General features: G+C 61.5%; 57 protein-coding genes (2 of these 57 cut by a window edge). 40 read left to right on the plus strand and 17 right to left on the minus strand.

The features are described 5' to 3' along the window. From BS630_RS33100 to BS630_RS33150, 11 genes are all read left to right on the plus strand, one after another. A protein-coding gene (locus BS630_RS33100) for an NAD(P)-dependent oxidoreductase (RefSeq protein WP_077980842.1) crosses the window boundary here: on the plus strand, window positions 1-172 show its final stretch. It extends 722 nt beyond the left edge of the window; the window shows 172 of its 894 coding nt (coding positions 723-894); the start codon falls outside the window, past its left edge; it ends in the stop codon at window positions 170-172. Between the two features lie 107 nt (window positions 173-279). Continuing rightward, window positions 280-1,776 (plus strand): sugar ABC transporter ATP-binding protein, encoded by a 1,497-nt coding sequence (locus BS630_RS33105; RefSeq protein ID WP_077980843.1) that lies wholly within the window; start codon window positions 280-282, stop codon window positions 1,774-1,776. 18 nt (window positions 1,777-1,794) lie between these two features. Further along, window positions 1,795-2,835, plus strand: coding sequence for an ABC transporter permease (locus BS630_RS33110; protein ID WP_077980844.1), 1,041 nt, complete (start codon window positions 1,795-1,797; stop codon window positions 2,833-2,835). Window positions 2,836-2,886: 51 nt separating this feature from the next. Further along, window positions 2,887-3,984, plus strand: a complete 1,098-nt coding sequence (locus BS630_RS33115) for an ABC transporter substrate-binding protein (RefSeq protein WP_003538466.1) — start codon at window positions 2,887-2,889, stop codon at window positions 3,982-3,984. Window positions 3,985-4,079: 95 nt separating this feature from the next. Beyond that, window positions 4,080-4,418 (plus strand): hypothetical protein, encoded by a 339-nt coding sequence (locus tag BS630_RS33120; protein ID WP_077980845.1) that lies wholly within the window; start codon window positions 4,080-4,082, stop codon window positions 4,416-4,418. Between the two features lie 314 nt (window positions 4,419-4,732). Then, window positions 4,733-5,758, plus strand: coding sequence for an ABC transporter substrate-binding protein (locus BS630_RS33125; protein ID WP_077980846.1), 1,026 nt, complete (start codon window positions 4,733-4,735; stop codon window positions 5,756-5,758). A gap of 34 nt (window positions 5,759-5,792) precedes the next feature. After that, window positions 5,793-6,710: an ABC transporter permease gene (locus BS630_RS33130; RefSeq protein WP_077980847.1), complete on the plus strand. Its 918-nt coding sequence runs from the start codon at window positions 5,793-5,795 to the stop codon at window positions 6,708-6,710. Continuing rightward, window positions 6,686-7,435: an ABC transporter ATP-binding protein gene (locus tag BS630_RS33135; protein WP_077980848.1), complete on the plus strand. Its 750-nt coding sequence runs from the start codon at window positions 6,686-6,688 to the stop codon at window positions 7,433-7,435. Before BS630_RS33130 ends, BS630_RS33135 begins: the two co-directional genes overlap by 25 nt. A 38-nt stretch (window positions 7,436-7,473) precedes the next feature. After that, on the plus strand, window positions 7,474-8,847 hold the full coding sequence (locus BS630_RS33140) for an LLM class flavin-dependent oxidoreductase (protein ID WP_077980849.1): 1,374 nt from the start codon (window positions 7,474-7,476) through the stop codon (window positions 8,845-8,847). Window positions 8,848-8,908: 61 nt separating this feature from the next. Next, the gene (locus BS630_RS33145) at window positions 8,909-9,979 is read left to right on the plus strand and encodes an LLM class flavin-dependent oxidoreductase (protein ID WP_077980850.1); all 1,071 of its coding nucleotides are present in this window, start codon (window positions 8,909-8,911) and stop codon (window positions 9,977-9,979) included. 442 nt (window positions 9,980-10,421) lie between these two features. Next, window positions 10,422-12,383 (plus strand): methyl-accepting chemotaxis protein, encoded by a 1,962-nt coding sequence (locus BS630_RS33150; RefSeq protein WP_077980851.1) that lies wholly within the window; start codon window positions 10,422-10,424, stop codon window positions 12,381-12,383. Window positions 12,384-12,532: 149 nt separating this feature from the next. On the opposite strand, the gene BS630_RS33155 is transcribed toward BS630_RS33150, so the two are convergent. After that, the gene (locus BS630_RS33155) at window positions 12,533-12,997 is read right to left on the minus strand and encodes an Lrp/AsnC family transcriptional regulator (protein WP_025398278.1); all 465 of its coding nucleotides are present in this window, start codon (window positions 12,995-12,997) and stop codon (window positions 12,533-12,535) included. Between the two features lie 163 nt (window positions 12,998-13,160). On the opposite strand from BS630_RS33155, the gene BS630_RS33160 reads away from it, so the two are divergent. The 5 genes from BS630_RS33160 to BS630_RS33180 all read left to right on the plus strand — a co-directional run bounded on the left by BS630_RS33160 (window position 13,161) and on the right by BS630_RS33180 (window position 17,182). Next, on the plus strand, window positions 13,161-13,940 hold the full coding sequence (locus BS630_RS33160) for an ABC transporter ATP-binding protein (protein ID WP_077980852.1): 780 nt from the start codon (window positions 13,161-13,163) through the stop codon (window positions 13,938-13,940). 44 nt (window positions 13,941-13,984) lie between these two features. Continuing rightward, window positions 13,985-14,758: a transporter substrate-binding domain-containing protein gene (locus BS630_RS33165; protein ID WP_077980853.1), complete on the plus strand. Its 774-nt coding sequence runs from the start codon at window positions 13,985-13,987 to the stop codon at window positions 14,756-14,758. A 12-nt stretch (window positions 14,759-14,770) separates the two neighbouring features. Next, on the plus strand, window positions 14,771-15,496 hold the full coding sequence (locus BS630_RS33170) for an ABC transporter permease (protein ID WP_077980854.1): 726 nt from the start codon (window positions 14,771-14,773) through the stop codon (window positions 15,494-15,496). Between the two features lie 12 nt (window positions 15,497-15,508). Next, window positions 15,509-16,198 carry an ABC transporter permease gene (locus BS630_RS33175; protein ID WP_077980855.1) on the plus strand — a complete coding sequence of 230 codons (690 nt, stop codon included), beginning with the start codon at window positions 15,509-15,511 and terminating at the stop codon, window positions 16,196-16,198. A gap of 75 nt (window positions 16,199-16,273) precedes the next feature. Continuing rightward, window positions 16,274-17,182: a homocysteine S-methyltransferase family protein gene (locus BS630_RS33180; protein WP_077980856.1), complete on the plus strand. Its 909-nt coding sequence runs from the start codon at window positions 16,274-16,276 to the stop codon at window positions 17,180-17,182. A gap of 173 nt (window positions 17,183-17,355) precedes the next feature. Here BS630_RS33180 and BS630_RS33185 read toward each other — a convergent pair whose 3' ends face one another. Further along, complete coding sequence (locus BS630_RS33185; RefSeq protein WP_077980857.1) at window positions 17,356-18,141, minus strand: IclR family transcriptional regulator; 786 nt, start codon at window positions 18,139-18,141, stop codon at window positions 17,356-17,358. A 218-nt stretch (window positions 18,142-18,359) separates the two neighbouring features. On the opposite strand from BS630_RS33185, the gene BS630_RS33190 reads away from it, so the two are divergent. The 8 genes from BS630_RS33190 to BS630_RS33225 all read left to right on the plus strand — a co-directional run bounded on the left by BS630_RS33190 (window position 18,360) and on the right by BS630_RS33225 (window position 26,662). Beyond that, window positions 18,360-19,430 carry an ABC transporter substrate-binding protein gene (locus BS630_RS33190; RefSeq protein WP_077980858.1) on the plus strand — a complete coding sequence of 357 codons (1,071 nt, stop codon included), beginning with the start codon at window positions 18,360-18,362 and terminating at the stop codon, window positions 19,428-19,430. Between the two features lie 35 nt (window positions 19,431-19,465). Continuing rightward, window positions 19,466-20,980, plus strand: a complete 1,515-nt coding sequence (locus BS630_RS33195) for a sugar ABC transporter ATP-binding protein (protein ID WP_077980859.1) — start codon at window positions 19,466-19,468, stop codon at window positions 20,978-20,980. After that, a complete protein-coding gene (locus BS630_RS33200) occupies window positions 20,977-21,939 on the plus strand; it encodes an ABC transporter permease (protein ID WP_077980860.1) in 963 nt (320 codons plus the stop codon). Before BS630_RS33195 ends, BS630_RS33200 begins: the two co-directional genes overlap by 4 nt. Continuing rightward, complete coding sequence (locus BS630_RS33205) at window positions 21,936-22,877, plus strand: ABC transporter permease (RefSeq protein ID WP_077980861.1); 942 nt, start codon at window positions 21,936-21,938, stop codon at window positions 22,875-22,877. The genes BS630_RS33200 and BS630_RS33205 overlap by 4 nt, the downstream gene beginning before the upstream one ends. Beyond that, window positions 22,874-23,830, plus strand: coding sequence for an amidohydrolase family protein (locus tag BS630_RS33210; protein WP_077980862.1), 957 nt, complete (start codon window positions 22,874-22,876; stop codon window positions 23,828-23,830). The genes BS630_RS33205 and BS630_RS33210 overlap by 4 nt, the downstream gene beginning before the upstream one ends. Then, entirely contained in the window at window positions 23,823-25,133 is a 1,311-nt protein-coding gene (locus BS630_RS33215) for an alanine racemase (RefSeq protein WP_077980968.1), read from the plus strand. Before BS630_RS33210 ends, BS630_RS33215 begins: the two co-directional genes overlap by 8 nt. Before the next feature lie 36 nt (window positions 25,134-25,169). Next, the gene (locus BS630_RS33220) at window positions 25,170-25,514 is read left to right on the plus strand and encodes a RidA family protein (RefSeq protein ID WP_024320306.1); all 345 of its coding nucleotides are present in this window, start codon (window positions 25,170-25,172) and stop codon (window positions 25,512-25,514) included. Between the two features lie 134 nt (window positions 25,515-25,648). Beyond that, window positions 25,649-26,662 carry a succinylglutamate desuccinylase/aspartoacylase family protein gene (locus BS630_RS33225; RefSeq protein ID WP_077980863.1) on the plus strand — a complete coding sequence of 338 codons (1,014 nt, stop codon included), beginning with the start codon at window positions 25,649-25,651 and terminating at the stop codon, window positions 26,660-26,662. A gap of 15 nt (window positions 26,663-26,677) precedes the next feature. Here BS630_RS33225 and BS630_RS33230 read toward each other — a convergent pair whose 3' ends face one another. From BS630_RS33230 to BS630_RS33260, 7 genes are all read right to left on the minus strand, one after another. Next, window positions 26,678-27,862, minus strand: a complete 1,185-nt coding sequence (locus BS630_RS33230; protein ID WP_077980864.1) for a hypothetical protein — start codon at window positions 27,860-27,862, stop codon at window positions 26,678-26,680. Between the two features lie 85 nt (window positions 27,863-27,947). Continuing rightward, a complete protein-coding gene (locus BS630_RS33235) occupies window positions 27,948-28,622 on the minus strand; it encodes a 4-carboxy-4-hydroxy-2-oxoadipate aldolase/oxaloacetate decarboxylase (protein ID WP_077980865.1) in 675 nt (224 codons plus the stop codon). 91 nt (window positions 28,623-28,713) lie between these two features. Further along, window positions 28,714-29,550, minus strand: coding sequence for an ABC transporter substrate-binding protein (locus tag BS630_RS33240; RefSeq protein WP_077980866.1), 837 nt, complete (start codon window positions 29,548-29,550; stop codon window positions 28,714-28,716). Window positions 29,551-29,581: 31 nt separating this feature from the next. After that, complete coding sequence (locus BS630_RS33245) at window positions 29,582-30,346, minus strand: amino acid ABC transporter ATP-binding protein (protein ID WP_077980867.1); 765 nt, start codon at window positions 30,344-30,346, stop codon at window positions 29,582-29,584. After that, entirely contained in the window at window positions 30,343-31,101 is a 759-nt protein-coding gene (locus BS630_RS33250; protein WP_077980868.1) for an amino acid ABC transporter permease, read from the minus strand. Before BS630_RS33250 ends, BS630_RS33245 begins: the two co-directional genes overlap by 4 nt. Next, the gene (locus BS630_RS33255; protein ID WP_077980869.1) at window positions 31,098-31,805 is read right to left on the minus strand and encodes an amino acid ABC transporter permease; all 708 of its coding nucleotides are present in this window, start codon (window positions 31,803-31,805) and stop codon (window positions 31,098-31,100) included. The genes BS630_RS33250 and BS630_RS33255 overlap by 4 nt, the downstream gene beginning before the upstream one ends. Further along, window positions 31,802-32,605 carry an SDR family oxidoreductase gene (locus tag BS630_RS33260; RefSeq protein WP_077980870.1) on the minus strand — a complete coding sequence of 268 codons (804 nt, stop codon included), beginning with the start codon at window positions 32,603-32,605 and terminating at the stop codon, window positions 31,802-31,804. The genes BS630_RS33255 and BS630_RS33260 overlap by 4 nt, the downstream gene beginning before the upstream one ends. A 194-nt stretch (window positions 32,606-32,799) precedes the next feature. On the opposite strand from BS630_RS33260, the gene nac reads away from it, so the two are divergent. Beyond that, on the plus strand, window positions 32,800-33,759 hold the full coding sequence (gene nac, locus BS630_RS33265) for a nitrogen assimilation transcriptional regulator NAC (RefSeq protein WP_183594592.1): 960 nt from the start codon (window positions 32,800-32,802) through the stop codon (window positions 33,757-33,759). 13 nt (window positions 33,760-33,772) lie between these two features. Here the strand turns inward: nac and BS630_RS33270 are convergent, their stop codons facing one another. The 7 genes from BS630_RS33270 to BS630_RS33300 form a co-directional block, all read right to left on the minus strand. Beyond that, the gene (locus BS630_RS33270; protein WP_077980871.1) at window positions 33,773-34,975 is read right to left on the minus strand and encodes a pyridoxal phosphate-dependent aminotransferase; all 1,203 of its coding nucleotides are present in this window, start codon (window positions 34,973-34,975) and stop codon (window positions 33,773-33,775) included. A 61-nt stretch (window positions 34,976-35,036) separates the two neighbouring features. Continuing rightward, window positions 35,037-35,804 (minus strand): 5-oxoprolinase subunit PxpA, encoded by a 768-nt coding sequence (locus BS630_RS33275; protein WP_077980872.1) that lies wholly within the window; start codon window positions 35,802-35,804, stop codon window positions 35,037-35,039. A 28-nt stretch (window positions 35,805-35,832) separates the two neighbouring features. Beyond that, entirely contained in the window at window positions 35,833-36,828 is a 996-nt protein-coding gene (locus BS630_RS33280; protein WP_077980873.1) for a 5-oxoprolinase subunit C family protein, read from the minus strand. Next, window positions 36,825-37,532, minus strand: a complete 708-nt coding sequence (gene pxpB, locus BS630_RS33285) for a 5-oxoprolinase subunit PxpB (RefSeq protein ID WP_077980874.1) — start codon at window positions 37,530-37,532, stop codon at window positions 36,825-36,827. The genes BS630_RS33280 and pxpB overlap by 4 nt, the downstream gene beginning before the upstream one ends. Continuing rightward, window positions 37,529-37,963, minus strand: a complete 435-nt coding sequence (locus BS630_RS33290) for an acetyl-CoA carboxylase biotin carboxyl carrier protein (protein ID WP_077980875.1) — start codon at window positions 37,961-37,963, stop codon at window positions 37,529-37,531. The genes pxpB and BS630_RS33290 overlap by 4 nt, the downstream gene beginning before the upstream one ends. Continuing rightward, entirely contained in the window at window positions 37,960-39,345 is a 1,386-nt protein-coding gene (accC, locus tag BS630_RS33295) for an acetyl-CoA carboxylase biotin carboxylase subunit (protein WP_077980876.1), read from the minus strand. Before accC ends, BS630_RS33290 begins: the two co-directional genes overlap by 4 nt. Then, window positions 39,345-39,779 (minus strand): acetyl-CoA carboxylase biotin carboxyl carrier protein, encoded by a 435-nt coding sequence (locus BS630_RS33300; RefSeq protein WP_077980877.1) that lies wholly within the window; start codon window positions 39,777-39,779, stop codon window positions 39,345-39,347. Before BS630_RS33300 ends, accC begins: the two co-directional genes overlap by 1 nt. 269 nt (window positions 39,780-40,048) lie before the next feature. Here BS630_RS33300 and BS630_RS33305 point away from each other — a divergent pair, with 269 nt between their 5' ends. After that, window positions 40,049-40,303: a type II toxin-antitoxin system Phd/YefM family antitoxin gene (locus BS630_RS33305; protein WP_077980878.1), complete on the plus strand. Its 255-nt coding sequence runs from the start codon at window positions 40,049-40,051 to the stop codon at window positions 40,301-40,303. Continuing rightward, window positions 40,300-40,731, plus strand: coding sequence for a type II toxin-antitoxin system VapC family toxin (locus BS630_RS33310; RefSeq protein WP_077980879.1), 432 nt, complete (start codon window positions 40,300-40,302; stop codon window positions 40,729-40,731). The genes BS630_RS33305 and BS630_RS33310 overlap by 4 nt, the downstream gene beginning before the upstream one ends. A gap of 86 nt (window positions 40,732-40,817) precedes the next feature. On the opposite strand, the gene BS630_RS33315 is transcribed toward BS630_RS33310, so the two are convergent. Then, window positions 40,818-41,888, minus strand: a complete 1,071-nt coding sequence (locus tag BS630_RS33315; RefSeq protein ID WP_077980880.1) for a LacI family DNA-binding transcriptional regulator — start codon at window positions 41,886-41,888, stop codon at window positions 40,818-40,820. 221 nt (window positions 41,889-42,109) lie between these two features. On the opposite strand from BS630_RS33315, the gene BS630_RS33320 reads away from it, so the two are divergent. The 13 genes from BS630_RS33320 to BS630_RS33380 form a co-directional block, all read left to right on the plus strand. Continuing rightward, window positions 42,110-43,063 (plus strand): sugar phosphate isomerase/epimerase family protein, encoded by a 954-nt coding sequence (locus BS630_RS33320; RefSeq protein WP_077980881.1) that lies wholly within the window; start codon window positions 42,110-42,112, stop codon window positions 43,061-43,063. Window positions 43,064-43,121: 58 nt separating this feature from the next. Beyond that, window positions 43,122-44,354: an ABC transporter substrate-binding protein gene (locus BS630_RS33325; RefSeq protein ID WP_077980882.1), complete on the plus strand. Its 1,233-nt coding sequence runs from the start codon at window positions 43,122-43,124 to the stop codon at window positions 44,352-44,354. A 105-nt stretch (window positions 44,355-44,459) separates the two neighbouring features. Further along, a complete protein-coding gene (locus BS630_RS33330; protein ID WP_020047809.1) occupies window positions 44,460-45,347 on the plus strand; it encodes a carbohydrate ABC transporter permease in 888 nt (295 codons plus the stop codon). Then, entirely contained in the window at window positions 45,347-46,231 is an 885-nt protein-coding gene (locus BS630_RS33335) for a carbohydrate ABC transporter permease (protein ID WP_077980883.1), read from the plus strand. The genes BS630_RS33330 and BS630_RS33335 overlap by 1 nt, the downstream gene beginning before the upstream one ends. A gap of 7 nt (window positions 46,232-46,238) precedes the next feature. Further along, complete coding sequence (locus BS630_RS33340) at window positions 46,239-47,321, plus strand: ABC transporter ATP-binding protein (RefSeq protein WP_077980884.1); 1,083 nt, start codon at window positions 46,239-46,241, stop codon at window positions 47,319-47,321. A gap of 83 nt (window positions 47,322-47,404) precedes the next feature. After that, complete coding sequence (locus BS630_RS33345; protein ID WP_077980885.1) at window positions 47,405-49,057, plus strand: GMC oxidoreductase; 1,653 nt, start codon at window positions 47,405-47,407, stop codon at window positions 49,055-49,057. A 112-nt stretch (window positions 49,058-49,169) separates the two neighbouring features. Further along, a complete protein-coding gene (ppk2, locus tag BS630_RS33350) occupies window positions 49,170-50,084 on the plus strand; it encodes a polyphosphate kinase 2 (RefSeq protein ID WP_077980886.1) in 915 nt (304 codons plus the stop codon). A gap of 150 nt (window positions 50,085-50,234) precedes the next feature. Further along, window positions 50,235-52,127: an alpha/beta hydrolase family protein gene (locus tag BS630_RS33355; protein ID WP_077980887.1), complete on the plus strand. Its 1,893-nt coding sequence runs from the start codon at window positions 50,235-50,237 to the stop codon at window positions 52,125-52,127. Window positions 52,128-52,191: 64 nt separating this feature from the next. After that, a complete protein-coding gene (locus BS630_RS33360; RefSeq protein ID WP_245310605.1) occupies window positions 52,192-52,860 on the plus strand; it encodes a hypothetical protein in 669 nt (222 codons plus the stop codon). Then, complete coding sequence (locus tag BS630_RS33365; protein WP_020047803.1) at window positions 52,857-53,048, plus strand: hypothetical protein; 192 nt, start codon at window positions 52,857-52,859, stop codon at window positions 53,046-53,048. Before BS630_RS33360 ends, BS630_RS33365 begins: the two co-directional genes overlap by 4 nt. A gap of 207 nt (window positions 53,049-53,255) precedes the next feature. Continuing rightward, window positions 53,256-53,498, plus strand: a complete 243-nt coding sequence (locus BS630_RS33370) for a hypothetical protein (protein WP_020047802.1) — start codon at window positions 53,256-53,258, stop codon at window positions 53,496-53,498. Window positions 53,499-53,633: 135 nt separating this feature from the next. After that, on the plus strand, window positions 53,634-54,797 hold the full coding sequence (locus tag BS630_RS33375; RefSeq protein ID WP_183594590.1) for a beta-barrel domain-containing protein: 1,164 nt from the start codon (window positions 53,634-53,636) through the stop codon (window positions 54,795-54,797). 9 nt (window positions 54,798-54,806) lie between these two features. Continuing rightward, on the plus strand, window positions 54,807-56,611 hold the 5' portion of the coding sequence (locus BS630_RS33380) for a peptidase domain-containing ABC transporter (RefSeq protein WP_077980889.1). It continues 355 nt past the right edge of the window; 1,805 of the gene's 2,160 nt are visible here — the first part of the coding sequence; its start codon is at window positions 54,807-54,809; its stop codon lies beyond the right edge, outside the window.

The following is a 56,611-nucleotide window of genomic DNA, read 5'->3' on the forward strand; positions in this document are numbered from 1 at the left end:
CAATATGTTGAAGGATCTGGATTCGCTTCAGGCGTTTGCGCTGAAGACGAAGACGCCATTGCCGATGACCGGCTCGGTGGTCGAAATTCACCGCCTGCTCTGCACTGCCGGGCTTGGACCGAGGGACTCGGCCGAGATGATGCGCCTTCTCGATGGATTTCAGGCCGACTGACGTCAAACTGTCCGAGAAATTCGAGATCGTCATCTTTCCGCTTGACCATCCATAAATGTTATCGATAACATACACCCATGAAAACCGCAGCTTTGGGAGGAGCCACAGTGGAAGCCAAGAGACTGCTGGAATTCCAGTCGATCACCAAGAGCTTCGGCGGCACGCAAGCGCTGCGTGACGTCTCGATCGATCTGCGCGAGGGTGAAATTCTCGCGCTGCTGGGAGAAAACGGCGCCGGTAAATCGACGCTCATCAAGACGCTTGCGGGCATCTACAAGCCCGATAGCGGCGACATCCTGTTTCGCGGCCAGAGCTACCATCATCGTCCCCCGAAGCCGAACGAGCGGCAGCCGGTTGCCTTCATCCACCAGGATCTCGGTTTGATCGAGTGGATGACGGTCGGCGAGAACATGGGCCTGTCGCAGGGCTTCTCGATGCGTCGCGGCCTCATCGATTGGAACAGGACGCAGGCGCGCGCCAACGAAGCCTTGAAACTGGTCGGTTGCGACTTTGACCCCACGACGCGGGTCTCGGCATTGTCGCGCACCGAAAAGTCGCTTGTCGCCATCGCCCGTGCACTTGCCGTCGAAGCCGACGTGCTGGTGCTCGACGAGCCTACGGCGAGCCTTCCCGCCGATGAAGTCGATCGGCTGTTCAATGCGATCCGTCCGTTGAAGGATCGTGGCGTCGGGATGATCTACGTTTCCCACAGGCTGGACGAAATCTTCCGGATTGCCGATCGGGTCGCGGTTCTGCGCGACGGATGCATGGTGGGACAGAAGCCCGTCAGCGAGACCACCCCCGAGGAGCTGGTGACGATGATCATCGGCCGCAGCGGCGACAGCCTCTTTTCCAAGATGGCGATCACGCCCGGCAAGGCGATCGTTGAGGTCCGCGATCTCGTCTGCGCCGGCACAGGCCCGATATCCTTCGATATCCGCGAGGGCGAGCTTCTGGGACTGGCTGGATTGCGTGGCGCCGGTCAGGAACGGATCGGCCGCGCCCTGTTTGGTTGCGAGCCCTTCAACGGCTCGGTTCTGCTGCATGACGAGGCCCCCGACCTTTCCAGCCCACGAGGGGCAATGGCGTCGGGCATCGGCTTGATTGCCCGTGACCGGACGGAGGAGTCCGTGGCGCTCTCGCTGTCCATTCGGGAAAATACCTACCTTAATCCGGGAGCCGTCGGGCGTGGGCTTTTGTCCTTCCTGTCGCCGCGCGGCGAAGCCGACCTTGCCCATAAGATCGGCCATTCCGTCGGTCTACGGCCGAACGACCCGGATCTGCCGGTGGAGGCCCTGTCGGGCGGCAACCAGCAGAAAGTGGTCGTCGGCCGCTGGCTGGCAACCGGCCGCAAGCTGCTGGTCGCCGAAGATCCGACCGCCGGCGTCGACATCGGGGCGCGTGCCGAAATCTACCGTCTGATCACCCAGGCGCTCGAGGCCGGTCTTGCGGTTGTCGTGGTGTCGACGGACTTCGAGGAAATTGCCCATATCTGCCACCGCGCGCTGGTTTTCTCGCGCGGGAAAATCGTCAGCGAACTGACTGGAAGCGCTCTGACGACGGAGGCGGTCATCACGGCCGCATCCGCATCGGAAGCCGCTTGAGCCATCGGGAGAACAGCCATGCAATCCATTGAATCCACGGCTCTGGAGCCGACCAAGAGCGAAATGGCGGGTCTGTCCACGGGACAGAAGATCGGACGTCTGATCCCGGTTTATGGGCTGGTGATCCTGACCGTCGGCCTGATCGTGATCTTCTCGATCCTTCTGCCGGATACTTTCCCGACCGTGTTGAACGTCCGCTCGATTGTGTCCGACAAGGCGATCATCGCGCTTCTGTCGCTGGCCGCGATGATCCCGATGGCATCGGGTCGCATCGATCTGACCGTCGGCTATGGCATCGTGCTCTGGCACATTCTCGCCATCAGCCTGCAGACGGCTTACGGCCTGCCCTGGCCGGTCGCGGTGGTCATCGTGCTCGCGCTCGGTGTTCTTACCGGCTGCATCAACGGCCTGCTGGTCGAGGTTGCGAAGATCGACAGCTTCATCGCGACGCTCGGCACCGGAACGGTCCTATACGCGCTTGCGCTCTGGCACACCGGCGGCCGGCAGGTGGTCGGCGTCCTGCCTGAGGGTTTCTATGCGCTGAACGGCACGATGCTGTTCGGCCTGCCGATCACCGGCTTCTACGTGCTGCTGATCGCCATCTGCATGTGGATCGTGCTCGAATACCTGCCGATCGGCCGCTATCTCTACGCCATCGGCGCCAATCCGAAGGCTGCGGCCCTCAATGGCATTCCGGTCCGCAAATTCGTGATCGGCGCATTCGTCACCTCGGGGCTGCTCGCGGCTCTGACCGGGGTCCTGCTCGCCTCGAAGCTGCGCATCGGCCAGGCGAGCGTCGGCCTCGAATATCTCCTGCCGGCGCTTGTCGGCGCGTTTCTCGGATCGACGACGATCAAGCCGGGACGGGTGAACGTCTGGGGCACCTTGATCGGCGTCATCATCCTGGCGGTCGGAATATCAGGAATTCAGCAATTCGGCGGGTCGTTCTTCGTCGAACCGCTGTTCAACGGCGTGACCCTGCTGATTGCCATCGGCATCGCAGGTTACGCCCAGCGCAAGCGCGGAGCTGTGAGGAGGATCACACCCGCATCCAAATGAGGATGCCGGCTCATCCCGGCATTTCACAACAAACAAAATGGAGGAGTGAACATGAAGCGCAGAACGTTATTGCAGGCAACGGTCGCAACCGTCGCCGTTATGCTCAGCATGCCAGCATTGGCCGATTCGATGGCCGACGCCAAGGCCATAGTCGAAAAGTATGCTTCCAAGGTGAGCGCCTGGGATGGCCCGACGAGCGGCCCCAAGGGCGCTGCCGGAAAGAACATCGTCATTCTTGCCGGTGATATGAAAAACGGCGGCATCCTCGGCGTGGTCAATGGCGTTCAGGAAGCGGCAGGCGCGCTCGGCTGGACGGTGAAGGCACTTGACGGCGCCGGTTCGATCGGCGGCCGGACCGCGGCGTTCGGCCAGGCCATGGCGCTGAAGCCGGATGGCATCATCATCAACGGCTTTGACGCGGTCGAGCAGAAGCCGGCGATGGAAGCGGCCAAGGCTGCCGGCATTCCGATGGTTTCCTGGCACGCTGCCTCGGCGGTCGGTCCGGTTCCCGAAGTCGGCGTCTTCGCAAACGTGACCACCGATGCGATGGAAGTGTCGAAGTCTGCGGCGGACTGGGCTTTCGCCGATGCCGCCGGCAAGCCGGGCGTCATCATCTTCACCGACTCCACCTATGCGATCGCGATTGCCAAGGCCGATCGCATGAAGAAGGAGATCGAGGATCTCGGCGGTACGGTGCTCGAATATGTCGACACGCCGATCGCGGAAACCTCCCAGCGCATGCCGCAGCTGACCACATCGCTTCTGCAGAAGTATGGTGCGAAGTGGACGCATTCGCTGGCGATCAACGACCTCTATTATGACTTCATGGGACCTTCGCTCGCCTCGGCCGGCATTGCCGGCGACGGAAAACCGGTAAACGTCGCAGCCGGCGACGGTTCGGAGAGCGCCTACCAGCGCATCCGTGCCAAGCAGTTCCAGGCCGTCACGGTCGCCGAGCCGCTCAACCTCCAGGGCTGGCAGCTCGTCGACGAACTAAACCGCGCCTTTGCGGGCGCCCCATGGTCGGGCTACGTGTCGCCGCTGCATGTGGTGACCAGCCAGAACGTCGAGTTTGACGGTGGGCCGAAGAACAGCTTCGACCCCGACAACGGTTATCGCGATCAATACAAGAAAATCTGGGGCAAATAACCCTCTCAGTCAGGGCGTATCGATCGATATGCCCTGACCTCCTGACAACATACCAACATCGATCCAGCTCCGGCGAGTTTTGGAAAAGAGAACCTATGATCATTCGTTATGCTTTGTTTGAAGGCGAAATCCATCCCGGCAGAGAAGCGGAATTCCGCGAATTCGTGCGGCAGCGGCTCGTCCCTCTCTGGACGAAATTTCCGGGCGCCGAGGAAATCCGGGTGCTGGATGGAATGGAGCGCGACGAAGGCGCCCCGATCTATGCCATGGCGCTCGCCATTCGTTATCCCGATATGGATACGGTGAACGCGGCACTTCTCTCCGATGTGCGGTCGCAGAGCCGCGAGGTCACCGGCGAACTCCTGCAGCTCTTTACCGGCAAGGTGCACCATCACGTATTCGCGGCCAACGAATATGCACCGTATATTGCCTGACATAAGGCGATCCCGACGTCCGTGACGGCTTGGGCGACTGCTTCGGTCCGCTGCCCGGCTTAAACAAAAGTAAGGGTTTGAACAAAGACCCGGAAAGCGCCCGCGGACGAGCCTCCCGGGCGCTTTTTCACGTCTGGTGCGCCGAGCATCCTCGGGCGCGCCGGATGCGATCGTTCCGGTTGCCCGACTTTTGAGGACAATTTTCCCTCAGCGCCACTTTCATTAAACTAAATAGTCTATCGAATTAGTGGATTATATTCCATCTTACCGTGCATCGCTCCTGCAATCAGCAATCCGAAACGGGAAGATCGACGATGCCATTGGCAAAGACATTCAAAATTGCGTTGTTCAGTCTGCTTGGTCTCAGTGCCATTCACGGTCCGGCGGCAGCCCAGGCAGACGCTCCCCTGCTTCCCAAAGTGCCGCCGGGCACGGTGCTGACGATCGGCGATCCGGTCACGCAGAAAGCGCTCGAAGTGTCCGGCCTGGGCAAGGAGCTCAGTTTCGAGGTCAAATGGGCCAATATCAGCGGCGGGCCGCAGACGTCGGAAGCTTTCCGCGCCCATGCACTCGATGTCGGGTCGGTGGCCGAGATCCCTTCGATCTTCGCCAACTGGAACAATCTGCCCGTCCGCAACATCGCCTATCGCGAACGCCGTGACCCGATCGCCAATCCCATCTACCGCTTCGGCATCGCGCCAGGCGCGGCCGTCAAGACGCTCGCGGACTTCCGCGGCAAGCGCATCGCCTTCAGCCCGGGTCAGGCACAGGGCACGCTCGTTCTACGCGCGCTGCACGCGGCAGGTCTGGATAGCGGTGACGTCACCCTGGTGGAACTGCCGAGCACCAGTGACGTCTACCCGAAGGCATTGGCCAGCAAGCAGGTCGACATCGCGCCGCTCGGCGGCGTCTACATCAGGCGCTATATCACCCAATACGGGCCTGATGGCGCGACCCTCGTGGAACATGGCCTGCGCGATGATCCGAGCCATCTGTATGCGCCGCAATGGGTTCTGGACGATCCGGCCAAGGCGGCAGCTCTCGCCGAATATGTTGGTCTGTGGGTACGCGCCACCGAATGGGTGAACCGGAACCCGGACCTCTGGATCAAGGAATATTACGTTGGCCAGCAGGGATTGAGCCAGGAGGACGGGGAATATCTCGTCAAGCTGACCGGCGAACAGGTCGTTCCCAGCGATTGGAGCGAAGTGAAGAAGCGCCACCAGGAGACCATCGACCTGCTGGCAGGCGAGCTTGGCTACAAACCCCTCAATGTGGAGCAGATTTTCGACAATCGTTTCGAAAAGCTTGGCGCCGCGGCTTTGGCCAAGAGCCAGTAACGTTCGACACCCCTTCGGAGAGGAGATTTGAAGCATGGCAACCACTTGGGATGCAGATGAGGCGAAACTGTCGCGGTCGTCCGGCGGTAGAATTGCGCATGCAGGTTCACGCGCGACAAGGCCGGTTGGCCCTGCTAGCTTTGCTGGCTCTGCTGGTTTAGCCGGCCCCCGCGCCCGGCGCAGGCTCGGTCCCGGACCCGCGATACCTTTCGGGTTGCAGATCGGGCCGGTATTGCTCGTCTTGACCTGGGTCGTCGGTTCTGCGCTCGGATGGATTGACCCGCGGATCCTGTCGGCGCCGTGGACGGTGGTCGAGGCCTTCGTAAGGCTGATAGAGCAGGGTCGCCTGCAGGATAATTTCGTGACGTCGGCGACGCGCGCCCTGCTCGGCCTCAGCATCGGATTGCTGATCGGTACGGTCCTCGCCGTTATCGCCGGTCTTTCCCGGATCGGCGAAGCCCTGATCGACGGGCCGGTCCAGATCAAGCGTGCGATACCGACGCTGGCCCTGATCCCCTTGCTGATCCTGTGGTTCGGCATCGGCGAGAGCATGAAGGTTACGACCATCGCGCTTGCCGTGATCGTGCCGATTTATATCCACACCCACAATGCGCTCCGCAGCATCGACAGCCGTTATGTCGAACTGGCCGAAACACTGCGGATGAGCCAGAAGGACTTCATCCTTCAGGTCGTGCTGCCGGGCGCCTTGCCGGGTTTCCTTCTGGGTCTGCGGTTTGCCGTCACCCTCTGCTGGGTTTCCCTCGTCGTGGTTGAGCAGATCAACGCCACCAGTGGGCTCGGTTATATGATCGATCTTGCCCGAAATTACGGGCAGACCGACGTCATTCTCGTCGGCCTGGTGGTCTATGTGCTGCTCGGTCTCGTCTCGGACGGTCTCGTCCGCCTCATCGAACAGAGGGCCCTCTCATGGCGCCGCACCCTGGCAAACTGAAGCCCGCAACCAAGGCCGTCCACGTGCGAGACCTCGCACGGCGGTTTGCGACGAAGACGATCCTCGACGGCGTCGATCTCGATATTGAGGAAGGCGAGTTCGTCGCTCTGCTTGGCCGCAGTGGCTCCGGCAAAAGCACGTTCCTCAGAGCTCTTGCCGGTCTCGATCATGGTGTCGAGGGAACCGGTACCCTCGAGACGCCGGAGAGCCTTTCGGTGGTTTTCCAGGACGCCCGCCTGCTGCCCTGGCGCACCGTCATCCAGAACGTCACGCTCGGCTTGACCGGCGCCTCCGGCCAGGAAGCCGGACGGAAGGCTTTGGCGGAAGTCGGACTTGCAGGCCGGGAAACGGCGTGGCCGAACCAGCTTTCGGGTGGCGAGCAACAGAGGGTCGCGCTTGCCCGTTCGCTAGTGCGCGAGCCGGCCCTGCTTCTCGCAGATGAGCCGTTCGGCGCGCTCGACGCGCTGACCCGGCTGAAAATGCACGATCTGCTGCGGGAGTTGTGCGCAAGACACCGTCCTGCCGTGCTGCTCGTCACCCACGACGTCGATGAGGCGATTTCGCTGGCGGACCGGATACTGGTCCTCGACGAAGGGCGCCTCATCGAGGATCTCAAGATCGATCTGCCGACGCCGCGCGATCACGGCGATCCGCGCTTTGCGCAATTCCGAATCCGCCTCCTCAGCCGGCTCGGGGTCGAGCTTCCGGGCCGCAAGGCCGCCTGACATCAGCAACAGTTCAATTTGATTCTAGGGATAAGCCAATGTGCACATCGAAACGGCAAATGCGGCTTGGCGCTTTCATCATGGCCACCGGCCATCATATCGCCGCCTGGCGCCATCCGGAGGCGCAGGCCGATGCCGGCCTCAATATCGATCATTACCGCGAACTCGCGCAGACCGCCGAACGCGGCAAATTCGATCTCGTCTTCGTCGCCGACAGCCCGGCGGGATGGGACCGCGCCAAGGACCACGAAGCGCTTCGTCGCACTGCCCAGGGCGCCCATTTCGAGCCGCTGACCCTCTGGGCGGCCCTCTCCCAGGTGACCAAACATATCGGCTTCGTCGCCACGGCATCGACGACCTACGAGGACCCCTACCTTCTCGCCCGCAGGTTTGCGTCGCTGGACTATATCTCCAAGGGTCGTGCGGCATGGAACGTCGTCACGACAGGTGCGGATGTTTCGAAGAATTTTTCAATCGCAGGCCATCCCGCCCATGCCGATCGTTATGAGCGAGCCGAGGAATTCGTCGACCTGGTGAAGGGACTGTGGGATTCTTACGAAGACGACGCCTTCATCCGCGACAAGGAAAGCGGGGTCTATCTCGATCCCGACAAGGTGCATCTCGTCGATCACAAAGGCAAGTTCTTCTCGGTGGCGGGTCCCCTCAACGTCGGCCGCCCGGTTCAGGGCTACCCTGTTATCGTGCAGGCCGGCGCATCGGAACCGGGACGCGAACTTGCCGCCCGCACGGCCGAGATGATCTTTACCGCCAACCAGACCTTCGAGGATGCGCAGGAATTCTATTCCGACGTCAAGGGGCGGCTCGCCCGCTATGGACGCCGGCCGGACGAACTGCTGATCAGTCCCGGCATATTCCCGGTTCTCGGCGGGACGGAAGCGGAAGCCCAGGCGAATTACGACCATATCCAATCGCTGGTTCATCCCTCCATCGCCTGGAATATCCTTGCCCGCCACTACAAGGGCATCGACCTTTCCGGCTACTCGCTAGATGATCCCGCCCCTCCCCTGCCTGAAAATACCGAACTCAACAAAAGCCGCCTCAAGCTGGTCTCCGATCTGGTATCGCGCAACAATCTGACGCTGCGCCAGTTTTATCTGGCGGTCGCCACCGCCCGTGGCCATCGGACGGTTGTGGGAACACCCGAGCAGATCGCCGATGCGATGCAGAGCTGGTTCGAGAACGGTGCTGCCGACGCCTTCAACATCATGCCGCCGATCCTGCCCACCGCCTTGACCGATTTCGTCGATCAGGTCGTCCCGATCCTGCGCAAGCGCGGCCTGTTCCGGCACGAATACGAAGGCACGACGCTGCGGGAAAACCTTGGCCTCCAACGCCCGCCGAATGGCTTTGTGGTTCAGGCGCGGCAGCAGCAGGTGCAGGCGGTCGTATGATCTCTTGAGGGGCTTTCCTCCCCTCGTCTTGTTCCAATCACACACAGAACCGCAGCATCGCATGAGCAATAATTCCGAATTTCTCTGGTATATTCCGAACGACGTCAAAGCCGGCCATCGCGGCGATTCCGCCGTCGAGAACCACAACAGCCTGGATACGCTGACCAGCCACGCAAGGGCGCTGGAGGAACATGGCTGGAAGGGCGCGCTTATCGGTACCGGTTGGGGCCGCCCCGACACGTTTACCGTCGCGGCCTCGCTCGCCGCCCGAACGACTACCTTCGAACCGCTCATTGCGATCCGTCCCGGCTATTGGCGACCGGCGAATTTCGCTTCCGCGGCGGCGACGCTGGACCATCTGACCGGCGGCCGCGTGCGGATCAACGTCGTATCGGGCAAGGACAACTTGCCCGCCTACGGCGACAGCGAGGGCGATCAGGCACACCGCTATGCCAGGACCAAGGAGTTTATGCGGCTGGTCCGCAGATTGTGGACCGAAGAAAACGTCACATCCGCGGGCGAGAACTTCCGGGTCGCTGAATCCACCGTGGTGCCGCGCATCCAGGTCCGCGACGACCGTCGGCACCCCAAATTCTATTTTGGCGGCGCTTCGCAGGCGGCCGAACGGGTGGCCGCGACCGAGGCCGATGTCCAGCTCTTCTGGGGTGAGCCGCTCGACGGCGTCCGCGAACGGATTGCGCGGCTCAAGGCGTTGAGCCGGGAGCTGGACCGCGACCTCCCGCCGCTGGAATTCGGACTGCGAATAACGACGCTGGTCCGCGACACCACCGAACAGGCCTGGGCCGATGCCGAGGCGAAGGTCGCCGAGATGGCGAGAAGCAAGGGCAGCGGCTGGCATGATCACCAACGGGCGCTCGCCGTCGGCCAGCAGCGGCTGCTCGATCTGCATGAGCGCGGCGAAGTCCTCGACGACAACCTCTATACCGCGCCGGGCAAATTCGGCGGCGGCGGCGCCGGCACCACCTGGCTGGTCGGCTCGGCGGAGGACGTCGCCCGCTCGCTGCGCAAATACCAGGATCTCGGCGTCACCCAGTTTGTGCTGTCCGACACGCCCTATCTCTCCGAAATCAAACGGCAAGGCGATCAGCTTCTTCCGCTGCTGCGCGGCTGAAACCGGAGCAGCGGCGCTCCGGTACCGCCGCTGCAATTCATGCCTATTGGCGAGGCCGTTCAGAGCGGCGCGCAGTTCGCGGGCAAGCCGCCGAACCTTGTTGTTTGGGCGAGATGGGAGATTTCGCAACCACGGGGAGAGCGCTCGTCCAATCGCCCATCCGAAAAGCGCAAATGCTATCCAGATAGAGCGCCATAGCTTGCTCCGTCGGCTCCGTTTACACTCTCTAAAATATATTACTCTAATTTTTTAGGTATCGGGCCGACGTTCTTGAGAACTGTCACCTCCGCCATGATGGCGGGCCAGGCACCCGAATTTCGCATGAAATCGGCTTTTATTGCTTTGACGGATGTCCCGTATCTCAAGCGCGATTCCGGGCACAGGGTGCCCGTCGGCTGCCGAGACATTCTTCCAACAAAGCTCACCGCGGGGGAGAGTGCATATGAAGAATATCATGAGTTTCGGGGTTGTGGCGCGCTTGGCGCTTGGCTTCGGCGTTCTCCTCTTGCTGATGGTCGGCTTGACCATCTATTCGACGGAAGAAGTTGCGCAGATCAACGATAAACTTGGAGCGATCAACGACGTCAATAGCGTGAAGCAGCGGTTTGCCATCAACTATCGCGGCAGCGTCCATGATCGGGCGATTGCCATCCGTGACGTCACTCTGGTGACCTCTCCCGATGAACGGAAGACGGCCGAGGCATTGATCGAAAAGCTGGCAGCCTCTTACGCCGAGAATGAAAAGCGCATGGCGGATATGGTTGCATCTCCGGCCGGTGCGACGGAACAGGAAAAGACCATCCTCGGCGAGATCGCAGACATCCAGGCGAAGACCAATCCATTGGTCGCCCAGATCATTGCGCTGCAGGAGAAGGGCGACGGCGAGGCCGCCCGCAAGATCCTGCTCGAACAGGCGCGGCCGGCCTTCGTTGCCTGGCTCGGCGCCATTAACAAATTCATCGACTATCAGGAAGCGCTGAACAAATCGATCGGCGGCGAGGTTCGCAGCATGGCAAGCGGCTTCAAGCCATTCGCCCTGACCGCGCTTGGCATTGCGGCCGTTCTTTCACTCGTTGCCGCCGCCGTGACCGCACGCACGATCGTCGGCCCGCTGGCGAAACTTCAGCTTTCGCTGAAAGCAATGGCCGACGGTAATCTCGACGGCGATCGCCGCCTCGAAGAGCGCGGCGATGAGATCGGCAAGCTCGCACGGGCGGTGGCCGGGCTGCGCGACGCAATTTCGGCAAAGGCAGAACGGGAAGCCGACGCGGAGGCGAAGCGCGCCGTGTCGGAGCGGCATCGGCTCGAGCAGGATGCCGATGAACGCCGCACCCTTGCCGAGCAGACGGACAAGGCTGTCGGCCAGCTTGGCGATGCGCTGCAGGCGCTGGCTGACGGCGACCTTACACAGCAGATAGGCACTCCGTTCATTCCCTCCTTGGAAAAGCTCAGAGCCGACTTCAATTCTGCGGTCGAAAAGCTCCGTGCCGCCATGCAGAAGGTTGCGCAGAACGCCAGCGCCATCGCCGCCGGTGCACAGGAGATCCGCTCCGCCTCGGACGATCTCGCCAAGCGGACCGAACAGCAGGCAGCCTCGGTCGAGGAAACCGCCGCTGCCCTGGAAGAAATTACGACCACCGTTGCCGACTCGAGCAACAAGGCTCAGGAAGCCGGCCAGCTCGTTCGCAAGACGAAGGACAGTGCCGAACGCTCGGGCAGCGTCGTTCGGGATGCGGTCGATGCCATGGGCAAGATCGAATCCTCCGCCACCGAAATCGGCAGCATCATCGGTGTCATCGATGAAATCGCCTTCCAGACCAATCTGCTGGCGCTGAATGCCGGTGTCGAAGCCGCACGTGCGGGTGAGGCTGGCAAGGGCTTTGCGGTCGTGGCTCAGGAAGTGCGGGAATTGGCGCAACGTTCCGCCAAGGCGGCCAAGGAAATCAAGGAACTCATCAACGCTTCGAACGGTCACGTCAAAAGCGGTGTGGCCCTGGTTGGCGAGACCGGAAAGGCGCTCAAGGAGATTGCCGAGCAGGTGCAGCAGGTCGACGGCAATGTGGGCGCCATCGTCGGCGCTTCGCAAGAGCAGGCGACGGGATTGAAAGAGATCAATACCGCCGTCAACAGGATGGATCAGGGAACGCAGCAGAACGCCGCCATGGTGGAAGAAGCCACAGCGGCGGCCCACAACCTCGCAAAGGAAGCCGATGCGCTGTTCCAGCTGCTGGGCCAGTTCAACATTGGCGGAGTGGTGGCACCGAAGCGCGTAGCGCAGCCGGCTGCCGCGGCGCCGCATGCTCAACCGGCGCCCTCGCCTGCGCGCCAGATGATTGCCAAAGTGGGCAAATCGTTCCAGACGAACGGGAATGCAGCAGTGGCCGGTGATTGGGAAGAGTTTTAAGGCGCCCTGATCTCTTTCCAGCCTCCGCTGAGAAAGCAAAAGCGGCATAATTTTGTGAAGGGCAGCGTTTGCTGCCCTTCGCATTTTCGGCCCAAAGAAGGTGAGCATGATGTTGTCCGAAAGCCGCTCACACTTTTCGGCATCATGCTCTAGTCCAGGGGCACGAACAGGCCGAGCTTGACGTCCCGCAGCACGACATTCGTGTGCATGCGACGGATCTGCGGATTGTCAGCCATGATCAAGGCAGCGATGTCGTCATAATGCTCGACGTCGCGGGCGGTGACGATCGCGATTAGATCGACCGCACCTGTGACGTAATAGACCTGCTGTATGTGATCCTGCTTCTCCGCCCAGAGGCGGAACTTCGCCAACGCGTCGTAATTGTCCCGCTCGATCTCCATTCCGACGATGAACACCATCGCTGTGCCCGTCGCCTTGCGGTCGACGACGGCCACTTCCGCCTTGATGATCCCGTCCTCGCGCAGCCGCTTCAACCGCCTCTGCACGGCCGAGACCGACAGTCCAATCCGTTCGGCGATTGTTTCGGCCTTCAGCTGGCAGTCGCGCTGAACGATATCGAGAATGTCACGGTCAAAACGATCCAGCTGTTCCATTGTTCAATCCTAGTTCTCGCCGCAGCAACTCGCGCATTCTGCCGTACTTGCCGCACGAAGAAGATTATTTTGCATAAAATATGCAGAATAGATGAAAACTGCGCGAAAAAACCGCGTTATTTTATCATTATCCTTCGCAAACTCAATTCACCCGGAACCATGCATGCCAGATCAACCCTTTCCTGCTCTTCGCGTCGAAGATCTCCATAAAAGCTTCGGCTCGCAACAGGTTCTCAAGGGTATCTCGGCGCAGGCCGAGAAGTCCGACGTGATTTCGATCATCGGCTCGTCGGGCTCCGGCAAGAGCACCTTTCTCAGATGCATCAATTTCCTGGAAACGCCGGATCGTGGCCGCATCGCCGTGAACGGCGAGGAAATCGCGCTGAAGATGGGGCGGGGCGGCCGGCTGCAGCCGCGCAGTTGGCGGCAGATCGAACGGATACGGACCGGACTTGGGATGGTCTTCCAGAGTTTCAATCTCTGGGCTCATCGGACGGTGCTGGAAAACGTCATCGAGGCGCCGGTGTACGTCATGGGCATTTCGCGGCGCGAGGCGATCGAAAAGGCCGAGGCCCTGCTCCACAAGGTCGGGCTTTTCGACAAGCGCCATGCCTATCCCGCCTTCCTCTCCGGCGGTCAACAACAGCGCGCGGCGATTGCCAGGGCGCTGTGCGTCGACCCTGCTGTCATGCTGTTCGACGAGCCGACATCGGCGCTTGATCCGGAGCTGGTCGGCGAGGTGCTGAAGGTCATCCGCGATCTCGCGGAAGAAGGCCGGACCATGCTGATCGTCACGCACGAAATGCGCTTTGCCCGCGATGTCTCGAGCCGTGTTCTGTTCCTGCATCAGGGACGGATCGAGGAGGAAGGCCCGCCGGAGCAGATATTCGGCGCGCCCGTCAGCGCCCGCTGCCGGGAGTTCACCGGTCTCAGCGCCCATTGATGCGCACCCTATCCTCGACAATACAAACCAGGAGAATCCTGCGAATGAAACTGCTCCCCACGCTTTTCGCCGGCGCGGCACTCGTGCTTTCTGCCGTCACCGCACAGGCCGAAGTCCGCTTCGGCGTCATGAACGAATCCTATCCGCCTTTCTTCGCCAAGGACGCCTCCGGCCAATGGCAGGGATGGGAAATCGACCTGATGAACGCTGTGTGCGAGGAGATCAAGGAGAAATGCTCGATCGTCGAGATTTCCTGGGATGGTCTCATTCCGGCTCTCCAGAGCAAGAAGTTCGATGTGATCTGGTCTTCGATGTCGAACACCGCGGAACGTTCGAAGGTGATCGACTTCACCGACAAATATTACAACACGCCGAGCACCTTGATCGGTCCCAAGGACCAGAAACCCGGTGCTACCGCCGAGGACGTGAAAGGCAAGACCATCGGCATCCAGGTGTCGACGATCCAGTCGGAATATTACAAGAAGTATTTCGCTGAAGCCGCGGAGGAAAAGACCTACCAGACGCTCGACGAGGCGTTCCAGGATCTCGCCTCCGGCCGTATCGACTATGTTTTCGGCGATTCACTGGCGCTTGACGCTTTCCTGAAAAGTGATGGTGGTAAGGATTGCTGCGCCAAGATGGGCGACGTCGCCGACGACAAGGAAATTCTCGGCGCCGGCGTTTCGGGCGGCCTGCGCAAGGAAGACACGGAGCTGAAGGCCAAGCTGAACACGGCGATCGCTGCCGTCCGTGCCAGTGGCCAGTATGACGCCATCAACAAGAAATACTTCGATTTCGACATCTACGGCGCAAAGTAAGCAGCCGGAACGATGGCGACCACGCAACAAGGTATTCTGGACCTGCTGTCTCCCTATCCTCCGGGATGGGGCGGCGTCCTTCTGGCAGGTGCGGTCTCCACGGTCGCCATCTCCGCTTGCGCCTTCGCGATCGGCTTGCTGCTCGGCACGGGCGGCGCGCTTGGGAAGCTCTCGGGCAACCGCATGCTGCGCCTGCTGCTCGATCTCTATACCACGCTGATCCGCGCCGTTCCCGAGCTGATCCTGATCGTCGGGCTCTATTATGCCGGCACCGATGGCCTCAACCGGCTGCTCGCCGCGTTGGAGCTGCCGCCGGTCAATGTGAACGGCTTCGTCGCGGCCGTCGCCGTGCTGGGTTTCGTCCAAGGCGCCTACATGACAGAGGTGCTGCGCGGCGCGATCCTCGCCATTCCCGTCGGCCAGATCGAGGCCGCCAAGGCCTTCGGCATGGGGCCGGTGCTGAGGTTCCGCCGCGTCCTGCTGCCGGCGCTTTTGCCGAACGCGCTGCCGGGTCTTGCCAATCTGTGGATGTCGGTCACTAAGGAGAGCGCGCTGGTCGCGGTCGTCGGCTACCAGGAACTGGCCCTCGCCACCCGTCTTGCCGGGGCAAGCACCAAGCATTACTTCGTCTTTTTCCTTGCTTCGGCCCTTCTCTATCTCGCCATCACGCTCGTTTCCAACGTCGTCTTCAAACTGGTCGAGGGACGGGTACGGCGGGGGCAGCCGCGCCTTGCCTGAAGAAAGCGCCTTATGAATTTCACCTGGATCTCTTCTTATTGGCCGCTGCTTCTGAGCGGCGCCTGGCAGACCGTTTTCCTGCTGGTAATCTCGGTGGTGTTCGGCTTCGTCATCGCCATAGGCCTCGCCTTCGCGCAGGTCAGCGGCGGCAGACTGACGCGGCTGCTCGCGCGGAGCTACTGCACCTTCTTTCGCGGCACGCCGCTGCTGATACAGCTATGGCTTCTCTACTACGGGGTGGGCTCACTGCTGCCCATGGTCCCCGGCATCCGCCAGAGCCTGTTCTGGCCGGTCCTGCGCGAGGGCTTCTTCTTCGCCGCCGTCAGTTTTACCCTGAACTACGCAGCCTATGAGGCAGAGGTGTTGCGCGGCGCGCTGCTTGCCGTTCCCAAGGGCGAACTCGAAGCGGGCCGGGCCTTCGGCCTCTCACCCTGGATGCTGACCCGCCGCATCTGGCTGCCGCGCGCCATTCGCATCGCCCTGCCGACGATTGCAGGAGAGATCGTCATGCAGCTCAAGGCGACGCCGCTCGCCTTTACGGTGACGGTGATGGATCTCTACGCCGTGGCAAACAAGGTTCGGCAGGACACGCTGCTCGTCTATGAACCGCTGCTGGTCGTCACCTTCTTCTATCTCGCTTTGACGGCAGTAATCGCCCACGTCTTTCGAGGTCTCGAAGCGCAGGTGCCGGTTCGCCGCTAAGCCGATGAAGCCCGCTACTTTGTTTTGAAAGCTCGCAGCCGAGGACGGCGCGACAGCCTGAATGGAGATTACGTCATGAGCACCACGCGAATTCTCGACGGCGGCATGAGCCGCGAACTTCTGCGGCTGGGCGCCGAACTGAAGCAGCCCGAATGGTCGGCGCTGGCGCTGATGAATTCGCCTGACATCGTGCGAGAGGTACACCAGGAATTCATCGCCGCCGGCGCCCAGATCATTACGACGAACAGCTATGCGCTCGTGCCTTTTCACATCGGCGAGGAACGCTTTTGGACGGAGGGACCGGCGCTGATCCGTCTTGCCGGTCGCCTGGCGCGCGACGCCGCCGATGCCGCTACCAACAGGAAGGCGCTGGTCGCGGGTTCGCTGCCGCCGATCTTCGGCTCCTACGAGCCGCAGAATTTCGAACCTTCGCGGGTGCAGGACTATCTCGCAGTGCTTGTCGAAAACCTCGCGCCCTTTGTCGATATATGGCTCGGCGAGACGCTGAGCCTGATCGCCGAAGGCGAGGCTGTCCGCAAGGCGGTAGCGGCGTCGGGCAAGCCGCTTTGGATTTCCTTCACCTTGGCGGATGACGAAGCCGCGATCAAGGGCGGCGAGCCGAAGCTTCGTTCCGGCGAAAGCGTGGAGGACGCGGCATCCTGGGCGGTATCATCGGGCGCGGAAGCCTTCCTGTTCAACTGCAGCAAGCCCGAGGTGATGCAGACAGCAGTGGAAACCGCGGCGCAAGTCTTCCGAAAGATGGATGCTCCTATCGAAGTCGGGGTCTATGCCAATGCCTTCGAAGGGGAAACGGGCGAGGCAGCTGCCAATGAAGGCCTGCACGACACACGTGATGATTTGAATGGCGATGCCTATTCGCGTTATGCCTGTTCCTGGGTTGAAGCCGGCGCAACGATCATCGGCGGCTGCTGCGGCATCGGCACGGCCCATATCCATCGCCTGAGGAAGACGCTATTGCGCTGAATAGCCGAGAGTGAGGCTGCTGCCGAGAATTGCGGCTTTCGGGCTTATTGATCCTCTTGGTGAAGTGACCGCGCCAGCGCTTCATCCGCCCTCGGCGCCGTCTTCTGGAGCTCAAGAAGAAACTCGATCTGCTTCGGCGCAATCAATCCGATTTCTGAGAGATGCAGGGGTGCTCAGCCCCGTTTCGGTCGGGCCGGGGCATGCTCCAGGCCGGCGGCGGCCTTCTTCAGGCAATCGAGGTAGCGGTCCCGGTTGGCGATGCCATCGTCGCGCGGCGTGACGAGGCAGAGCGTTGCGGCTGCATGGCCTTCCTCGCCCCGCACAGGTACGGCAAAACAGTGGGTGAAGCTGTCGACGATGCTGTTGAAGGTGAAGAGACCTTCACGCTCGGCCTGGCGTACCTCGGCGATGAAGGTTTGCGGCTCGAGCCATTCGCCGTTCGGCAGGCGAAAATCCTGCGGCGGAATGAAGTTCAGGATCTCCTGATCCGACAGATGCGCGACGAGCAGGCGGCCCGACGCCGTCCACGGGATCGGCACCGACTGCCCGACATCCGTCGAAATGCGGAAGGGGCGCGCGCCTTCGCGCATGCGGACAACCGTGTATCTGTTTCCATCCAGCATGCAGAACTGCGCTGTCTCCCGCGTCTCGTCGGCAAGCTGTTCCAGCGTCGCCTCGCATTCGCGGGTGAAGTCGAAATGGTTCTCATAGGCTGCGCCGAGGAAATACAGCTTGCGGCCGAGATAGACACGCCCCTCGCCGCCGGTGAATTCGAGGATGCCGTGCTGCAGCAGCAGGTTGACGAGCTCGTAAACCGATGAGCGCGGCGCGCCGATCTGCGCGGCGATTTCATTCGGCTTCAGGGCCTGCCGTTTCTGGCGCAGGAAATCGAGGATTTCGAAGGCACGGTCGAGCCCTCGGGCGCGTTTGCCGGCTGCTTCGTCCTGCACTGCATCCATTGCTATCGATCCTTCTTTGTCCGGCCAAGCTTTTCAAGCCGGCTGCCGCATCTGTCAATCGGTCCGTCATTCGTTGCGAATGAAATTTTCCGACCCCTCTTGCGAGGTGGAAAAATCGGCATAAGATCACTTCGTCCAATATATAGATCATATGTACGCTATATTGGACATTGATGGCAAGCGGTCAACGCTGCCGCACACAAAAAAAGGGGATCGACATGAGGAATCTTGAAAACGGCACTTCCGCTTCGCTGCGCCGCCGCCTTCTCGCGGGTGCCGCCGCCGCTGCGGCACTGCTCGTCTTTTCGGCAGGTACGGCCTCGGCCGCCGCCAATTGCATCAAGGGTGACAGGAAAGCGCCCTATACGATCGGCTGGGCAAACATCTATTCGGTGCCGACCTGGATGAAGCAGACCGAAGGCACCATCACGGCTGAAGTGGAGGAGCTGAAGAAGGCAGGCCTTGTGAAGGACCTGATGATCACGGACGCACAGGGCAACGCCCAGACGCAGATCCAGCATATCCAGTCGATGATCGACGCCAATGTCGACGCCATCGTCGTGATCGCCGGTTCCTCCAATGCGCTCGACCGCGTCATATCAGATGCCTGCGACAAGGGCATCGCCGTCGTGAATTTCGACAGTCTGGTCAATACCGACAAGGTGACGGCGAAGATCAACACCGATTCCAACGAATGGGGCGCGACCGCTGCCAAGTGGATGGTCAGCCAGCTCGGCGGCAAGGGCAAGATCATCATCATGAACGGTCCGGCCGGCATTTCGGTGAGCGACGACCGCCGCAAGGGCGCCCAGCCGGTCCTCGACGCCAATCCCGGTCTCCAGGTGATCACCGAGACGAACACGGAATATAACGTCGCGCCGGCACAGGAAGCGATGACCAGCCTGCTCTTCGCCAATCCCGAAATCGATGGCGTGCTGTCGTTGGGCGGCGCGCTATCAGCCGGCTCGGTGCTCGCTTTCGAGCGCCAGGGCCGCGACCAGGTGCCGACCACAGGCGAAAACGCAAGGCAGTTCCTGGAGCTCTGGAAGGAGAAGGGACTGAAGGGCTGGGCGACCATGCAGCCCAATTGGCTCGGCGCGCTTTCCGTTTACACCGCCGTGCAGGCGCTGGAAGGCAAGGAAGTTCCGGCCTTCGTCAAGGTGCCGCTGCCCGTCATCGACGACAGCACGATCGGCAGCTACCTCGCACGGGCCGACAAGTTCCCGGCTGACGGCTATATCTACTCGGACTACGACAAGGCGCTCTTCGACAAGCTGCTTGCCAAGTAATCCGCCCAAGTAATCCGGGGTTGAGGAAAACCGTCATGACGGAAGAAAGACCCTTGCTGGAAGCCCGGCAGGTGTTCAGAGGATTTTTCGGCAATCCCGTGTTGAAGGGCGTCGATATCGCCCTTCTGCCGGGCAAGGTTCACGCCCTGCTCGGCGAAAACGGCGCCGGCAAGTCCACGCTTATCAACCTCCTGTCCGGCGCTCTGCAGCCGGACGGCGGTTCCATCCTCGTCGACGGCAAGCCGGTCGAACGCTTCAGCCCGGCGGCTGCGCGCGCGGCGGGTATTGCCGTCGTTCAGCAGGAGCTGAGCCTGACGGCCAGTCTCTCGATTGCCGAAAACATCGGGCTCGGCGCATTTCCGCGCCGGTTCGGCCTCATCGATTACAGAGCGCTCCATCGCGGCGTGTTAGACGTCTGCGATATGGTGGGACTCACCGAGCCGCTCGACATGCCGGTCGCCGACCTCGCGCTCGGCCGACGCCAGATGGTGGAGATCGCCAAGGCGCTGTTCCGCAAGCCGCGTGTGCTGATCCTGGACGAGCCGACCTCATCGCTCTCCGCGCACGAAGCCGGCATCCTTGCCCGCCTGATCGGGACGCTCAGGGATCGCGGCACGGCACTTCTCTATATTTCCCACCGCCTCAACGAGGTGCAGGCGCTGTGTTCGCATGTCACGGTGCTGAAGGATGGCCTGGTCACCGCCGACCAATCGCTATCCGGCATCGACGGCGAGGGCCTGGTGCGCCTGATGGTCGGCCGCGAGACCGGCGACCTGTTCCCGCCGCGCCCGGCCGCAGCACCCGGCCCGATGCGCGTCAGCGTCGAAGGTTTTTCCGCCGGCATGGTGCGTGACGTCAGCTTCTCCGCCCGCGCCGGCGAGATTGTCGGTATCGGCGGGCTGGTGGGACAAGGGCAGGAAGACTTGCTGCTCGGTCTCTACGGCGCGATTCCGGCCTCGGCCGATCGGGCGGAGGTATCCGGCAAGCCCGCCCTGCCCGCTGATGTCAGCGAGGCGAATGCCGCCGGCATCGTCTATGTCCCGGCCGACCGCAGGCATGAGGGACTGGTGCTGCCGCATTCCATCGCCTCCAACCTCATCCTGCCCTCGCTTGGACGGGTCGCGCGCCAGGGGCTGCGCGACCGGCCGGCGGAAAACGGGCTGGTCGCCGATCTCGCGCGCCGGCTGACGATCAAGGGCGACACGGCCCGCCCGGTGCAGGCGCTTTCCGGCGGTAATCAGCAGAAGGTGGCGCTCGCCAAATGGCTGCCGCTCGATCCCTCCGTTCTGCTCCTCAACGATCCGACGCGCGGCGTCGACATCGAGACCAAGCGGGAAATCTATCTCATGCTCCGCGCCTTCGCCGACGAGGGGCGGCTCGTCATTCTGGCCAGTTCCGATACGCCGGAGCTCGTGCATCTCTGCGATCGCGTCGTGGTTCTGCGCGGGGGGCGTGTCGCGGCGGTACTGTCGCCAGATGAAATCAGCGAAGGAGCGATCGTCGGCGCAGCGATGGGCATCACCACCACGACGCAGGGGGAGGCAGCATGAGTACAAGTTCGTCATCCCGGCTCTACGGCGCAATCCAGCTCCGTCGCAACCGCGGCCTTGCCGGCCTCTACCTGGTTGTCGCCGCCTTTCTCATCCTCTATGCACTGCTCTTTCCCGGCATCCTTTCGATCGGCGGCTTCTCCAAATTCACGCAGAACTGGTTCCCGCTCGCGCTCGTCACCATGGCGCAGGCGCTGCTCATGCTGAACGGCGGCATCACGTTGGCGATCGGCCCGCTCGTCAGTCTTGGAGCGGTGATCGCCGCGACGACGATGGGTGGGGCGCTCGGCGTACCGGGCGGCATTCTTGCTGTCTCGATTACTGGTCTTTCGATCGGCGCCGCCATGGGCGCCATCGTCACATATCTGAGGCTTCCCGCAATCATCGTTACGCTCGCCGGCTCCTTCATCATCGGCGGGGTCGCGCTCATCCTGCTGCCGCGGCCGGGCGGGTTCATTCCCGATTGGCTGTCGACGGTGCTGGCCGGCCACACGCCCGTCGCCTTCCTGCTGCTCGTCGTGATCCTGGCGCTCTGGAAAGCCTTTCTTGCAACGCCGCTCGGCCTCGGCATCTACGCAGCCGGCGACAATCCGGTCGGCGCGTTCCGCTCCGGTGTCCCGGTCGAACGGGTGAAGGTTGTCGCCTTCGCCCTGTCCGGCCTTCTCGCCGCCCTGACCGGTCTCTTCGTCGCTGCGCAGACCGGCTCGGGTGATCCTGTTATCGGCACGCCCTTCACGCTGAACTCGATCGCCGCCGCCGTGCTCGGCGGCGTGGGCTTCCTCGGCGGCAAGGGCACGATGCGCGGGGCGATCTGCGGCAGCCTGCTGCTCTCGGTGATGATCAACGTCATGTTCTTCCTGGGCTTCCCGCCGGTCGCGCAATATGTCGCGCAAGGGTTGATCATCGTCGGCGCGGTCGCCGTGCCGGAACTTCTTGGGGCTTGGAGGGCAAGGCGATGAACATCATCAGGTCCGCGTTCCGCAATCCACCGCTGCTGACCTTCCTTCTGGTCGCGCTCGTCTGGGTCGTCGCAAGCCTCACACTGCGCGGTTTCGGCGCCTATGGCCACCTGCGCTACCTGCTCGAACTCGCCGCGGTGATCGGCATTGCCGCCGCCGGCCAGACGCTCGTCATCCTGATGGGCGGCATCGATCTTTCCGTCGGCGCAGTCATAACAGTGACGGCGATCCTGCTGCCGCTGATCTCGCCGGCCTGGGATCCGACCGGCCTCGCCGGCATCGCGGCGGCCCTTGCCATCGCTACCACTATCGGTCTGATGAACGGCGCCGGTGCTGCCTATCTTCGCGTGCCGCCGATCATCATGACGCTGGCCATGGCGACCTTCCTGCAGGGGCTGCTCGTCATCGTCGCCGGCGGCAGCGCGGTCACCGTCAGCAACCCGGCCGTCATTCTGCTCGGACAGGCGCGGCCGCTCGGCATTCCCTCAGGCATCATTCTGTGGCTCGTCGTCTCGATCATCGTCCTGCTGCTCGTCCACCGCATGCCGATCGGTGCCCGTTTCCTGGCGCTTGGGGCGAACCCGCTGGCGGCCCGGCTTTCCGGCGTCGGCGTCACCCGCAACACGCTGATCGTCCACTCTCTGTCGGGCTTTTTCGCAGGGCTTGCGGGCATTCTCGTGCTCGGCATGAACCGGCAAGGTTATGTCGGCATCGGCGACCCCTATCTGCTGACCTCGATCGCCGCCGTCGTGCTCGGCGGCACCTCCATCCTCGGCGGGCGCGGTACCTATGCCGGGACCATTCCGGGGGCAATCCTGCTCGTCACGACGACGGCGCTGATCACTGTCGTCAACGCCTCGCCCGGCTGGCGGTCGATCATGTTCGGCACGCTGATCCTTGCCCTTTTGCTGGTTTCCGGTCGCGAGGCACGCCGATGACGGAACTCTATGACGGGCCGGTGATCGACCCGCATCACCACCTCTGGGACCTCAGCCTAGAACGCCATCCCTGGCTGCAGAAGGCGCGGGGGTCCGGCGAAGAGATGGTTTTCGGGAGCCTCGCACCGATCCTGCGCAACTATGGCATTGACGATTATCGCGCCGATGCTGCCCGCCAGAACGTGATTGCAACCGTGCATGTGGAGGCGGGCTGGTCCGTTACCTACCCGCTGGAAGAGAGCCGCTGGCTGGATGGCCTCGACCGCAGCTCCGGCGTGGCGCACCGTTATATCGCGCGCGTGCCTCTCGACGGGCCGGACGCCATGCGCCTGCTCGAGGCGGAAGCGGCAAACCCGAATGTCGTCGGCATCCGCGATATTTTGAGCTGGCATCCGGACGCGGCGAAGAGTTTTGCTCCGCGCCCGAACCGCATGGGCGACCCCGCCTGGCGGGCGGGGTTAGCTCACGCCACCCGGCTCGGATTGGTCTTCGATCTGATGCTCTATCCCTGGCAGATGGATGAGGCGCTCGAACTGGTGCGCGCTTTTCCGCAAACGCTTTTCGTGCTCAACCATGGCGGAAGCCCCACTGATCGGACGGAGGACGGCTTGGCGCTCTGGCGCCGTGGTCTGCGGGCACTCGGCAACGAGCCGAACATGCGTCTGAAGATCTCCGACCTCGTCGCCTACGACAACAATTGGACGCTCGAAAGCCTGCGGCCAGTGATCGAGCATTGCCTTGATTGTTTCGGCCCGGCGCGCGCCATGTTCGCGAGCGACTTTCCGGTCGCGGGCCTGCACGCCTCTTTCGACGAGGTCTACCGGGTTTTCCGCACGGTCGCCTCGCAGCTGTCTCTCGACGAGCAACGCGCCCTGTTCTTTGCCACCGCCAATGAAACCTATCGCCTCGGCATCGCCGATCCGGCCAAGATCAGGAGTGGCTGCCATATCTGACCTTCATACCGCGACGGAAAACGTTCTGATCGACGAGCGGGTGCGCGGCTTTCCGCCGGGCAATCCGCCGCTTCCGCTTGCTGCAATCGGCAAGCAGGGATGGAAGCCCTATGACGGCAGGATGGCCCTGCCGCTGATCTCGCTCGACCGGCAGACTTTCACCGGCAATGTCGAACTGATGATGGCCTATGTGAAGAGCCACGGCGCCGATATCGCGCCGCATGCCAAGACACCGATGTCGACGGCGCTCTCGGAGGCACTTCTGGCGGCAGGCGCCTGGGGCACGACCGTCGCCGACATCCGCCAGGCCGCCGTCCTGCTCCAGGCGGGACTACGCCGGCTGATCCTCGCCAACGAGATCGGCGGGGCCGCCGCCGCCCGCCGACTCGCGGCCCTGCTTGGCCGCTACCCCGATGCGGAACTTCATATTTTCGTGGATTCGACAGCGCTGGTCGAGGCTCTTCGATCCGCCTGGCAGGAACGTCCCGATCTGCCGCCTCTCGGCCTGCTGGTGGAGTTCGGCGCCGGCCGCGCCGGTGCCCGCGGCATCGACGCCGCCGAGGCAATTTTCGAGGCGATCCTTGCCGTGGAGACGCCGACCTTCCGGCTGACCGGCATCGCAGCCTATGAGGGCGCGGCGGCGACCGCCGATGCGGAAGAGACGATGCGTCGGATCGAGGCGCTGATGGCGGTGACATCAGATTTCCTGCCGAAGGTGCGCGCCCGTATAGGCAAGGAGCGGCCGCTCTTCGTGACGGCCGGCGGCTCAGTGTTTTTCGACGTGGTGATTGCCAGGCTTTCCGCCGCCGTCGCGGCCGATCCCGCCTGCCGGCTGGTGCTGCGCAGCGGCGCGATCTTCTTCCACGATCACGGCATCTACGAACGCGGCCTTGCCGGCCTCGATGCACGCGGCGGTTTCCGCATCGGCGGCGAGACGGTTTCGGCGGCCGCGGGTTTCCATCCGGCGCTGCGGCTCTGGGCTGAGGTCCTGTCCCGGCCGGAGCCGCGGCTGGCGATCTCAGGCATGGGCATGCGCGACGTGGCGATGGACCAAGGCCTGCCGCGGCCGTTGGCGCTCTATCGCAATGGTGCGTATCTCGCCGATCTCGCGGGCGCCGAAGTTTTCCGCCTCAACGATCAGCACGCCTTCATTAGCCTTGCCGACGGCAGCGGCGTCGCGGTCGGTGACGTCATCGAGTACGGCATCTCGCATCCCTGCACCTGCCTTGACCGGCATGCCATCCTCTACGGCCTCGACCCGGACCATTCGGTGACGGCGGCCTATCTGACCAGCTTCGGCTGAACTCTCCCTCCAAAAGCAAGAAAAGGAAAACCCGCAATGATCCAGCGTTATCAGAAAGGTTCGCGTATGAGCCAAGCCGTCAGCTACGGCGGTCTCGTCTATATTGCCGGCCAGGTCGCGGAAAATCGCAAGGCTGATATCGAGGACCAGACCCGCGACGTGCTCGGCAAGATCGACGCCCTTTTGAAGGAGGCCGGCATCGATCGCTCGCGCCTCATCGCCGTCAACGTCTTCCTGCCGGCGATCGTCGATTTCGAAGCGATGAACAGCGTTTATGATGACTGGATCGACATCGAAAACCCGCCGGCCCGCGCCTGCACCGAAGCTCGTCTGGCCGATCCCGATCTGCGCGTCGAAATGACCGCGATCGCCGCGCTCTAACGCATCGGCCCGAAAATCGGAATCGATTTTCGCAAAGCACGATGTATCGATTCAAAGTGTTACAGCGTCCTTTGCGCGTCTCAAAAGACGCGCGGCGCTGTAACGGCATCGCAACCGTCCGCACTGGAGACATCATGCACAGCGGTCTCGTCAATCCGATCGACTTTTTGCGCGAGGGCCGGCAAGCCGGCCACCTCGCCATTCCCTATTCGATCGACCGGTCGCCCTATTATCAGATCCGCATTCCGATCCTTCGCCTGAAAAATGGCGAGGGGCCGTCTTTGCTGCTGATGGCCGGCAATCATGGCGACGAGTATGAGGGCGAACTCCAACTCGGCCGGTTGATGCGGCTGCTTGTTGTCGCCGAAATCCGCGGCGCCGTCACCATCTTGCCGATGGCGAACCTGCCTGCGGTGATGGCGGCCAAGCGCTGCTCGCCCTTCGACGGCGGCAATCTCAATCGGGCGTTTCCCGGCGATCCCATCGGCTCGCCGACGGCGCGGATGGCGCATTTCCTCGAACATGAACTTTTTCCGCGCCATGACGTCGTGCTCGACCTGCATTCGGGCGGCACCTCCATGGCGCACCTGCCCTGCACGCTGATCGAGCGGCAGGCCGATGCTGATCGCTTCGAGCGGTCCGTTTCGCTGATGCGCGCCATGGGTGCCGCGCATGCCTTCATCGCCGATAACGGGCCGACCGCACCGACATCGATGGGGGCTGCGGCAAGGGCCGGGACCATCGGTCTTTCCGGCGAATTCGGCGGCGGCGGCACCGTGACGCTTGCAACAATGGCTTTCACGGCGGCGGCGATCGACCGGCTGCTGGTCACACTCGGCATCGTGAAGCATCCGGTCCTGTCGCGCGTGCCGCTCGCCGAGCCCGGACCGTTGCAGCTGCTGTCATTATCCCGGCATAGCCAGGGCATCTATGCGAACCGCAGAGGCTGGTTCGAGCCGGCCGTCGGCCTCGGCGCCACCGTTGCCGCCGGTGAGCTGGCCGGGTGGTATCATAATCTGGAACGCCTGGAGCAGCCGGAGGAAGAGCTGCGTTTTGCCGAGAGCGGTATTGTCATTTCCCACCGGCTGCATTGCGACAGCCAGGCTGGCGACTGCCTGATCCAGGTCGCCGAACCCATCGCATCCTGAGGAACGCTGATCCGCTTAAGTGATTGCGTCGACCGCTGCCTTGACCCAGTCGAGGCGCTTTGCCGGTATCAGGCCGTAATTGTAGAAGTTCACGCCGTCAGCGCCGGCATCGACGGCAGCCTTGGCGCGTGTGGCGAGCACCGCCGGCCCGCTGACTTCGGGATAGAAGACGCGCAGGCCAACGCCCAGAAACTTTCCCGGTCCGATTGCCGCCCGGCCGGTCCGGATGACATCGGCGACGGCATCCGGTTCCATGTCATAACAGCAGAGGATCGCGCCGTCGCAGAACTTGCCGACCGCTGTCAGATCGACGCCGCCGAGCCAGCCGTCCTTTAGGTCGATGAGCACGATGCGTGTCGCCGGATCGGCGGCCGTCTTGATCTCGCCGATCAGGCTGGTCACCGGCTCGCTGCGCCAAGTGAGATAGGCATGCAAATCAGGATGGTCGCGAAAGGCATCGATGCCGGCTGCCGGGAAATCCGGGAATTGCCGTTCCGGGACAGCTCGTTCGCAGAGTTCGGCGATGAAGTGCGCGACCGACCGGCATGCGCCTTCGACCGGCACGCCGGCCTTTTCGGCGCGTGCCGTGCAATGGTCGCAGAAGCAGAGCGACAGCAGGAAATCGTCTTCGGCGTTCAGGCCGACGCCGTCCTTCTCGTGATGGTATTCATGCGCGAATCCCATGAAGTTCGGGCTCTCGAGCTCCACCATATCGGGCCGGTAATTCGTCGTGATGTCGCGAACAAGGGTAACGGCATAGTCCCGCGCCGCCGGGCTGGAGGGGCAAAGATTGTAATAGTTGGGATTGCCGAAGGCGTTGCGCGTCACATGATCGGGATGCAGCATGCCGAGACGGGTATTGTGCAGGCAGACCGTCCAGGAGGAGACTTTAAGACCCGTCGCCTCGCGTCCCTTGACGAGCGCTTCCAGCATGTCGCCGCGCTCAGTGACATTCCCAGCCATCAGCGGCCGGATCACTTTGTCCTGCCACAGGCTTGCGTCCGGCCGGAAGTAGACGGTCCCGTCTTCGGGGAAATAGGCCTTCTGCCGCGGGCTGCGCGGCTGCAGGAACCGGCCGGCGTGATAGGAGGTCGCCAGACTGACCGTCGTCAGGCCCGCACGGCCGCGAAGCTCGACGGCAAAGGGGGCGAGCCCCTGGTCCTGGATATCCCAGGGGTAAGTCCACATGGAAAGATGCATTGCGTGCTCCCGCTGAATCTGTCCATTTTATAGAACATGTGTCCATAATAGTGTCCAGGCTGATTTTTCGGCGCGGGCGGCTGTCTTAGATGTCGGCGACAAGGCCCTTTGCTTTCAGCACCGGTTCCAGATTGCTGACTTCGATGACCGATTTGCCCTGCTTATATGCTGCGATATAGCCGGCCTCGGCATCTTCGCGGGCCTGCGAAAGCCTGCCGACGTCCTGCGCTTCCTGGCGGCGCACGACCACCAGGCCGTCGGCATCGCCGGCGATGATGTCGCCTGGATGGATAATTTCACCGCCGACGATGATCGTGTCGTTCACCGCCGCAATAGTTTCCTTCACCGTCCCCTTGATGCAGACGCTGAGCGAGAAGACCGGAAAGCCAAGTTCCCTCAGCTGAAGCGTGTCGCGCACGCCGGTGTCGGTCACGAGGCCGCCGATGCCCTTTGCAAGGCAGGCATTGGCGAGAACGTCGCCGAAGGATCCGGCCTCTTCGTACTCACCTGCCGATACGACGATGATATCGCCTGGCTTTGCGTAGTTGATGGCAAGCTGTAGCATGATGTTGTCACGCGGTGCGCACTTCACCGTAAAGGCCGGACCGCAGAGTTTCATGCGGTAGTCGACGGGCTTGAGGCGGGAGGAAAGGGCTCCGCGGCGCCCTTGGGCCTCGTGGATCGTCGCAGGCGAAAATTTGGAAACGGCGTCGATATCGGCTTTGCTTGGCCGTTCGGCAATATCTTTAATATGGATCATGGATGCCTCACATCGTTGGCCGACGGCGGGCATGTCCCGCCGTCTGATTTCGTTTGGATATCGTCATTGGATGGTGCCGCTGCCGATCGGCTTACGGGATCGGGTCGAACTTCAGCTCGGAGAGCGATACGACCTTGTCAGTGCGTGTCATCTTGTATTCGGTATCCGGGCCGAGCCACTTGTCCCAGATCTTGTTGATCTCGCCCGATGTGTCGAGCTTGCGAAGGATCTCGTTGATCTTGGCGGTCAGCGCCGGCTGATCCTTGGCCATGCCGATGCCGATCGGCTGGTACAGCATCGGCTCCTCGATCATCCGCATTGCCTTGCCCTTGCTCTTCGATTCATTGACGAACTTGGTCGTCGTCATGGTGTTGGCCACCATGCCGCGCGCCTTGCCCTGCTGGACGGCGAGATAGGCCGAGGCGGTATCCTGGAAGGTCAGCGGGTCGGATTTGTTGAGCTTGATCGACATCTCGGAGGTCGAACCCTTGGTCGAAGCGATACGCTGGCCCGCATAGTCGGCCTTCTTCTTGCCGGCATCGTCCGCCGGCACGATCAGCATTTCCTTGGCGAGATAATAGGGATCGCTGAACTGGATCTGCTCGGCGCGGCTGAGAGTATAGGCAAGGTTGGCAACGGTGATGTCGACGCGGCCGAGCTTGACCTCGGGCACGCGCGCCTCGACCGAAACCGGCTTGATTTCAGCCTTGACGCCCAATTCCTTGGCGATGGCGCCGCAGAGATCGACGTCGAAACCGGCCATTTCTCGGGTCTTCGGATCAGGTGAAGCGAAGGGAGGAACGTCGGCGAAAGTCGCGCAGCGCAGAGTTTTCGCCGAGATGATGTTGTCGAGCTGATCGGCTTTTGCGGGCACGGCGGCTGCCATGCCGGCAAATGCGGCGGTGAGGGTTAGGCATTTCCAGTTCATTGCTGTTCTCCTTTGTTTTTGGTGATTGGTATCAATGCCTGAGATCAGCGAGGAAACGCTGAGCCCGGGGATGGCTTGGATTGTTGAAGAATTCCTCAGGCGTCGCCATTTCGAGGATCTGGCCCGCATCGATGAACCAGACCCGATCCGCGACGTCGCGCGCGAAACCCATTTCGTGGGTGACGCAGAGCATGGTCATGCCTTCCGACGCCAAGCTCTTCATGACGGCCAGCACTTCGCCGACCATTTCAGGATCGAGCGCGCTGGTTGGCTCATCGAACAGCATCACCGGCGGTTCCATGGCAAGGGCGCGGGCGATTGCCACCCGCTGCTGCTGGCCGCCCGAGAGTTGACCGGGATAGGCCCGCGCCTTGTCGGCAAGGCCGACCCGATCGAGAAGCGTGAGAGCCTTATCCTCGGCAACATCAGGCGCCACGCCTTTCACCCGGATCGGCGACATCGAGACGTTTTCAACCACCGAAAGGTGCGGAAACAGGTTGAAGTTCTGAAATACGAAGCCGATCCTGCTGCGCAGCTTATTGAGTTCCTTTGCCCGCATGGCGGCGTGAATGTTTTGCCCGTCAAGCGTGATCGATCCGCTGTTGATCTCTTCAAGGCGATTGATCGTGCGGATCAGCGTCGACTTTCCCGAACCGGACGGCCCGCAGATGACCACGACTTCGCCGTGCGAGACCTGCGCATCGATATCCTTCAGGACCGGATAGTCGCCGTAGCTCTTGCAGACCTGCGAAAGCCGGATCGTCTGCAATTCCTGTGCTGGAACTGACATGGTCATAGCTGCTCCGATATGATTTTCGATGGCGCGACCAACGCAGCAGAGGGAAGGTTGGAAAGTCCCGCACGCCGCCGCGTGATGCTCCGCTCGAGGCGGTTTGCGAAGTAGGTGAGCGTCCAGCAGATGGCGAAGTAGACGATCGCCAGAATGAGGAAGACCTGGAAAGGCTGCGTCAGGAGCTGGTTGTTGACCTGGCTTGCGGCAAAGGTCAGGTCCGGCACGTTGATCACGTAGCCGAGCGTCGTGTCCTTGATCGTCGAGACGAAGGTGGAGATGATGCTCGGGATCATGTTGTAGAGTGCCTGCGGCAGGATGATGAAGCGCATTGCACCGAGATAGCCGTGGCCAAGCGCACGCCCCGCGTCCATCTGGCCCGGTCCGAGCGCTACGATGCCGGCACGCACGACTTCGCTCAGGAACGCGCTCTGATAGACCACGAGCGTCGTCAGCATCGTGACGAAGCTCGGCACATCAGCGCCGGTCAGCAGCGGAACGAGGAAATAGCTCCACAGGATGAGCATCAAGAGCGGCACGCCCCTGGTGAAATAGACGAGCGCGGTGACCGGCCAGCGCAGCAGCGGCGACTTGGAGAGCCGCGCCAGTGCGAACAGGATGCTGACCGGAAAGGCGAGAGCGATGCTGAGTGCAGAAAGGATCAGCGTGTTGGCGAGCCCGCCAAGCGGCCCGTTCGGATATTGGCCAATCAGCAGCAGCAGCCAGTAGTCTTGGACGATGGCGATCATGTCATGGATCATGCCCGTGCACTCCTGGCAGGATCCGTGCGCATCGACAGATAGGCGCCGATGCTCATAATCACGAGCGAGAAGAAAAGGTAGAGAACCGTGCCGATCAGGTAGATCTCGAAGGTCCGGAAGCTGAGGTTCTCGATTTCCTTGACGGCATGCGTCAGTTCCGAGGCTCCGATGACAACGGCGAGACTGCTGTTCTTGAACAGGGAAACGCTGTGATTGATGAGCGGCGGCAGCGCGTTGCGCACGCCTTGCGGCATGATGACGAAACGCATCGCCGAGAGATAGCCGTGGCCAAGCGCGCGGGCGGCCTGCATTTGGCCAGGGCTGACCGAGCGCACGCCCGACCGAAGATCTTCGCTGAAATAGGCGGCCTGGCAGAGCCCGAGCCCGATCACCGCAAAGATGGCCTCGGCATTATGGACGGCCAGCCATGTCGCTACTCCGCTCGGCATCAGGGTGAAAATCCCGAAATACCACAGCATCAGCTGGACCAGGGTGGGGACGTTCCGGTGGTAGGAGACGTAAGCGGCGACTAACGGATCGCCGAAACGAAAGGGCGACAAACGCAAAGCTAACAACAGAAGTGCCAGCGCCATCGCCATAGACCAGGAGCCGGCATAGATGATGAAGGTCATCTTAATGCCATGCAGCAGCATGGCGGTATATTCCGGATTTCCGAGGATTGCCGAAAGATCGAAACCACTCACGGGTTTGGCTCCCCGGATTGATCTGTCTTCGCCGCAGCGGATTGATCCGGCTTCGCCGCAGACTGGGGCTTTGCTGTCTGCAGCCCGCCCATGACCTGCAGCGTCGGCGTGATCTCCATGTGCCCGATATTGACGGCGACGGGGGCTGCTATGGCGAAGGCAATCGCGTCGGCGATATCGGCCGCCTGCGGCAATTCGAAGCCGTCGATGTATCGTTTGCGGATGCTGGGGTCATCGCCATGGACGTGATTGAAAATGTCAGTGGCGACCCGGCCGGGGCAGATTTCCGTGACCCGTACCCGCTTGCCGAAAGCGTCGATGCGCAGCTGGTTGGACAGCATGCTCACCCCGGCCTTGGTGGCGTGATAGGATGAGTTGCCGCCGAAATTGTAGGCGCCGGCGATCGACGAGATGTTGATGACATGTCCGCGGTCGCGCGCCACCATGCCGGGCACGACCAGGCGGCAGATGTGCAGGACCGCCCGGAGATTGACGTCGATGATAAGATCGATATCGCCCTCGTCGGCTTCCAGGAATTTCTTCGGCCGATCGACGCCGGCATTGTTGACGAGAATATCGAAGTCCACTCGACGCGTGAGCTCGGCCATGGCCTGACGGTCGGTCACATCGATGACGTGGGCGATGCAGCCGGTTCGCGCGGCCAGCTGCTGCAACGCTTCGGCGCTACGGGCAACCGCATGGACCTCGATGTTCTCCCGGCGGAACCGCTCCACCACGGCTGCGCCGATACCGGAGGATGCGCCGGTCACCAGTGCGGTCCTGTAGTCGGAGAATGGCATTGTCGTTCCCTTGTTGTTGATCGAGACAGTAGCGAAGCTTAAACCTCTTGCCTAAGACCGATTATCTCTGGAGCAATAAGCAACGGTTATGGAGCCGGCGCAGGCTGCTGAAGGAGAGAAAGGGCTGATGCCGGGCATCACCTTGCGGCGTTCGGGCCTGAGGAAAGCAGCGACGGCGTCGCGTTGCAAAAGCAATGCGTGTCTGCAAACATGTAAGCCGCGCAGATCAGAACGGTACCCCGATCCTCATGGACATCAGACGCCTCAAATCTTTCATCGTGATCGTCGACAGCGGCAGCATCACGCGAGCGGCGGACCTTCTGCACATCGCCCAGCCGGCGCTCAGCCAGCAGCTTGCCGCACTGGAGGAGCATTTCGGCCACAAGCTGCTGATCCGCAGCCAGCAGGGCGTCAGCATGACCGATGCGGGACATGCGGTGTATCGTCATGCGCAGATTATCCTTCGGCAGATGGAGCAGGCGCAAGCGGATGCGTCGGCAGCCGGCAATTCGCTTGCCGGACGGGTGTCCGTCGGCCTCGTACCCTTCAGCAGTGCGGCCACGCTGTCGGTCGACCTCCTGGCGGAGACCCGGAAACGGCATCCTGGTATCCTGCTTCACCTGACCGAAAGCGTCGGCCAGACCTATAGCCAGATGATCATGAACGGCAGGCTGGAGATGGCGCTTCTCCACGGAACCGGACCGATCAAGGGTGTCCGGTTCGAGCCGATCCTGAGCGAAGAGTTTTTCCTTGTCGCGCATCGGGACTTTGCGATCGAGGCGGATGCGAAACCCGTTTCGGTCAATACACTCGACGGAATACCGCTGCTGTTGCCGCCGGCCTATAATTTCGTCCGCCGCGCGGTCGATACCGCCTTCACGCGCACCCGCACCAATTTGAAAGTCGTGGCGGAAGTCGAAATCGTCCGTACCCTCGCCCGGGCGGTGGGCAGCGGCCTCGGCGCGACGATCATGCCGAAAGCCATCGCCGACCGCATCGTATCGGAATCGAGCGAGCCGCTGATCTGCCGGCTCGTCTCGCCGCGGATCGAAGAAACCCTGTCGCTGTGCGTTTCCGACCAGAATCCTCTAACAGAGCCGGCCCTCGCCGTCCGAGACATCCTTCTCGAGCTGACGGCGGGGCTGAAAGGCTGAAACGCGTTGTCGATCAGCACATATCCCTGCAGAATTGAGCTATGCGCGCGCAGCCTTCGCCGAGTTTCTCCATGCTCGTGGCGTAGGAAATGCGAAAGAACGGGCTCATTCCGTAAGCCGCCCCTTGCACGGTCGCGACATGATGCTCGTCGACGAGCGCCATGACGAAATCGACGTCGGTCTCGATCTTTCGCCCACCCTTGCTGGTCTTGCCGATCAGCCCGGACATGTTGGGATAGAGGTAGAAGGCGCCGTCGGGCCGATGGCAGCGCAAGCCTTCCACTTCCGACAATCTGTCGAGGACGAAGTCACGTCTTTCCTTGTAGATCGCGGCACGCTCTTTCAACAGATCCTGAGGGCCGTCCAGGGCAGCGGTCGCCGCAGCCTGGGTCAGCGTCGCGATGCCGCCGCCATTCTGGCCGTTGACGTTGCTGACGGCAGAGATCAGCTCTTTCGGCCCGGCGCAAAAGCCGAGCCGCCAGCCTGTCATTGCATAAGCCTTGGAAACGCCGTTCATCGTCAGGACGCGTTCATAGAGCCTGGGCTCGACTTCGGCGATCGTGCAGAACTGAAAATCGTCATAGACCAGGTGTTCGTAGATGTCGTCAGTCATGATCCAAACATTGGGATGGCGCAGCATGACCTCGGCGATGGAAGCCATCTCCGCCCGGGAGCAGGCGGCTCCGGTCGGATTGTTCGGGAAATTCAGGAAGAGCCACTTGGTGCGCGGCGTGATCGCCGCCTCCAGATCCTCGGGACGCAGCTTGAAGCCGGTCTGCTCGTGGCAGGGGACGGCGACCGGGACACCGCCGGCGAATTTGACGATATCCGCATAGCTGACCCAGGAGGGTGTCGGAATGACAACCTCGTCGCCGGGATTGCAGGTTGCCAGCATGGCATTGAAGATCACCTGCTTGCCGCCGCCCGAGACGACGATCTGGCTGGCATCATAGTCGAGATTATTGTCCCGTTTGAACTTCCTGATGATGGCGGCCTTCAGCGCTGGGGTCCCGTCCATCGGAGGATATTTCGTATCGCCTGCAAGAGCTGCCACATGAGCCGCCTCGATCGCGTGCGCCGGTGTGGGGAAATCCGGTTCGCCGGACGAGAGGCTGATGACTTTGATCCCGTTGGCGGCCAATTCCCTGGCGCGTTGAGTCATGGCGGCGGATGCGGATATGGAGACGTTTTTCAGGCGGTCTGATATGGCGGACATCGCAATGGTCCTTCGATGAGGGATTGGAACGGGAGACCGCCCGCAGGCGATCAGGATTGTATCAATCGGCGAGTTCGGCGGCAGGCGCGAGCGCAGCACCCGTGGCTTCGATCTCGCCGCGCACGATGCCGGCAAGCTCCAGGGCGCCGGGTGTGTCGCTATGGACGAGAATGGAGCGGGCCGGCATTGCGATCACGGCTCCGTCGATCGTCTCGACGGTTCCTTCGAGGAGGAATTGCCGGACACGCGCACGCACCGAGGCTTCGTCCTTGATGACGGCGCCAGCGAGCCCGCGCGCGACGAGGTTGCCGCCGACGTCATAGGCCCGGTCGGCAAGGAAAAGCGCCAGGGTTTTCAAGCGCGCGCGTCTGGCCGCCTGCTGAATCTCGCTGCCATGGGTCACGAAGACGACAAGACCGGCATCGACCGTGGCGATCGCATCCGTCATCAGCTCGGCCAGCACAGGATCGCGATTGACCATATTGCCCATGGCTGCGTGGAAGCTGATATGGGAGACAGTGACACCCTCGGCTTTGGCGATCGCCATCAGGGCGCCGAGCTGATAGAGCATCTGCTGGCGAAGCTCATCTGCCGAAAACGCTATTTCGCGGCGGCCGAACCCGAGCCGGTCGGGCAAGCCCGGATGCGCTCCGATGCCGACGCCGTTCAGTTTCGCAAGCCGGACCATACGCCCCATCGTATCGGGGTCGCCGCCATGGAAACCGCAGGCGATGTTGGCCGACGAGACGAGTTTCATCATCGCTTCGTCGTCGCACAGCCGGTAGGGACCAAATCCTTCGCCCATGTCGGAATTCAGATCGATCTTCATCAGTTCCTCCTTTTGACGGCGACACGCGTTAGGCCATCGCCTTCAAGGCGCGCTTGACCATTCGGGATGTTTGCCTGACGTCGTCGACATAGCGGGCGATAGCCTGCTCCGCCTTGCGCGCCTCCGCATGCGTCGAGCGAACGAACTTCAGGCGGGCGCCGATGCGGGCTTGCCCGAGCCGCCAGAGATCGCATTCGATCACGCCGGCGATCTTCGGATATCCGCCGGCGGTGTTGGCATCGCTCATCTGCACGATCGGTTCGCCGCCGGGTGGAACCTGGATCACGCCGGGCACGACGCCGTGGGAGCGCATCTCGATGGACGCCGTCGGCTTAATCGACTCGCCTGACAGCCGGTAGCCGGTCCGGTCGCTTCGGGAGGAAATCCTCCAGGTCTGGCTCCAGAAAGCTTCGCCATCGCCTGCGAAAAGATCGTGCTCGCCGGCCGGCAGAGCACGGATCGGCAGCGTGCCGTCGACAGCAGCCGGGAAGACATCGCGCAGCGCCACGGACGGTTCGACCACGGCAAGACCCGAGGTCGGCAGCATGGTGATCTCTGCGTCCTTGCCGACCGCGATCCGGTCTCCCTTCGCCAGAGGCCGGCCTGCATTGCCGCCAAAGCCGCCGCGCAGCGACGTGCTTCGCGAGCCCATGACAACGGGGATATCCAGTCCGCCTCCAACCGAAATATAGGCACGCGCCAGCCGCGGGGGCTGTTTCAGTTCGAGAACCTGTCCGGGCTCCGCGATGTGGGCGCACCAGGGAAGCAGTTCCAGTCCGTCCAGATGATATTTGCCGTCGGCGCCGGTCACGGCAAAGACGATGCATCGCTCGAAACGCAGGCTGAACGGGAAGGTCTGCACCTCTATCGCGGCGGCATTTTCGTCATTGCCGACGAGAATGTTGCCGATCCGGACCGCAAGCGGATCCATCGCGCCGCTGGCGGATACGCCGATGTCGCGATAGCCGGGGCGGCCTAGATCCTGCACCGTGTTGAACGGGCCGCTTTCGATGATCTCGATCATAGCTCGATCCTTGCCGGCAGGAACCGCACCGTATCTCCCGGCGCCATCATGGCGGGGGTCGGCGATGTGGGGTCGAACATCTCAAGCGTTGCGAAGCCGATGGAATTCCAGCCGTTCGGACCTGTGAGCATGGCGACGCCGGTCTGCATGCCGCCGATGGTCACGCAGCCCTTCTGCATCTTCAGCGAGGGCACGGTCTTTCGCGGCATGTAGATGCGCGGATCGAGACCGTGTAGATAACCGAAACCGGGAGCGCTGCCCAAGGCGAAGACACGGTAGGTCGCTTCATGATGGATGCGCACGACCTCGCGGTCGCTCAAGCCCGAGAGATCGCAAAGGGCCGGCAGATCCGTCGCATATTCGCCGCCATAATCGACGGGGATGTCGATAGTCTTGCCCTTGAGGTCGATGCTGCGGGCATTCTCCCATGCCTCCAGCAGCCGGGCGACCACCGCATCAGGATCCTCGGTCGTCTCCTTGAAGATCACCAGCAGGTTGGTCATGCCCGGAATGTTTTCCGCAAGGTCCGGCCAGTCTTTCACGGTCTGGGACAGAGCCCAGATCCGCCGCTGCGCGATGAGATCGAAGTCGCCTGGCGCCTCGAGCAGGAAGGATCTGGCGCCGATCGAGGAAACCCGCGCCTGGCTTTTGGTGGCCGGAACGATTTCGCGTTGCGATGCATGTCTGTTCGTCGCGGCGATCATGATGGGAGCTCGATTTCGAACAGAGGACCGCCGAAGCCGACCAGTGCGCCGGGCTCGGCGAGCAGCCTGGTCAAAACACCGGAACGACCGGCGCGAAGGGGAAGCAGGATGTGCCCTACCCCGACGAAGCCGACGATATCCGCATCTGATATGGAGCGCGGCAGATTTTGCGGAGTGGCGGAGGTCGGATGCTCGACGCAGAAGCGGCCTGCCATCGGCGCCTTCACGACGGCCGATGCGGAGCCGGGAGCCAAACCGGGAGCAGGAGGCGTCGCTTCGGTCGAGTTGATCCCGGCGCCCCTTTCTCCGGCGACGATAATGCGAAGCTGTCCGCCCGGCCGGGAGATTTCAAGGCCGTCCACACCGGCGGCCGTCAACGCCTCGGTGAGCAATGCGATGGTCGCCGGATCGCTGAAATCGATCGCGCTCATGCCGCCCTCCGCAGCTTCAGCCATTGTTCGAGATAATGGATATCCGTCTCGCCGCGCGCGAATGCGCCGTCCTCGAACAGAGCGCGCAGGAAACGGATATTGGTGGAAATTCCCTCGACCTCAGTGCCGGCAAGCGCTTCGCGCATTCTTGCCATCGCTTCGGCCCGCGTCGGCGCATGGACGATCAGCTTGGCGATCAGCGAGTCGTAATAGGGCGATACCTTGTAGCCGGCATGAATATGCGTATCGACGCGGATGCCCGGTCCCGCCGGCAACGCCAGATGGGTGACGACACCGGCTGACGGCAGGAAGGTTTCCGGATCCTCGGCGTTGATGCGGCATTCGAAGGAGTGGCCCTCGCATGTCACATCGCCTTGGGTGAGATCGAGAACGTGACCCTGCGCCGCCCTTATCTGCGCCTGGACGATATCGACACCACTCGTCAGCTCGGTGACGGGATGCTCGACCTGAAGTCGCGTGTTCATCTCGATGAAATAGAAAGCGCCATCCTCATAGAGGAATTCGAAGGTTCCGACGCCCCGATAGCCGATCTGGAGGCAGGCCTGTACGCAAGCCAGGCCGACCGGCTGGATGATGTCGGGCGCGATTCCAGGCGCCGGCGCCTCCTCCACAACTTTCTGATGGCGGCGCTGCATCGAGCAATCCCGGTATCCGAGCCACACAGCATTGCCGTGATCGTCGCAAATGACCTGGATTTCGATGTGGCGCGGATGCTCTAAGAATTTCTCCATGTAGAGCGAGGGTGAGCCGAAAGCCTTGCGGGCTTCTTCCCGCGTCAGCGCAATTGCTTCATGCAGCAAATCGGCCTTGGGCACGACACGCATGCCGCGTCCGCCGCCGCCGCCGGCTGCCTTGATGATGATGGGATATCCGATTTCGAGCGCTATGCGCTCGGTCGTGGCGGGGTCATCGGGCAGCGCGGTGTCCGGACCGGGAACGCAGGGGACGCCGGCGGCCATCATCGCGCGTTTTGCCGAGATCTTGTCGCCCATGGTCGCAATCGACGACGCGGTCGGACCGATGAAGATCAGGCCGGCCTTTTCGACGGCATCGGCGAAGGCGGCGTTTTCCGACAGAAACCCGTAACCTGGATGGATGGCGCCGGCCCCGGCGAGACGCGCCGCCAGCAGGATGGCATCCTGATTGAGGTAGCTCTTGGCCGCAGTCGACGGGCCGATGCAGAGAAAGCTGTCGGCTGTGCTGCCGTAGGGCACTTCCCTGTCCGCCTCGGAGCAAATGGCGACCGTCTTCAGGCCGAGCTCGCGGCAGGCGCGCTGGATCCGGACTGCGATCTCGCCGCGATTGGCGATGAGCACGGTATCGAAGCGGCCGGCCGCGGATTGTTCAGGCGTTTCCGGCATCAGCCAATCTCCGCCAGCAGGTCGCCGGTCTCGACCTCGCCGTCTTCGGTTTCGGTGAGGTGTGTAATGCGCCCTGCCCGCGGCGCGGCGATCGTGTTGAAGACCTTCATCGCCTCGATGATGAAAAGGGTCTGCCCCTCTTCCACCTCGTCACCGATCGCGACGAATGGCGGCTCCCCGGGCGCCGGGGTCCGGTGCAGAACGCCGAAGACCGGCGCCTTCACCGCATAGGTTTTCTCGGGCCTCGAAGGCATATCGGCGCCGGCATCCTGGGCAGGGTTTGTCGTCGATCCCGCCTCTTGCTCGGCAGCAGCCTCCTGACTCGGCGACGTGCGGAAAATCCGAACCGTCACGTCTTTTTCCGTCACGGTCAGCTCGGTAATGTTCGATCGTCCGACAAAGTCGATCAGCGTCTTGATCTTCGAGAGGTCCATATGCGTGCTCGGAATTTCAAACTTCCACCGCGCTGACCCGAAGTTTCAAGTCGCTCGGTGTTGTGATTTTTCGTAGCACGACGCGTCGACTGATGGGGTCAGACGAAGTTTTGATGGAGTGCAATTGGCGCCTTATAGGACATATCGCCGAACGTCAGCGACCGGCAGCCGGAAGCGGTAGAAACCCCGCAATGGATTCAATGGAGGGACAATGCTTGTTCTGACGGCTAACAGTGCTATATGTAGGTAAATACCTACATGAGGCAGCCATGACCATTACGACACTTTCCAGCCGTGAACTCAATCACGACGTCAGCCATGCGAAGAAAGCTGCCAGAAAAGGACCAGTCATCATCACTGACCGCGGCAAACCTTCCCACGTCCTTCTGACATATGAGGAATTTCAGCGTCTTTCCGGCAGGCGCCAAAGCCTGGTCGATGGGCTTTCCATGCCGGGCCTGTCGGAAATCGATTTCATGCCACCGCGGGTCGAGATCAAAACCCGCGAAGTTGACCTGTCTTGAGCTATCTGCTGGATACGAATGTCATTTCCGAACTGCGCAAGGTCGGTGACGGGAAGGCTGATCCGGAAGTCGTGGCATGGATTCAGATGGCAAACGCTTCTGACTTCTATCTCTCTGCAATTACCATTCTTGAATTGGAACGGGGCGTGCTTGCGGTCCAACGACGCGATGCCCGGCAAGGTTCACGCCTGCGTACATGGCTTGATGATCACGTGCGTCCGCAGTTCGCCGGCCGGATACTGCTGATCGATGATGCTATCGCAACGCGTTGCGCGCATCTGCATATTCCCGACCGGCGCAACGAGGCGGATGCGTTGATTGCTGCCACTGCACTGGTGCACAATCTTACAGTGGTCACCCGAAACGTGAGAGATTTCGACGGCACCGGTGTCGTCATTGTCGATCCTTGGAAGGGTCAAGCAATGTAGCCGCCTTAGACGGATGCAAGTTGCGCGTCAAAATTGACAACGTTAGCGTTTCTGCATGGGATGCGCAGCCGGTTGTTCCCTCATCGTCAGTTCTTCGTGGGGCCGATGCTCTCCCGCAGAATAAGCTCGCTGTGGATGACGGTGCGAACCGCCGCCGTAGTCTCTCTCTGGTCAATGGCGCCGAGCAACAGATCCACCGCCGCGCGCCCCATCTCTTCCACCGGCTGCTTGATCGTCGAGAGCGGTGGAGAGCAGAATTCGCAGACGGGGGAACCGTCGAAGGAGACGACGGATACATCACCGGGGATGCTCAGGCCCGTGCGCTGGATACGGCTTACAAATGAAATGGCCATGTCGTCGCTGGTCGCGATGACGGCCGTTGGCTTTTCGGTCAGTTTGGCGAAATCGTCTGCCGCCTGGACGCCGATGTCGAAGCCGTGCTGATAATCGAGATGACCGCCCGAGCGGCGCACCGAACCCTCTGACAGTCCTGCCGCCTCGAGCGCCTCGAGCACGCCGCCATAACGCTCGACATCGTGGTAATTGCCTTCAGGCCCCGCAAGATAGAAGAACTGTCGATGACCCAATCGGATCAGTTCGGCCGTGACGTCGCGCACGGCTTCGCGGTCGTTGGTAATCACGCTCTGCAGGCCGGCATCACTCATGTCGAGCAGCATCGACACGATCGGCAGGCCGGAATTGGCCAGCGAGCGCCCGTCGACCTCCGGAAGCTTCGACGACAGGATGATGGCTCCGCGCACGCTGCCGCCGAAGGCGAGGTCGAGAATATGCCGTTCTGAAATTTCGTCGCGATCGAGGTTGGCGATCATCAGGTTGTAACCGCCCTGGATCAGCGATTTGTTGATGCTCTGCAGCACCTGCGGGATGATCTGGGAAGCGCCGTAATAGAGCGATCCCGGCAGGATGATCATGATGATGTTGGACTTGCCGACCCTGAGGCCGCGCGCCATGGCGTTCGGCGTGTAGCCGAGTTGCCTGGCTGCGGCATTGATCTTGGCGCGTGTCTTCTCGTTGACCCGTCCGGGATTGGCGAGTGCCCGGCTGACCGTCGATATTGCAACGCCGGCGAGCCGCGCGACATCGGCCATCAATGCACCCGATGGCTCCTCTCCGGCCACATCTTTGTTTTTATTCACGTTTATTTCGGTCTCCCAGATGCTTCGATTTGCAACTCTAAGGCAGGGGGCGATTTATTGCAAACGTTTGCCAAAAACTGCTTGCTTAAAAAACCGGCTTGGCTATTATCTAGCCATGGCAAACGATTGCCATTTCTTAATGTGTTGAAAATCCATGGCTTATTGGACGCGGAATGGCTGTTCCGCACGCGGTAGGTCATGCCTCGAGAAATGGACAGGTTATGGCAACTGGCGACAGGCTGCGCTTCGGCGTCGATCTCGTGACATTCTTTCATCCCGGCTTCTGGGGCGTCGACAGCCACGATGCGATCGTCGACTATGCCCGCGCCGAGCCACGCGCCTTCTGGGAAAAGATTCTCGACGGCGTCCAGGCTTCCGGCGTTACCGGCGTCGAGCTGACCTTCTCTCCTTTCAACTGGCAGGACGCGATCAAGACCTATGGTTCCGTCGACGCCTTCGCGGCCGAGTTGGCAAGACGTGGCCTGACGCTGTGCAGCGGCTTCTTCGCTGAACTGGAGGCGGCCGGCGACTTTGCTGAGCCCGAGGCCCAGCGCGCGCTGATCGACAAGGCGGAACGATATGCCGACTTCCTGAAAGCCTGCGGCAGCGACATCATGGTGATCGGCGCTCCCTTGCGCCAGACGCTCGGCGCCCAGCCGGTGCAGTTCTACGATTTCGACCGCGCCAAGGTGATCGCCGATTTCCTGAACCGGCTCGGCGCGACCCTCTATGCCAGGGGCGTGCGGCTTGCTCTGCACACCGAGGCGCACTCGATCTTTGCCGCCGCGCGCGACGTCGATCTGATGATGCTGCTCACCGATCCGGCCTATGTGCACATGTGCCCGGACACAGCCCATATCATCGTTGCCGGCTCCGATCCCGTCCAGCTCGTCGATCGTCATCACGAGCGCATGATCATCGCCCATTGGAAGGATGCGATCGGTCCTATGCCCGCCGACACACCGATCGACAAACATATCCATGAACGCCACCAGCCCTATTTCTGCAGCTTCGGCCTCGGACGGGTCGATTGGCCGGCCTGGATACGGCTGCTGCGCGACCGGGCCTTTGAAGGCTGGGCGATCCTCGAACTCGATGCCGCGCCCGATCCCGTCCGCGACATCGCCAACGGGCTCACGCTCGTCCGGCAGGCGCTCCTGCCGATCTATCGCTGACAATCATCCCTAAGACAACAAACGCCCCGCAAAGAGGGCATTTTCAAGAGGTGGAACAATGAAGAACATGATGAAGCTTTTTCTAGCCGGCGCAGCAATCGTCGGCCTATACGGCTCGGCCCATGCCGAGGACAAGCCGACGATCGAGATCATGTCGTCCTGGACGTCGGGCGGCGAAGCAGCAGCGCTTAACGTTATCAAGACCGAGTTCGAAAAGCGCGGTGGCGTCTGGAAGGATTCCTCGATCGCCGGCTTCGGCGCGGCCGATGCCGCCTTCCAAAACCGGATCGTTGCCGGTGACGCGCCGGGCGCCAAGCAGGGCGTCATCGGTCTCGCTGCCGCAGATTTCATCAACCAGGGACTGTTCAATCCGATCGACGACGTGGCGGCCGCAGGCAAATGGGCCGATGCTCTGCCGAAATCGATCCACGATCTCATCACCTATGACGGCAAGGTCTATCTCTCGCCGACCGGCGCCCATGGCGAAAGCTGGATCTTTTATTCGAAGGAAGCCTTCGAGAAGGCCGGCATTTCGCAAGAGCCCAAGACCTGGGACGAGCTCTTTGCCGATTTCGACAAGCTGAAGGCCGCCGGCATGGTTCCGGTCGCCTGGGGTGGCCAGCCCTGGCAGCAAACCAAGGTCTTCAATATGATCCTGCTCTCGCAGGTGGGGATCGACGGCTTCCTGAAGATCTATGTCGATAAGGACAAGAGCCCGGTATCCGTCGAAGGCGTGAAGAAGACCCTTGAGATCCTCGGCAAGCTGCGCGGTTATGTCGATGCGGGCGCAGCCGGCCGCAACTGGAACGACGCCACCGCCATGCTGATCAGCGCCAAAGCCGGCGTGCAGTTCATGGGCGACTGGGCCAAGGGCGAATTCACCGTTGCCGGCAAGGAGCCGGGCAAAGACTATGGCTGCATGATCGTGCCGGAGTCGAAGGGCATGGTCTACATCGCCGACGCCCTCTGGTTCCCGAAAACCGGCAAGGCCGAGACCGACAAAGCACAAAAACTTCTCGCCGAAGTCGTCATGGACCCGGCTATCCAGGTCGAATTCGCGCTCAAGAAGGGTTCGGTTCCGATGCGCTCCGACGTCGACAAGTCGAAACTGGACGTCTGCGCCCAGAAGGGTGTCGAGCTGATGGCCGCGGGTGCGATCGTGCCGGATCAGGCGATCGTGCTGACGCCCCAGCAGGTCGGCGCACTCGACGACTTCGTCGACGAGTACTGGAGCGGCGGCTCGAATGATGCGGCCGCCGCGGCCGAGAATTTCTTCGCCATCTTCGAGTAGCATAGCGCCTGTGGCGTCGGCCTGATGTCGACGCCACAGCTGCTGCCGGCTGCCGCCTCGCGCGGTGGTGCGAGCCCTGCTTTCCACCCGTCAACGAGCTGGCCGATGTCCATCAAACGCAAGCCCAATCTTTCCGCGACCATCGCCCTTTTGCCGACCTGGTTCGTCGCGGTCGTGGTCTTCATCGGCACCATGGCCTGGTCGATCCGCCTGTCCTTCACCAATTCCACACTTTTTCCGTCTTCGACCTATGTCGGCTTGGCGCAGTATTCGAAGCTCTTCTCGTCCGCCAAGTGGCTGGCATCGCTGCAAAACGTGTTGATCTTCGGCGTCCTTTACGTCGCAGGCTGTTTGCTGCTTGGCTTCCTGCTGGCCGCGGCGCTGGACCGCAAGATCCGCTTCGAAAGCGCCTTCAGGACCATATTCCTCTATCCCTACGCCATGTCCTTCGTGGTGACCGGGCTGATCTGGCAATGGATGCTCAATCCGACGCTCGGCATTCAGGCGAGTGTGCGTTCGCTCGGCTGGGAAAGCTTCGTCCTCGACTGGGTGGTCAATCGCGACATGGCGATCTATGCGCTGGTGCTTGCCGGCGTGTGGCAGGGCGCGGGGCTCGTCATGGTCATTGCGCTCGCCGGTATGCGTGGCATCGAAGCCGAGCAATGGAAGGCGGCGCGGATCGACGGCATTCCCGTCTGGCGGATCTATGTCTCGATCATCCTACCGCAGCTCGGACCGGCGCTGGCCGCGGCCGGCATGCTGCTCGCCATGGGCGTGATCAAGACCTACGACATCGTCGTCGCCATGACCAATGGCGGCCCCGGCAATGCGACGGAGGTGCCGGCGAAATTCATCATGGACAATCTGTTCGGGCGCCAGAACCTCGGCCTCGCCACGGCCGGTGCAACGGTGCTTGTCCTCGGCGTGATCATCGCAGTCGCTCCGTTCCGCTATGCGATGCACATGCGTGACAAAGCAAAGGGGGCTGCGTGATGGCCCGCTCTCATCCAAATGGTCCGAAGCCGGCACAAATCACCGCCGGGCGCATCGGCCTCTATGCCTTCCTTTTCATCGCCGCACTGTTCTTCCTTCTGCCGCTCTACACCATGGTCGTCACCTCGCTGAAGTCCATGGACGAAATCCGGCTCGGGCAGATCTTTGCCCTGCCAGCCACGCTCGATTTCTCTGCCTGGGTGACCGCCTGGTCGGGCGCCTGCATGGGAACCGTCTGCGTCGGCATTCGCAGCGGCTTCTGGAATTCGGTGGCGATCACCCTCCCCTCGGTGGCGCTCTCGGTCTTCATCGGCGCCGTCAACGGCTATGCGTTGTCGCTCTGGCGGCCGCGCGGGGCAAACCTGCTCTTCGGCCTGCTGATGGCCGGCGGCCTCATCCCCTACCAGATCTTCCTCTATCCGATGGTCCGGGCGATGGCGAATATCGATCTCTATAATTCGCTCGCCGGTATCATTCTCGTGCATGTCATCTTTGGCCTGCCGCTGGTGACGCTGCTCTTCCGCAACTATTTCGTCAGCGTGCCGGAGGAGCTCTGCAAGGCGGCGCGCGTCGACGGCGCAGGCTTCTGGCGCATCTTTTTCGAGATCATGCTGCCGATTGCCGTGCCTATGGTCGTCGTCGTCTCCATGCTGCAATTCACCGGCATCTGGAACGACTTCCTGCTTGGTCTCGTCTTTGCCGGGCGCGACAACCTGCCGATGACCGTGCAGCTCAACAACATCGTCAACACCACGATGGGTGAGCGGACCTACAACGTGAACATGGCGGCGACGATTTTCACCGCCATCGTTCCGCTTGCCATCTATTTCCTGTCCGGCCGCTGGTTCGTGCGCGGCATCGCGGCCGGCGCAGTCAAGGGGTAACGCTTCCATGCAATCTGCCGTCTCCGTGAAGGACCTGAAGATCGCCTATGGCGACCATACGGTGATCGAGAAGATGTCGATCGATATCGCGCCGCGAGAGTTCCTGGTGCTGCTCGGCCCTTCCGGCTGCGGCAAGTCCACGCTTCTAAACGCCATTGCCGGTCTCCAGGACATTACATCAGGCGAGGTCTGGATCTCAGGCAAGAATGTCAGCTGGGAGGAGCCGAAGGACCGCGGCATCGGCATGGTCTTCCAGTCCTACGCGCTCTATCCGCGTATGTCGGTCCGCAAGAACCTCTCCTTCGGCCTTCGCGTCGCCGGTCTGCCGAAGGCCGAGATCGAGGCCCGTGTTTCCCGCACCGCCGCGCTCCTCCAGCTCGACAAGCTGCTCGACCGGCGTCCCGCCGAGCTTTCCGGCGGTCAGCGCCAGCGTGTTGCCATCGGCCGGGCGCTGGTGCGTGAAGTGGATGTCTTCCTGTTCGACGAACCACTGTCGAACCTCGATGCCAAGCTGCGCAACGAATTGCGCGTCGAGATCAAGAAGCTGCACCAGCGCCTCGGCAACACGATGATCTATGTCACCCACGACCAGGTCGAGGCCCTGACGCTGGCCGACCGGATCGCCATCATGCGGGACGGCGTGATCCAGCAACTCGCCTCACCGGCCGAGATCTATCGCCGTCCGATCAATCTCTTCGTCGCCGGCTTCATCGGCGCTCCTGCGATGAATTTCGTCGAGGGCCGGATCGAGCGCGGCAACGGCGCTCCGGTCTTCCGGAGCAAGGAGCTCGCTGTCGATCTTTCCGGTTATTCCTTCCGGGCAGACGCAGCGGAAGGACCTGCTACACTCGGCTTTCGGCCGGAACACCTTGTGCTCGATGGCGCCACGAGCGGCCTGCCCACCATTCCCGGTCGCGTTTCCGTCGTCGAGCCGATGGGTTCAGACGCCGTCGTCTGGTTCGACTGGGCGAACCAGAGCCTTTCGCTCCGGCTCATGGGCGATGTCACCCTGCAGCCCGGAGATGCCGTGGCTCCCGGGCTCGATATCGCCAAGGCATCCCTCTTCGGCGCTGACGGATCGCGGCTGTGACGCGCCATCCCTTTGTTTTCCTGCAATTCCGGGTGCGTTTCGCGCCGTTTTGAGGATTGCTCCAGGACAGGATTTGAAAAGACATGTCTGAGATCGTCTATGATGCGCTGGTGATCGGCTCCGGCGCGGCGGGTTCCTTTGCGGTAAAGGAACTGACGGCACAGGGATTATCGGTGCTGCTGCTCGAGGCTGGCCCCGCCGTCGGGCCGAAGGATTTCGATCCCGCGCGCAAGAAGGCGCCGGCAAGCAGCATCAATATCTGGGAGCGTGCGCGGGCCACCCTCAAGGGCCAGCCGATCCAGGCGCGCGCAGCCTTTTTCACCGAGCGCTTCAGCCACTTCTTCGTCAATGACCGCAAGAACCCCTATACGACGCCGAAGGGTGAACCCTTCCTCTGGATCCGCGGCCGTCAGGGCGGTGGGCGCCTCCACAGTTTCGGCCGGGTGCTGCTGCGCTGGACCGACGACGATTTCAAGATCCGCTCACGCTCCGGAAAGGGCGTGGACTGGCCAGTCTCCTATCAAGAACTGGTGCCTTTCTACGACGAGGTCGAGGCCTATCTCGGGCTCTACGGCAACAAGGACAACGTGGCCACCCTGCCGGACGGCATCTATGCGAAGCCGGCAAGCCTGACTCCTGCCGAACAGATCTTCAAGCAGGCGGTCGAAAGCCGCTGGCCGGACAGGCACGTCGTCTCCTGGCGCTACATCGCGCCTGACGCCGACCGGATGCCGCGACCGCTGCGAGAAGCAAAGGCGACCGGCGAGCTGACCATCCGCTACGACGCCGTCGTTCGCCGCATCACCACGGATGAGAAGACCGGCCGCGCCACTGGCGCGGAGTTCATCGATCGCAACACGGGCGCGGTATCTACGGTTCGCGCCGCGACTGTGGTGCTTTCGGCCTCGCCGATAGAGAGCGTGCGGCTGCTGTTGAATTCGGCTTCGGCGAAACATCCGGATGGGCTCGGCAACAGCTCGGGCGCTCTCGGCCGCTATTTCATGGACCAGCTGCCGTGCCTCGCCTTCGGGTCTTTTTCGAAGGCGAAGGGCTGGGCGCCCGACGATTCCGCGCCGACCGACCCCTTCTACAATCCGTCGGGCGGGATCTTCATTCCCCGCTTCGGCGAGGGCGACGCCGCCCGCGGCGATTTTGACTACCAGGGAAGCGTCGGCCGGGCGCCGGTCTCGGGCGACACCGATGCGCGTCTCGCTTTCTTCGGCTTCGGCCGTATGCTGCCCTATGCCGACAACCGCATCAGGCTCGATGTCAGGCGCAGGGATGCCTGGAATATTCCCGTGCCGCATATCCGTTGCGTCATGCAACAGGAGGAGCAGGCACTGCTCAAAAGGCAGGAGGAGACGCTGATCGCCATGATTAAAGAGATTGGCGGCGACCTCGAATTCATCGGCTCGCCCACCGGCCTCAAGGAAATGGGCAAGGGCGCCTTTCCCGAAGCTGATGCCTTCAGCCGTTTCATGTTCCGCAAATGGTTCCGCAAGACCATGTGCATGGGGGCAGCAATCCATGAGACGGGCGGCGCGCGCATGGGCGAAACCCCTGAGGCTTCGGTGCTCAACCCCTACAACCAGGTTTGGGATGCCCCGAACCTCATCGTCACCGACGCCAGCGCCTTCCCCGGCAGCGGTATCGCCGGCACGACGCTCACCGTCATGGCTCTGACGATCCGCGCCTGCCGGAATCTTGTCGACCAGTACCGGACGGGACAGTTATAGCCGCGCCTGGAACGAGGGACCCGGGTAAACCGTTTCAGCCTTCGATCAGTGGTCGTCATATAAACTTCGCACTGACATGCTCCTGTCAACACAAAAGCAGGAAGGGAAACCCATGTCGCGAACACATCAGGACCAGCTCAGCCGGATAAAGGCCGAAATCGCCGACAGCTTCGATGAAGAGCTGGAAATGCAGATGGAGGAAGACCGACTCGACGATCTGGTCGCCGAAGGAATGTCGGAACCGGCGGAGCAGACGCTCGAGCGAAAGATCTACTTCCGGGAGCTTTTCCGATTGCAGCACGAACTGGTACGGCTGCAGGACTGGGTTCAGCATAAGAAACTCAAGGTGGTGGTGCTTTTCGAAGGCCGGGATTCGGCCGGCAAGGGAGGCGCGATCAAGCGCGTGACCCAGCGTCTCAATCCGCGCGTTTGTCGAACAGTCGCGCTGCCCGCCCCTACCGAGCGGGAACGCCATCAATGGTATTTTCAGCGTTATGTCCCGCATCTTCCGACCGGTGGCGAGATCGTGCTCTTCGACCGAAGCTGGTATAATCGCGCCGGTGTCGAGCGCGTGATGGGGTTCTGCACCCCCGATGAACTCGAGGAGTTCTTCCGCTCGGTGCCCGAATTCGAACGGATGCTGGTCCGCTCCGGAATCGTGCTGATCAAATACTGGTTTTCGATCACCGACGAGGAGCAGGAGTTCCGCTTCAATATGCGTATCCACGATCCGCTGAAGCAATGGAAGCTCTCACCGATGGATATGGAAAGCCGTGTCCATTGGGAGGAATACACCAAAGCCAAGGAAGAAATGCTGGCGCGTACCCACACGGAGGATGCACCCTGGTGGGTGGTGCAGGCCGTGGACAAGAAACGGGCGCGTTTGAACTGCATTGCCCATCTTCTCGATCAGATCCCTTACGAGGATGTTCCGAAACCGGAGATCCAATTGCCGGACCGCATCCGTAACGCCGATTACAACAGGGCGCCGGTTCCGCCTGAAATGTATGTGCCGGAGCGCTATTGAAATTATAGCGTACGCCGCCCCCAGAATTGTCTTCAGGGGGCGGCCCTCGCGGCCTGCTGCCTCTGGACCATTCCCCACCCGACACTAGGTTCCGCTTCAAGAGTGAGGTTCCGTCGACCGTGCCTCAGAGTGGACGAGTGAGGGAATTGCTTGCTTTCCAGTAGCCGATTTTACGCCGATACGCGTGCCAGATGGGGATACGAACCAAGTTTCGACGGCGCTCTCATCGCATGGTGGGGTTCCAAACGCGGCGCTCGCGCCGTCTTCGTCGGGGAATTTTCCAGCGGAAAACTCAACATCATCGCCACGTTCAAAGGCGACCTCTTCCATTTTGGCTGGCGGCAATACGCTAACCTTTTGGTTCTCACCGAGAAAGACCGCCTGTGGGAAGTGGATCCCAAGCGACCCGGGACACGGACCGACGTCACTCCAAGAGATTTCCAAACGTGGCAGGTCATCGTTGAACCTCGACACGCCGGAGACAGCCAATTCCTGGTTTCCTACGATCGCAGCCCCGCTGTCGCCGATCTCTATGCAACCAGTGCGGACGGACGCGACAAATGGCTCGTGGAACAAAATAACGGCTCGACCGAAAGCTGGTTGTTGAATGAGGCTCAGGTGCCATGCATTCGCGTCGAGCTGACCGCCTCCGGATTGAGGCGATACCTTCACCGCAGCGATGCCGACAAGCCGTGGCAAGAGATGGCGGCAGTCGAGCCGGATGACACGCTGGTGATCTGGCGTACGGACAGGTCAGGCAATGCCTTCGAGGCGCTTTCCAGCCGTCAGCGGGACAAGATCGCGTTGGTTTCGCTGGACCCGGTTACCGGCAAGGAAACCGTGCTGGTCGAGGACGGCGATGTCGATGTTTCAGACGCGCTGCGCTTTACGCCCACCGAACCGGCTGACGTCGCCGTCATTCGCGACGGCTATCCGCGATACATCGCCCTTTCGGAAAGGGGTACGATCTTCACCGAGCTCGTTCTGGATCGCAACGGGCATGCCGACGTCGAAATCTCAGGCTCTTCGAAGGATGGTGCGCTGCTTGCAGTCGCTATCTCCTACGATGAACGACCCTACCAGCACTATCTTCTAAACTTGGCGGACAAGAGCAAGACGCTCCTTCCCGCGCCGGCGGAAAAGCTCAAATCCTCATTTTCGGCAGTCACGAAGCCTGTTTCCTTCACGGCCGGAGATGGTGAGGAAATACCGGCATTGTTGACGCTTCCGGCTGGCGCGCCTCATCCTGTGCCGACCGTCGTCATGGCTCACGGCGGCCCTGCGCGCCACGACAGCTGGGGTTACAACATCGAGAAGAGTTTTCTCGCAAGCCGCGGATACGGAATCCTGTCGGTCAACTATCGCGGCTCGACCGGCTTCGGGAAGAGATACCAAACTCTGGGCTATCGGCAGTTCGGGCGAAAGATGCAGGACGATATCGCCGATGCCGGGCGATGGCTGCTCGCCCAAGGCATTGCGGCTGAAGGCAAGCTTGCGGTCGCCGGCGAAAGCTACGGAGGTTTCATCGCCGCGTTGGCAATGGCCGGCGATGACAGGCTCTTTTCCGCGGCAATCATCGACTGTGCGATTTTAGACCTGCCTTACCAGATGCAGAACAATCCCGCCGGCTGGGGATTGTTCCTGGGCCAGGTCATCCGTTACTTCGGCAATCCGGATGATCACGGCGATCTCACGCAGATGCAGGAATTCTCGCCGCTCCACAATGTGGAGAAATTGCGTGGATCGTTCCTGCTCACGGCTGGAATGGAAGATCCGGTTGTCGGTTTCGAGCAGACAAAAGCCTTCGAGAAGGCGTTGCGCAAGGCGGGTCTCGATGTCACGGCACTATACTTCGATCGGGAGGGCCATGGCTATGTTGACTGGCAAACAAAACTGGTGCGCGCCCGCGAAGTGGAGCTATTTCTCAGCCGCAAGCTCGGCGGCAAGGCAAAAAAAATCGATCCGCTGGCCTTGTTGTCAAAGCACTGGATTCAGGGCCGTTTTGCCAATGGTCGGCGAAATATTCGCGCTCGCCGAGTATAAGCCGCGAGAATAAAGCCTTGATACGCTCCCTGATTGCCCTAGCCTTCCCCCTCGCACGCCCGATATGGCGGGTTTTGGCTTTACCTCGGAGGCACCTATGGTTGACGTTCAGAGTGTTAATGCAAATACCAGCGGATATTACATCCATCCCCTTGAAGATTTTGAAATCGACGCCGTGAATGGCGCAGGCTCGTGGGTCGGCCATGTCGATCGTGGGCTGATAGGCGGCACGTTTGCGGCCGGCGGCGCTCTTGCGAGTACCGGAAGCCTCGGCACAGCCGGTATTGCCGGCGGTGCCGGATTCGCAGCAGGGGCGTCGGGCAGCATATATAATGGCGGCCTCTCTGGCGGTGGCAACAGCAGCGGCCGTGTCATCTGCACGCATTTCTTCAGGCGCGGCATGCTTGACCGCGATCTTTGGCGGGCGGATCTGGAGTTCACCTTTCAGTCCCTGTCCCAGACGACGGTTCGCGGATATCAATACTGGGCGATCCCCTATGTCCGCCTGATGCGTCGCAGTCCGCTGGCCGAAAAAATCATGTATCCTCTCGCCAGAGCGCGGGCTCTGGAGATTGCCTACCAGGCCGGGCGCCGTTCGAAGGGGTCGCTCAGTGGCAAGGTGGTGCGCCTTATCGGCGAGCCGCTATGCTTCCTGATCGGCAGCGTGGTGAAGCAGAAGGACTGGGCTCCGCTTTGGGTGGAGAAGACCGAGGCGACAGGAGGTCAATCATGACGGCTCTTTCGAAATTGATCATGCAGGAAGTTGCGTTATCGGCAGTCTTGGCGGCAGGCGCGGTCATCGGCATTCCCAAGCTGACCGACCCCAATGCCGCCGCCAATTATCCGTTGGCGATCGGGGTTTTCCTGGCAATGGCCGCGACCTTCGTCGCCTACGAGCTTTTCGTCACGAAATCATCCTGACGTTACTGTCTGGTTTGAAAAGCCTGTGACTTTTCACCGGCCGGGAGGCGTAAATCTCCCGGCCGTTATGATTCAATTCTATACTTAATCCTGTCCCGGCATTCAAAAGTCATCGTCTGCAGGTTGACGCTTTCCCGCAGCTGCCTAATTTTCCCGTGCACGTAGTGTTTTCGACTACTTCCCGAAACAAACAAAGGGTGAGTTAAAGTGCAGGGTATCAAAGAACTTTCGAGTACGGAGATTGAAAACGTATCCGGTGGTGGTGTCAGCTCCGGTGTTCGGGGCGCAATCGACGGCGCAGCCGCACTCGCAGGCGGTGGCGCTCTGGGCTACGCCGCAGCGATCGGCGCGGGCGTGGGCATTTCCGCCTTCGGCGTCGGAGCGCTTGCCGTCGGTGGCGCTGCGCTTGGCGTCTACGGTGTCTACAGACTGGCGAGAGCTTTTGCCTGAGCTTTAAAACATGGGGGCTCCGCCCGAATGGCGGGGCTCCCTTCCTCCCCTTAACGACCATATCTGATCACAATGAGCCTGTTTCGCCGAGAAGCCCTCGAACGGCAGTCCCAGCGTTTAACGGGAACGGTATCGATGGCGGTGCCCATGGGGTGGCACGTCACTGGCTATCTGATGGCCGGTATTCTCATCGCCGTGCTGATCTTTCTTTCCATCGCAAGCTATTCCCGCGTTGTCACCGCAACCGGCATTATCCAGCCGGACAAGGGTGTTGCAGTCGTCATGCCCTCGCGCTCAGGCGTCATCATGAAGATGATGGTCGCAGACGGCGATCAAGTCGAAGAAGGCCAGGAACTGGTCGCCGTGCGCTCCGAGGACTACCTGGTCAGCGGTGAATCGGCCTCCGAAAAAGTCGCCGAGATGCTCGACCGGCAGAATGCGAGCATCAGCGAGCAACTGGCGGAGGTCAAAAACGATGAAATTGCCCAAACGGCGCAATTCGACGCGCAGATTGCCGGTTACCAGACGCAGATCGACAAGCTTCAGAGCCAGATCGCCCTGCAAAGGGAGCTGATCACCTCGATCGAGAAAGATGTCGAGCGCATTCGCGGCCTGGTCGACAAGGGCATCGTTCCACGACGAGATGTGACGTTGAGAGAAGATTCGCTCACCGAGCGGCGCCAGCAAATGGCGGTGCTGGAAAGCACGTTGACGGAACGGCGCTCGGATCTCTCCGATGCCGAACGAATGCTCGATCAGGTCAAGGCGCGCTCAAACGAGAAGGTCGCAGCACTCCAGTCGCAGCGTGAGGATATCAATCGCGGCCTCGCCACCAACGAACAGTCCCGCGCCTATGTGATCAGATCGCCGATGGGAGGCACGGTTTCTGCCCTCACGGCCAAGATCGGCGAGCCGCTGAACACGCAGCAGGCGCTCATGAGCGTCGTGCCGCTGAATGCAACATTGCATGCGCAACTGGACGTGCCCAACGCCGCCGTCGGTTTTGTCGAGGTCGGGCAGGAGGTACGGTTGGCGATCGATACCTTCCCTTACCAGAGCTTCGGGACGATCGCAGGTCGCGTCAAGAGCCTGTCGAAAAGCCCGATCAACCGTGGCAGCGGCGCGAGCACCAACCTGAACTATCTCGTGACGGTCGACCTCGAGCGGCAGAGCATCACGGCCTTCGGGAAGCAGCAAGCGCTGTTTCCCGGCATGACCTTGTCGGCCCGGATTGCGACCGCGCGCCAATCTCTACTCGAATGGCTGTTCGAGCCGTTGTTCGCCCTTCAACGACGATAGGACCCGCGATTGTCTGCTAGAGCACTTCAGGCCGGGTTCTTTTCAACCTCACGGATTCGTCTCATTCGTCAGAATGAGGTCAGCGAATGCGGTCTGGCCTGTCTGGCAATGATGGCGAGCTTTTACGGGCACGACGTTGATCTGGCGACGATGCGCCGACGTTTCACCCCATCATTTCGAGGAGCCCCGCTGTCGAGCCTGATCAAGATCGCAGACCAGGTCGGCCTCCTGCCTCGCGCCGTCAAGCTGCCGCTGGAGGAGCTGCCCAATCTCGCATTGCCGGCGATCCTCCACTGGAACATGAACCATTACGTCGTCATCGAGCGGGTTTCGGGCGACAAGGCGCTGATCCACGACCCTGCTGGCCGCAGTGAATGGCTTCAAATGTCTGAGGTTTCGGACCACTTTACCGGCGTTGCGCTGGAGTTGCGGCCAAACGAAGCATTCGAGAAGAAAACGGAGCGTACGGTGTTGCGCTGGTCGCAACTCTGGACGCGGATCAACGGGCTTGGAAGCTCCTTCCTTCAGGTCATCGTCCTCAGTGTCGTGCTGCAGATCTATGTGCTTGCCCTGCCCTACTACTTGCAGATCGGTATAGACAACGCGCTGCCGGCGCTCGACCACGATCTGCTTGCCGTGCTTGCGCTCGGTTTTGGGTTGTTCACCGCCTTCAATGCGAGCGCGAGCTTCCTTCGCTCCTTCGTGATCCTGGCGGCGGGTTCGGCATTGGGCTTCGGCATCGCCTCGAACATCGCCAGGAAACTGTTCCGCTTGCCGCTCGACTGGTTCCAGAAGCGGGAGGTCGGCGACATTCTCTCCCGCTTCCAGTCGGTGACGCCGATCCAGAAGATGCTGACGGAAGGTGTTGCTGGAACGTTGGTCGACGGGTTGCTCGCGCTGACGACGCTGGCGATCATGTTCTTCTACAGCGCCAAGCTTGCAATTATCGCGCTGACCGCCTTCTTCCTCTATTTCGTCGTTCGCCTGATATCCTTCTCTTTCGAGCGCCGCGCCCAGGAAGGCAGCATCATCGCGCACGGCAAGGAACAGACGGCACTCATCGAGACGATACGCGGTATCCAGACCTTTCGCCTCTACAACAGTGAAACGATGCGGCACGCCATGTGGCAGACATTGCTGACGGATGCCGTCAATGCCAACATCCGCTCCTCGCGCATCGGCATTTGGCAAACGACCGGCAATGCCTTGTTGTTCGGCCTGGAGAATGTCGTCACCATCTATCTGGCAATCGGCTTCGTCATGAATGGCGGCTTCAGCGTCGGCATGGTTTTCGCCTACCTCGCCTATAAAGGTCAGTTCCTCGAAAAGGCCGGCAATCTCGTCGATCAGGGCATGGCGTTCTTGATGCTACGGCTGCATCTGGAACGCTTGGCCGATATCGCCTTGGAGGAGGATGACAGAAGCTTTGCCCCCAGTTCCATGGCCGTCACGGAATTAAAAGGACGGATGGAGCTCAAAAGCGTTTCCTACCGCTATTCTCCAACCGATCCCCTCGTTCTCCAGGAGATCGACTTTTCCGTCGAAGCCGGCGAACATGTGGCCATCACCGGGCCGTCGGGCATGGGTAAATCGACGCTCCTCAAGGTGATGCTCGGGCTGCTGTTGCCTCAATCCGGTGAGGTGGCCGTCGACGGTCTTCCCCTCCAGCAGTTCGGTCACAAGAGCTTTCGCGATCAGATCGCAGCCGTCCTGCAGGACGACAATCTCTTCGCCGGATCCATAGCGGACAATATCACGCTGTTTGCCGAGCAGGCCGATCTTGAAGCCATTGCCGATGCCGCACGCGCTTCGGC

The organism is Rhizobium laguerreae (assembly GCF_002008165.1).
Lineage (GTDB): Bacteria > Pseudomonadota > Alphaproteobacteria > Rhizobiales > Rhizobiaceae > Rhizobium > Rhizobium laguerreae.

Bases quoted from the DNA above. Each gene is read 5' to 3' on its own strand.
- BS630_RS33130 (WP_077980847.1), top strand. From the start codon at position 5,793: ATGGCAACCACTTGGGATGCAGATGAGGCGAAACTGTCGCGGTCGTCC.
- BS630_RS33170 (WP_077980854.1), top strand. From the start codon at position 14,771: ATGGCGACCACGCAACAAGGTATTCTGGACCTGCTGTCTCCCTATCCT.
- BS630_RS33145 (WP_077980850.1), top strand. From the start codon at position 8,909: ATGAGCAATAATTCCGAATTTCTCTGGTATATTCCGAACGACGTCAAA.
- BS630_RS33345 (WP_077980885.1), top strand. From the start codon at position 47,405: ATGTCTGAGATCGTCTATGATGCGCTGGTGATCGGCTCCGGCGCGGCG.
- BS630_RS33250 (WP_077980868.1), bottom strand. From the start codon at position 31,101: ATGATCCATGACATGATCGCCATCGTCCAAGACTACTGGCTGCTGCTG.
- BS630_RS33375 (WP_183594590.1), top strand. From the start codon at position 53,634: ATGGCGGTGCCCATGGGGTGGCACGTCACTGGCTATCTGATGGCCGGT.
- BS630_RS33270 (WP_077980871.1), bottom strand. From the start codon at position 34,975: ATGTCCGCCATATCAGACCGCCTGAAAAACGTCTCCATATCCGCATCC.
- ppk2 (WP_077980886.1), top strand. From the start codon at position 49,170: ATGTCGCGAACACATCAGGACCAGCTCAGCCGGATAAAGGCCGAAATC.
- BS630_RS33190 (WP_077980858.1), top strand. From the start codon at position 18,360: ATGAGGAATCTTGAAAACGGCACTTCCGCTTCGCTGCGCCGCCGCCTT.
- BS630_RS33225 (WP_077980863.1), top strand. From the start codon at position 25,649: ATGCACAGCGGTCTCGTCAATCCGATCGACTTTTTGCGCGAGGGCCGG.
- BS630_RS33330 (WP_020047809.1), top strand. From the start codon at position 44,460: ATGTCCATCAAACGCAAGCCCAATCTTTCCGCGACCATCGCCCTTTTG.
- BS630_RS33205 (WP_077980861.1), top strand. From the start codon at position 21,936: ATGAACATCATCAGGTCCGCGTTCCGCAATCCACCGCTGCTGACCTTC.
- BS630_RS33110 (WP_077980844.1), top strand. From the start codon at position 1,795: ATGCAATCCATTGAATCCACGGCTCTGGAGCCGACCAAGAGCGAAATG.
- BS630_RS33260 (WP_077980870.1), bottom strand. From the start codon at position 32,605: ATGCCATTCTCCGACTACAGGACCGCACTGGTGACCGGCGCATCCTCC.
- BS630_RS33300 (WP_077980877.1), bottom strand. From the start codon at position 39,779: ATGGACCTCTCGAAGATCAAGACGCTGATCGACTTTGTCGGACGATCG.
- BS630_RS33175 (WP_077980855.1), top strand. From the start codon at position 15,509: ATGAATTTCACCTGGATCTCTTCTTATTGGCCGCTGCTTCTGAGCGGC.
- BS630_RS33220 (WP_024320306.1), top strand. From the start codon at position 25,170: ATGATCCAGCGTTATCAGAAAGGTTCGCGTATGAGCCAAGCCGTCAGC.
- BS630_RS33235 (WP_077980865.1), bottom strand. From the start codon at position 28,622: ATGATCCATATTAAAGATATTGCCGAACGGCCAAGCAAAGCCGATATC.
- BS630_RS33120 (WP_077980845.1), top strand. From the start codon at position 4,080: ATGATCATTCGTTATGCTTTGTTTGAAGGCGAAATCCATCCCGGCAGA.
- accC (WP_077980876.1), bottom strand. From the start codon at position 39,345: ATGCCGGAAACGCCTGAACAATCCGCGGCCGGCCGCTTCGATACCGTG.
- BS630_RS33150 (WP_077980851.1), top strand. From the start codon at position 10,422: ATGAAGAATATCATGAGTTTCGGGGTTGTGGCGCGCTTGGCGCTTGGC.
- BS630_RS33365 (WP_020047803.1), top strand. From the start codon at position 52,857: ATGACGGCTCTTTCGAAATTGATCATGCAGGAAGTTGCGTTATCGGCA.
- BS630_RS33275 (WP_077980872.1), bottom strand. From the start codon at position 35,804: ATGAAGATCGATCTGAATTCCGACATGGGCGAAGGATTTGGTCCCTAC.
- BS630_RS33210 (WP_077980862.1), top strand. From the start codon at position 22,874: ATGACGGAACTCTATGACGGGCCGGTGATCGACCCGCATCACCACCTC.
- BS630_RS33245 (WP_077980867.1), bottom strand. From the start codon at position 30,346: ATGACCATGTCAGTTCCAGCACAGGAATTGCAGACGATCCGGCTTTCG.
- nac (WP_183594592.1), top strand. From the start codon at position 32,800: ATGCGTGTCTGCAAACATGTAAGCCGCGCAGATCAGAACGGTACCCCG.
- BS630_RS33340 (WP_077980884.1), top strand. From the start codon at position 46,239: ATGCAATCTGCCGTCTCCGTGAAGGACCTGAAGATCGCCTATGGCGAC.
- BS630_RS33280 (WP_077980873.1), bottom strand. From the start codon at position 36,828: ATGATCGAGATCATCGAAAGCGGCCCGTTCAACACGGTGCAGGATCTA.
- BS630_RS33230 (WP_077980864.1), bottom strand. From the start codon at position 27,862: ATGCATCTTTCCATGTGGACTTACCCCTGGGATATCCAGGACCAGGGG.
- BS630_RS33290 (WP_077980875.1), bottom strand. From the start codon at position 37,963: ATGAGCGCGATCGATTTCAGCGATCCGGCGACCATCGCATTGCTCACC.
- BS630_RS33335 (WP_077980883.1), top strand. From the start codon at position 45,347: ATGGCCCGCTCTCATCCAAATGGTCCGAAGCCGGCACAAATCACCGCC.
- BS630_RS33155 (WP_025398278.1), bottom strand. From the start codon at position 12,997: ATGGAACAGCTGGATCGTTTTGACCGTGACATTCTCGATATCGTTCAG.
- BS630_RS33135 (WP_077980848.1), top strand. From the start codon at position 6,686: ATGGCGCCGCACCCTGGCAAACTGAAGCCCGCAACCAAGGCCGTCCAC.
- BS630_RS33305 (WP_077980878.1), top strand. From the start codon at position 40,049: ATGACCATTACGACACTTTCCAGCCGTGAACTCAATCACGACGTCAGC.
- BS630_RS33185 (WP_077980857.1), bottom strand. From the start codon at position 18,141: ATGGATGCAGTGCAGGACGAAGCAGCCGGCAAACGCGCCCGAGGGCTC.
- BS630_RS33180 (WP_077980856.1), top strand. From the start codon at position 16,274: ATGAGCACCACGCGAATTCTCGACGGCGGCATGAGCCGCGAACTTCTG.
- BS630_RS33115 (WP_003538466.1), top strand. From the start codon at position 2,887: ATGAAGCGCAGAACGTTATTGCAGGCAACGGTCGCAACCGTCGCCGTT.
- BS630_RS33160 (WP_077980852.1), top strand. From the start codon at position 13,161: ATGCCAGATCAACCCTTTCCTGCTCTTCGCGTCGAAGATCTCCATAAA.
- BS630_RS33360 (WP_245310605.1), top strand. From the start codon at position 52,192: ATGGCGGGTTTTGGCTTTACCTCGGAGGCACCTATGGTTGACGTTCAG.
- BS630_RS33195 (WP_077980859.1), top strand. From the start codon at position 19,466: ATGACGGAAGAAAGACCCTTGCTGGAAGCCCGGCAGGTGTTCAGAGGA.
- BS630_RS33165 (WP_077980853.1), top strand. From the start codon at position 13,985: ATGAAACTGCTCCCCACGCTTTTCGCCGGCGCGGCACTCGTGCTTTCT.
- pxpB (WP_077980874.1), bottom strand. From the start codon at position 37,532: ATGATCGCCGCGACGAACAGACATGCATCGCAACGCGAAATCGTTCCG.
- BS630_RS33240 (WP_077980866.1), bottom strand. From the start codon at position 29,550: ATGAACTGGAAATGCCTAACCCTCACCGCCGCATTTGCCGGCATGGCA.
- BS630_RS33125 (WP_077980846.1), top strand. From the start codon at position 4,733: ATGCCATTGGCAAAGACATTCAAAATTGCGTTGTTCAGTCTGCTTGGT.
- BS630_RS33320 (WP_077980881.1), top strand. From the start codon at position 42,110: ATGGCAACTGGCGACAGGCTGCGCTTCGGCGTCGATCTCGTGACATTC.
- BS630_RS33140 (WP_077980849.1), top strand. From the start codon at position 7,474: ATGTGCACATCGAAACGGCAAATGCGGCTTGGCGCTTTCATCATGGCC.
- BS630_RS33200 (WP_077980860.1), top strand. From the start codon at position 20,977: ATGAGTACAAGTTCGTCATCCCGGCTCTACGGCGCAATCCAGCTCCGT.
- BS630_RS33325 (WP_077980882.1), top strand. From the start codon at position 43,122: ATGAAGAACATGATGAAGCTTTTTCTAGCCGGCGCAGCAATCGTCGGC.